Origin of the sequence: Staphylococcus sp. HMSC14C01, from assembly GCF_001808085.1 — a bacterium.
Lineage (GTDB): Bacteria > Bacillota > Bacilli > Staphylococcales > Staphylococcaceae > Staphylococcus > Staphylococcus hominis.
Genome location: NZ_KV792022.1, coordinates 1 through 57,192, shown reverse-complemented (window position 1 = coordinate 57,192; position 57,192 = coordinate 1). Strand labels below are relative to the sequence as shown.

Here is a 57,192-nt window from a genome sequence, read left to right as displayed (position 1 = left end):
AAAAAGCAAGCGATTTTTAATCATCGCTTGCTTTTTTACTTTATAGTATGATCACCCTTTTCCACCCATAAATGCAGGATAGTTCATCATACCACCATCAACATATAATGTTGTTCCATGAACATAACTAGCTAAATTAGAAGCTAAGAACAATGCACCGTTTGCTACATCTTTTGCATCACCGATTTCTCTAGCTGGAATCATTTCTAATGTTTCGGCACGTGTTTTTGGATCAGAGAATTTTTCTTTTGTATGCTCAGTCACAACGGCACCTGGAGAGATATTATTAATACGAATGCCATGTTGGGCATATTCCATTGACATTGTTTCCATCATTAACTTAAGACCGCCTTTACTTGCAGCATAGTTAACGTAATTTGGCCAAGGAATGGTATCATGCACGCTTGAAGTATTAATAATAATACCTTTCTTATCTTCTTTTAAAAATTGTTTTACCGCTTCACGTGAACCAATAAATGCACCAGTTAAGTTAATATCAAGAACTTTTTGCCATTCAGCCATAGACATTTCATGACTTGGAGTGGCTTTTTCAAAACCAGCATTATTAATCATGATATCAATTGTTCCAAATTCTTTAACAGCCGTTTCTACTAATCGTTTCACATCTTCTTCGACTGAAACATCGGCTTGCACCGTAATTGAGTCACCGCCAGATTTTTTGATTGTTTCTTGAAGGGCATCAAGTTCTTTCATATGACTTTCTGATCTATAATTTAAGACTACTTTCGCTTTTTCTTTACCAAAAACTTCCGCCATTGCTTTTCCTATGCCACTGCCAGAGCCAGTAATAACAACAACTTTATTTTCTAATTCAGAAAACATTGTATGACCTCCTCAATATACTTATTTTAAGTTTCCTAATATAATTGCTGCGATGATAATCAACGCAATACCTGACCAAATCCCAATCATTTGGCGTCGATCTTTTTTCTCACCTAATAAGAATATACCACCAAGAGTAGAAACTATAACTAATAATTGTGATAATGAGAAACTTGTTGCTACACCAACTTTAGGTTGAGAATAGAACATAAATAAGTTACCTATTCCCCAAACAATCCCTGGAATAATATTAAGTGTGGTAGATTTAATATTTGTTTCATGTCTCATTGAAAGTAAAAATCCACCAATAGCCATACCAACTGATTGGAAGAATAAGGCATCAGTACCATTTACGCCAAATATATTCCCGATTACTACATAACCTACATAACCTAATGTACCTACAACTAGAATCACCATTGCTTTACTAAAATTAGGATCTTTTGTAGAACGCTCATTTTTTCCTTTTAGTGATGTAAGGGCAATCCCTGTTACTAATAAAACCATTGCAATAAGTCCTAAAGTAACTTGTAATCCAGTACTCCATTCACCTAAAAAGATAGCACTAAATAAAGTTGTACCTACTAATTGTAAACCAGTAGAAATAGGCATTGTTTTAGATACGCCGACAAGGTTAACAGATTGTAATTGAGTTCCTTGACCGAATGCCCACATTGCACCAGAAATTAACCCTACAATGATGACAGTAGGGTTATCAAATTGTGCATGACCTGTAAGAAGTAAGATTAAACCAATAACCAATGTACCTAACGTTGTACCTCTAATTTGATTGTATGGACCTCCTCCTACAAATACATTGATTAATACGAGACTTCCCCAAAATAATGCAGGTAATAAGGCGATTAATATGTTAATAATCTGCATTTATTACTCACTCTCCTTTTCAAAAATAAGTGCTTTCCTTTCCATAACACTTGGTGAATATTTTATATTATTTGTGATTGATATAAAACGCAATTGCTCATTTTTTTATAAAATATAAAAGACTAATATTATAAAAATGTATAGCCTAAGTATTTTAGTAAGCTGAATTTAATATAGGGGTTTTACTTTAAATTAATAAGTTGAGATGGAAAGTAACACTATTGCTATACATGTTACAATATTAAACGTATGAAAATAAAAAGTAAGAATGCGAAAGGAAATTTGAATGAAATCATTAATTCTAGCGGAAAAACCCTCAGTAGCGAGAGATATTGCAGAAGCACTAAATATTAAAGAAAAACATAATGGATATATTGCAAATCAGCGCTATATAGTGACATGGGCTTTAGGTCATTTAGTAACAAATGCTCAACCAGAACATTATGACAAAACATATAAAGAATGGAAATTAGAAGATTTACCTATATTACCTAAGCAAATGCATACTGTGGTCATAGGGAAGACAAGTAAACAGTTTAAAATTGTAAAATCTTTAATATTAAATAAAGATGTGAAGGACATTATTATTGCTACAGATGCTGGGCGTGAAGGAGAGCTAGTAGCACGTCTCATCTTAGATAAAGTGAAAAATAAAAAGCCAATTAAACGTTTATGGATTAGTTCGGTGACTAAAAAAGCAATACAACAAGGCTTTAAACATTTAAAAGATGGACGTGAATATAATCACTTGTATCAAGCAGCTCTTGCACGAAGTGAAGCGGACTGGATAGTGGGTATTAATGCTACTAGAGCACTGACAACTAAATATGATGCTCAACTTTCATTAGGAAGAGTACAAACACCAACGATTCAACTGGTTTATCATCGACAACAAGAAATTAATCATTTTAAACCTCAAAAGTATTACACACTTTCTTTAAATGTAAATGACGCTATATTTGATATTCAAACGAATCAAAGATTTACTAATAAAGAAGAAATACAAAAATTATCTAAAAAAATAGAAGGACAATCAGGTCAGATTGAAGATGTTTCAATTAAGCAAAAAAAATCTTACGCAAAACCTTTATATAATTTAACTGATTTACAACAAGCATCATACCAGCGATTTAAAATGGGACCCAAAGAAACTTTAAATACCTTACAGAGTCTTTATGAACGTCATAAACTATTAACATATCCAAGAACAGATTCTAACTACTTGTCTAACGATATGACAGATACCATACAAGAACGTCTCCAAGCCTTATTAGCGACTGATTATAAATCACATGCTCGTCAGTTATTGACTAAGTCATTTACAACTAAGATGCATATTTTTAATAATCAAAAAGTGTCAGACCATCATGCGATTATCCCAACTGAAATTAGACCCAACTTTGATACATTAACTAACAGAGAAACAAAACTATATTTAATGGTTGCACAACGATTTTTAGAAACATTAATGGATCCTTATCAGTATGAAGCGACACAGGTTATTTTAAAAGTAGGAGAATATCAATTTAAACATGCCAAAAACGTCACACGTAAATTAGGATTTAAAGCACTTAGTAACAATGATTCAACTGCTAATAAGACTATCACTTTTAGCAAGGATGAGACCTATCATGTACAACAAGTCAAAGTAAGCGAACATGAAACAACACCTCCTGAATATTTCAATGAAGGTAGCTTACTTAAGGCGATGGAAAACCCACAAAATTATATTCAATTGAATGACAAAAAGTACGCTAATACCCTTCATAAGACGGGAGGAATTGGAACAGTAGCGACGCGTGCAGATATTATTGAAAAACTATTCAATATTAATGCAATAGAATCAAAAGATGGAAAATTAAAAGTGACATCTAAAGGAAAACAAATATTAGAGCTTTCTCCTAAAGCGCTGACTTCTCCTTTAATGACTGCAGAATGGGAAGAAAAATTACTTTCTATTGAGAAAGGTAAATATAACGCTAAACAATTTATTAATGAGATGAAAGATTTTACTAAAGAAATTGTTGGGCAAATCAAACATAGTGATCAAAAATATAAACATGATAATTTAACTTCTACTGAATGTCCCAATTGCGGTAAATTTATGATAAAAGTAAAAACTAAAAACGGTCAAATGCTAGTGTGTCAAGACCCTAGCTGTCACACTAAAAAGAATATTCAACGTAAAACGAATGCACGTTGTCCTAACTGTAAAAAGAAAATGACATTGTTTGGAAGAGGAAAAGAAGCGGTCTACCGATGTGTATGCGGTCATACTGAAACCCAAGCACAAATGGATCAACGATTGAAAAATAAAAATAATGGTAAAGTTTCTAAAAAAGATATGAAAAAATATATGAATAATCATGATGAATTGGATAATAATCCTTTTAAAGATGCATTAAAGAACTTAAAATTTTAACTAAAATCGAACTTATAATGAAATAAGTCGATAAAAGTTCGTTTTTAGTATTGTTTTTTTAAGTAAGTAATATTAAACTATTAAAGTATTTCAAAAAAAGGAGTTTAAAGCTGTGAAAAAATACTTCCAATTCGACGAGTATGGTACTAACTACAAAAGAGAAATCATCGGTGGTATCACAACTTTCTTATCAATGGCTTATATATTAGCCGTGAATCCTCAAGTCTTAAGTTTAGCAGGTGTTAAAGGTATATCTGGTGATATGAAAATGGATCAAGGTGCCATTTTTGTAGCGACAGCATTAGCAGCCTTTGTAGGATCTTTATTCATGGGACTGATTGCAAGATATCCGATTGCGCTTGCCCCAGGGATGGGGTTAAATGCGTTCTTTGCATTTACAGTTGTTTTAACAATGGGAATTCCTTGGCAAATCGGTTTAACAGGTGTGCTGTTTTCAGGTATATTCTTTGCGATATTAACAGCAACTGGATTGAGGGAAATAATTATTAATGCAATACCCTATGAAATGAAAATGGCGGTTTCGGCAGGTATAGGGCTATTTATTACTTTTGTAGGTTTACAAAGTGCAGGTATTATTGTAAAAAATGATTCAACGCTTGTAACATTAGGTCATTTAACTAAACCATCAGTACTTTTAGCTATATTTGGGATTGCTATAACAATCATTTTATATGCTAGAAAGGTTCCAGGTTCAATCTTTATTGGTATGATTATAACTGCAATTGTAGGGATGATTACGGGTCAAATTCATACACCATCAGGTATTGTAGGTAAAATTCCAAGTATTACACCTACATTTGGAGCAGCTTTTGAAGCATTTAAAGATCCAGGCCAATTATTTACAATCCAATTTCTTATTGTTATTTTAACGTTCTTCTTTATTGATTTCTTTGATACTGCAGGTACTTTAGTAGCAGTAGCAACCCAAGCAGGTATAATGAAAGACAATAAATTACCAAGGGCTGGAAGAGCATTATTTGCAGACTCGCTTGCTACAATTGTTGGAGCTATTTTTGGTACAACAACAACAACCTCTTATATTGAATCTACTTCTGGTGTTGCAGTAGGAGCACGTACAGGTTTTGCAAGTATCATAACTGGTTTTTGTTTCTTATTAGCATTATTCTTTAGTCCGCTAATCGAAGTCGTTACAAGTGCAGTAACAACACCAGCGTTAGTTGTAGTTGGTATTTTAATGGCGGCAAACTTTGCTGAAATTAATTGGAAAAAATTTGAAGTAGCAGTACCAGCATTCATTACAATCATTATGATGCCTTTATCATATTCAATTGCTACAGGTATTGCATGTGGGTTTATCTTCTATCCAATAACAATGTTAATTACTAAAAAACATAAAGAAGTTCATCCTATCATGTATGTATTAATGGTATTATTTATTTTATACTTCGTGTTTGTACACGGTTAGACATAAAAAGACACATTTAATTTTTGAATTAAATGTGTCTTTTTAATATTGAAATTATTAATTATTTTTATCATCTTTTTTGTATTGTGTATAAATAACTTTAGAATCTTTATTAGGAATGTAAGTTGGGGCGTTGAGTACAACAAATATAAAGAATACCATTAAGAAAAATAGTATCCAATGCGTAAACATACCAATAATAGGTAGAAAAGCAACAAATGATCCAATTAATCCAATAAATGGAATCATTGCCATTGGCTTAATTGTGTTTTGAGAATCTACTAATAGAATGATTCCTAAAATAAGATAAAGTAAAGCATTTAATAATAAAGGTTGCCAACCAAAGCCAAGAATAACTGAGCCTCCTAAAAAAGGAATACCATAGAAAAATTCACTAGCTATTAAGAAGATACTAATAATTGCTAAAGTAAGTTTCACATTTCTTTTCATTTATATTATATTCACCTCCGATAAAGTTCATGAATTTTAAAATAAATTAGCATTAAAAATGTATAGCTATAATTTCAAAATTCATTACTCTCTATATCTATTATAAAGGTTTATAGAAAAAAGGGAAAAAATTTACTCAAAATGGTTGAACTACATAAAAATTTCCAGTACAATACTTAAGTATGTGTTAGACGTAAATAAAAAAAGTTAAAGAAAAACCTTGATTTATCAGTGTTTTTCTTGTAACATATTTAATGTTGGACTTGAAGAAAGCGATGAAGCGAAAGGTTACTGACACACCCGGCCGCTTTGCCATGGCGTTGTGTGAGATAGTTTTCGTGGAGAAGTCTATCACTTCAATGTAGACGAACAAGGAGGGAAAATTATGGCAAAACAAAAAATCAGAATCAGATTAAAAGCTTATGATCACCGTGTAATTGATCAATCAGCAGAAAAGATTGTTGAAACTGCTAAACGTTCTGGTGCAGATGTATCTGGACCAATTCCGTTACCAACAGAAAAATCTGTTTATACAATTATTCGTGCGGTGCACAAGTATAAAGATTCTCGTGAACAATTCGAACAACGTACACACAAACGTTTAATCGACATTGTTAACCCAACACCAAAAACAGTTGATGCTTTAATGGGCTTAAACTTACCATCTGGTGTAGACATCGAAATTAAATTATAATAGATCAATTTAGGAGGTGGACTTTCGATGACCAAAGGAATCTTAGGAAGAAAAATTGGGATGACACAAGTATTCGGAGAAAACGGTGAATTAATCCCTGTTACAGTAGTAGAAGCAAATCAAAACGTAGTATTACAAAAGAAAACTGAAGAAGTTGATGGCTACAATGCTATCCAAGTAGGTTTTGCAGACAAACAAGCATATAAAAAAGATGCTAAATCAAATAAATATGCAAATAAACCAGCTGAAGGTCACGCTAAAAAAGCTGGCGCAGCACCTAAGCGCTTCATTCGTGAATTCAGAAACGTTAATGTTGATGAATACGAAGTAGGTCAAGAAGTCACAGTAGATACTTTTGAAGCTGGAGACATTATTGATGTTACAGGAACTTCAAAAGGTAAAGGTTTCCAAGGTGCAATTAAACGTCATGGTCAAGGTCGTGGACCAATGGCTCACGGTTCTCATTTCCACAGAGCACCAGGTTCAGTAGGTATGGCTTCAGATGCTTCAAGAGTATTTAAAGGTCAAAAAATGCCTGGACGTATGGGCGGTAACACAGTTACAGTTCAAAACTTAGAAGTTGTTCAAGTTGATACTGATAACAATGTTATTTTAGTAAAAGGTAATGTACCTGGACCTAAAAAAGGTTTTGTAGAAATTAAATCTTCAATTAAAAAAGGTAATAAATAATAAGTAGCGAAAGGAGGAAAAAGCATAATGGCTAATTATGATGTATTAAAAGTAGACGGATCAAAATCTGGTTCAGTTGAATTAAGCGATTCAGTTTTCGCAATCGAACCAAACAACAGTGTTCTTTTCGAAGCAATCAATTTACAACGTGCTTCTTTACGTCAAGGTACACACGCAGTGAAAAATCGTTCAGCTGTTCGTGGTGGTGGACGTAAACCATGGAGACAAAAAGGTACAGGACGTGCACGTCAAGGTACAATCCGTGCTCCACAATGGCGTGGTGGTGGTATCGTTTTCGGACCAACTCCAAGAAGCTATTCATACAAAATGCCTAAGAAAATGCGTCGTTTAGCATTACGTTCTGCATTATCTTTCAAAGTTCAAGAAAACAACTTTACAATCGTTGATACTTTTGGTTTTGATGCACCAAAAACAAAAGAATTTAAAAATGTTTTAACTACACTTGAACAACCTAAAAAAGTGTTAGTAGTAACAGAAAACGAAGATGTAAATGTTGAATTATCTGCACGTAATATTCCCGGCGTACAAGTAAGTACTGCTCAAGGATTAAACGTATTAGATATCACTAGCGCTGACAGTGTAATCATTACTGAATCAGCTGCGAAAAAAGTTGAGGAGGTGCTCGGATAATGGAAGCTAGAGATGTTCTTAAGCGCCCCGTAATCACTGAAAAATCTTCTGAAGCAATGGCTGAAGATAAATATACTTTTGACGTAGATACTCGTGCTAACAAAACTCAAGTTAAAATTGCAGTTGAAGAAATTTTCGACGTTAAAGTTGAAAGTGTAAATATCATCAACTACAAACCAAAGAAAAAACGTATGGGCCGTTATCAAGGCTATACAAATAAAAGAAGAAAAGCGATTGTAAAACTTAAAGAAGGTTCAATCGACTTATTCAACTAAAATAAAATAATATTACCATTAAGGAGGTAAGCGACAATGGCTCTTAAAAAGTATAAGCCAATTACAAATGGTCGTCGTAATATGACTACGTTAGACTTCGCTGAAATCACGAAGACTACACCTGAAAAGTCATTATTACAACCGCTACCGAAAAAAGCGGGTCGTAACAATCAAGGTAAATTAACAGTTCGTCACCATGGTGGAGGACATAAACGTCAATATCGTGTAATTGACTTCAAACGTAATAAAGACGGAATCACTGCTAAAGTTGATTCAATTCAATATGATCCAAACCGTTCAGCTAACATTGCTTTATTAGTATATGCTGATGGTGAAAAACGTTACATTATCGCACCAAAAGGATTACAAGTAGGCCAAACAGTTGAAAGTGGTGCTGAAGCAGATATCAAAGTTGGTAATGCTTTACCATTACAAAATATTCCAGTTGGTACTGTAATTCATAATATCGAATTAAAACCTGGTAAAGGTGGACAAATTGCTCGTTCAGCAGGTGCAAGTTCACAAGTACTTGGTAAAGAAGGTAAATATGTATTAATCAGATTACGTTCTGGTGAGGTACGTATGATTTTATCTACTTGCCGTGCTACAATCGGTCAAGTTGGTAACTTACAACATGAACTTGTTAACGCTGGTAAAGCTGGTCGTTCAAGATGGAAAGGTATCCGTCCAACAGTTCGTGGTTCTGTAATGAACCCTAACGATCACCCACACGGTGGTGGTGAAGGTCGTGCTCCTATCGGTAGACCATCTCCAATGTCACCATGGGGTAAACCAACGCTTGGTAAGAAAACACGTCGCGGTAAAAAATCATCTGATAAACTTATCGTTCGTGGACGTAAGAGAAAATAATAACAACTTATTTGAGTGTGCGGCTTAACAGCTGCACGCACACAATAAGAAGGGAGGCGCCCAAATGGCTCGTAGTATTAAAAAAGGACCTTTCGTTGATGATCATTTAATGAAAAAAGTAGAAGCTCAAGACGGAAGTGAAAAGAAACAAGTAATCAAAACATGGTCACGTCGTTCTACAATTTTCCCAAATTTCATCGGTCAGACTTTTGCAGTATATGATGGTCGTAAACATGTACCTGTTTATGTAACTGAAGATATGGTTGGTCACAAATTAGGTGAATTTGCTCCAACTCGTACATTTAAAGGACATGCAGCTGACGATAAAAAAACTAGTAGATAATAATATATATAAGTAGAGGAGGATATCCTAATGGAAGCAAAAGCGGTTGCTAGAACAATCAGAATCGCACCTCGTAAAGTAAGATTAGTTCTTGACTTAATTAGAGGTAAAAATGCTGGAGAAGCTATTGCTATTTTAAAATTAACAAATAAAGCTTCATCACCAGTAATTGAAAAAGTATTAATGTCCGCTTTAGCAAATGCTGAACATAACTATGACATGAATACAGATGAATTAGTTGTTAAAGAAGCATATGCAAATGAAGGACCAACTTTAAAACGTTTCCGTCCACGTGCACAAGGTCGTGCAAGTGCAATCAACAAACGTACAAGCCACATTACAATCGTCGTAAGTGACGGTAAAGAAGAAGCTAAAGAAGCTTAATAACTATTTAAGGAGGGAATACTGTGGGTCAAAAAATTAATCCTATCGGACTTCGTGTTGGAGTTATCCGTGATTGGGAAGCTAAATGGTACGCTGAAAAAGATTTCGCTTCTTTATTACACGAAGATTTAAGAATCCGTAAATTCATTGATAACGAATTAAAAGAAGCGTCAGTTTCTCACGTTGACATTGAACGTGCTGCTAACCGTATTAACATCGCAATCCACACTGGTAAACCTGGTATGGTAATTGGTAAAGGCGGTTCAGAAATTGAAAAACTTCGTAATAAATTAAATAACTTAACTGATAAAAAAGTACACATCAACGTTGTGGAAATTAAAAAAGTTGATATGGATGCTCGTTTAGTAGCAGAAAATATCGCACGTCAATTAGAAAATCGTGCTTCATTCCGTCGTGTACAAAAACAAGCTATTACAAGAGCTATGAAACTTGGTGCAAAAGGTATCAAAACTCAAGTATCAGGTCGTTTAGGCGGAGCTGACATCGCTCGTGCTGAACAATATTCAGAAGGAACTGTTCCACTTCATACTTTACGTGCTGACATTGATTATGCACATGCTGAAGCAGACACTACTTATGGTAAATTAGGTGTTAAAGTATGGATTTATCGTGGTGAAGTCCTTCCTACTAAGAATACTAGTGAAGGAGGAAAATAATAATGTTACTACCAAAACGTGTTAAATATCGTCGTCAACATCGTCCAAAAACAACTGGTCGTTCTAAAGGCGGTAACTTTGTAACATTTGGTGAGTATGGTTTACAAGCTACAACAACTTCTTGGATCACATCTCGTCAAATCGAATCTGCTCGTATCGCTATGACACGTTACATGAAACGTGGCGGGAAAGTTTGGATTAAAATCTTCCCACATACGCCTTACACTAAAAAACCTTTAGAAGTACGTATGGGTGCTGGTAAAGGTGCTGTTGAAGGCTGGATCGCAGTTGTAAAACCAGGTCGTATTTTATTTGAAATCGCTGGTGTATCTGAAGATGTAGCTCGTGAAGCATTACGTTTAGCAAGTCACAAACTTCCAGTAAAAACTAAGTTTGTAAAACGTGAAGAATTGGGTGGTGAAACAAATGAAAGCTAAGGAAATTAGAGACTTAACCACTTCAGAAATCGAAGAACAAATCAAATCTTCAAAAGAAGAGCTTTTTAACCTACGCTTTCAGTTAGCTACAGGTCAATTAGAAGAAACTGCACGTATTCGTACAGTTAGAAAAACAATTGCACGTCTAAAAACTGTTGCTCGTGAAAGAGAAATTGAACAAAGTAAAGCTAATCAATAAAGTATAAGAAAGAGGAGGTTACAAAAGTGAGTGAAAGAAACGATCGTAAAGTTTATGTAGGTAAAGTTGTTTCTGATAAAATGGACAAAACAATTACTGTACTTGTTGAAACTTACAAAACACACAAATTATACGGTAAACGAGTAAAATACTCTAAAAAATATAAAACTCATGATGAAAACAATTCAGCTAAATTAGGAGATATTGTTAGAATTCAAGAAACTCGTCCTTTATCAGCATCAAAACGTTTCCGTTTAGTAGAAATTGTTGAAGAATCAGTAATTATTTAATACAAGATTAGAGATAAGGGAGGTTTAACTAATGATCCAACAAGAAACGCGTTTAAAAGTAGCAGACAACTCTGGTGCTCGTGAAGTACTTACAATCAAAGTATTAGGTGGATCTGGTCGCAAAACAGCGAACATTGGCGATATCATCGTATGTACTGTTAAAAATGCAACACCAGGTGGCGTTGTTAAAAAAGGCGACGTTGTGAAAGCTGTTGTTGTTAGAACTAAATCAGGCGTACGTCGTAACGATGGTTCTTATATCAAATTTGATGAAAATGCATGTGTCATTATTCGTGATGACAAAGGCCCACGTGGTACTCGTATCTTTGGTCCTGTTGCTCGTGAATTACGTGAAGGTAACTTCATGAAAATCGTATCATTAGCACCAGAAGTACTATAATTTATTAAAACCATAATATTTAAGGAGGTGCCCACATGCATATCAAAAAAGGTGACAACGTTAAAGTTATCGCAGGTAAAGATAAAGGTAAAGAAGGTAAAGTAATCGCTACTGAACCTAAAAAAGACCGCGTCGTTGTGGAAGGTGTTAACGTTATTAAAAAACACCAAAAACCAACTCAATTAAATCCTGAAGGTGGAATCTTAGAAACAGAGGCAGCAATCCATGTTTCTAACGTACAATTATTAGATCCTAAAACAAATGAACCTACTCGTGTTGGTTACAAATTTGTAGATGGTAAAAAAGTTCGTATCGCTAAAAAATCTGGCGAAGAAATCAAATCTAATAATTAATAACTAGTTGAAAGGAGGATCCACTTTGAACCGTTTAAAAGAAAGATATAATACTGAAGTTACTCAAAACTTAGTTAAAAAATTCAACTATAGTTCAGTAATGGAAGTACCAAAAATCGAAAAAATCGTTGTAAATATGGGTGTTGGTGATGCAGTTCAAAACTCTAAAGTGTTAGATAATGCTGTTGAAGAGTTAGAATTAATCACTGGACAAAAACCATTAATCACTAAAGCTAAAAAATCAGTTGCAACATTCCGTTTACGTGAAGGTATGCCAATCGGTGCAAAAGTAACACTTCGCGGAGAAAGAATGTATGAATTCTTAGATAAATTAATCGCAGTTTCATTACCTCGTGTACGTGACTTCCAAGGTGTTTCTAAAACAGCTTTCGATGGTCGTGGTAACTACACTTTAGGAATTAAAGAACAATTAATTTTCCCAGAAATCGATTATGATAAAGTAAGTAAAGTAAGAGGAATGGATATTGTTATCGTAACAACTGCTAACACTGACGAGGAAGCTCGTGAATTGTTAACAAACTTCGGTATGCCATTTCGTAAATAATCTCTAAAAGGAGGCTAATTAAGTGGCTAAAACTTCTATGGTTGCTAAGCAACAGAAAAAACAAAAATATGCAGTACGTGAATATACTCGTTGTGAACGCTGTGGTCGTCCACATTCTGTATATCGTAAATTTAAATTATGCCGTATTTGTTTCCGTGAATTAGCTTATAAAGGCCAAATTCCTGGCGTACGTAAAGCTAGCTGGTAAGATAAAAGAGTTTGAAAGGAGGCAACAATAAATGACTATGACAGATCCAATCGCAGATATGCTTACTCGTGTAAGAAACGCAAACATGGTGCGTCACGAGAAATTAGAATTACCTGCATCAAATATTAAAAAACAAATTGCTGAAATCTTAAAAAATGAAGGTTTCATTAAAAACGTAGAATACGTTGAAGATGATAAACAAGGTGTTATTCGTTTATTCTTAAAATATGGTCAAAACAATGAACGTGTTATCACAGGATTAAAACGTATCTCAAAACCAGGTTTACGTGTATATGCTAAAGCGAACGAAGTGCCTAAAGTATTAAATGGTTTAGGTATCGCATTAGTTTCAACTTCTGAAGGTGTTATCACTGATAAAGAAGCTAGAAAACGTAACGTTGGTGGAGAAATCATCGCATACGTTTGGTAATAATAAATAAGGAGGTGCCATAACATGAGTCGTGTTGGTAAGAAAATTATTGACATCCCTAGTGACGTTACAGTAACTTTTGACGGACAAACAGCTACTGTAAAAGGTCCTAAAGGTGAATTAACTAGAACTTTTGATGAAAGAATGACTTTTAAACAAGATGAAAACACTCTAGAAGTTGTAAGACCTACTGATTCTAAAGAAGATAGAACAGTTCACGGTACAACTCGTGCGTTATTAAATAATATGGTACAAGGTGTTTCTCAAGGTTTTGTTAAAACTCTTGAACTTGTTGGTGTAGGTTACCGTGCTCAAATGCAAGGTAATGACTTAGTATTAAACGTTGGTTACTCTCATCCTGTTGAAATTAAAGCTGAAGATGGCATTACTTTCGCAGTAGAGAAAAATACAACTGTTACAGTATCTGGTGTATCTAAAGAACAAGTTGGAGCTATCGCTTCTAATATTCGTTCAGTAAGACCTCCAGAACCTTATAAAGGAAAAGGTATCCGTTACCAAGGTGAATATGTTCGCCGTAAAGAAGGTAAAACTGGTAAATAATAGATAACTCTCTAAAGAATGGAGTAATACAATGATCAGTAAAATTGATAAAAACAAAGTGCGTTTGAAAAGACATGCTCGTGTGCGTACTAAATTATCAGGTACAGCTGAAAAACCACGTTTAAATGTATACCGTTCAAACAAACATATTTATGCACAAATTATTGATGATGTTAAAGGTGAAACTTTAGTACAAGCTTCATCTCAAGATAAAGATATCGCTAGTGATTCTACTTCTAAAGTTGATTTATCAACTAAAGTTGGTGAAGTAATCGCTAAAAAAGCTTCAGATAAAGGTATCAAAGAAATCGTATTTGATCGTGGTGGCTATTTATATCATGGTCGCGTTAAAGCGTTAGCTGAAGCTGCGAGAGAAAACGGATTAGAATTTTAATTTAAAGGAGGGACAAATACATGGCTCGTAGAGAAGAAGAAACGAAAGAATTTGAAGAACGCGTTGTTACAATTAATCGTGTTGCTAAAGTTGTTAAAGGTGGACGTCGTTTCCGTTTCACTGCATTAGTAGTAGTAGGAGATAAAAATGGTCGTGTAGGTTTCGGTACTGGTAAAGCTCAAGAGGTACCAGAAGCTATTAAAAAAGCTGTAGAAGCAGCTAAAAAAGATTTAGTAGTAGTTCCACGTGTAGAAGGAACAACTCCTCACACTATCACTGGCCGTTATGGTTCTGGTAGCGTATTTATGAAACCAGCTGCACCTGGTACAGGAGTTATCGCTGGTGGTCCAGTACGTGCCGTATTAGAATTAGCAGGTATCACTGATATCTTAAGTAAATCATTAGGTTCAAATACACCTATCAACATGGTACGTGCGACATTAAATGGTTTACAAAACCTTAAAAACGCTGAAGATGTTGCGAAATTACGTGGCAAATCAGTAGAAGAATTATATAATTAAGGAGGGAAAATAAATAATGGCTAAATTACAAATTACCCTCACTCGTAGTGTTATTGGTCGTCCTGAAACACAACGTAAAACTGTTGAAGCGTTAGGTCTTAAAAAGACTAATAGTTCAGTAGTTGTTGAAGATAACCCTGCAATTCGTGGGCAAATCAACAAAGTTAAACACTTATTAACAGTTGAAGAAAAATAATTAAGGAGGTGCCTAAATAATGAAATTACATGAGTTAAAATCAGCTGAAGGTTCACGTCGTGTACGTAATCGTGTAGGTCGTGGTGCTGGTACAGGTAATGGTAAAACTAGTGGTCGCGGTCAAAAAGGTCAAAAAGCACGTTCAGGTGGTAGCGTAAGACCAGGATTTGAAGGTGGACAATTACCTTTATTCCGTCGTTTACCAAAACGAGGTTTCACTAACATTAATCGTAAAGAATATGCTATTGTTAACTTAGACCAACTTAATCAATTTGAAGATGGTACTGAAGTAACTCCAGCTTTATTAGTTGAAACTGGTGTGGTTAAGAATGAAAAATCTGGTATTAAAGTACTAGGTAATGGTTCACTTGATAAAAAATTGACAGTGAAAGCTCACAAATTCTCAGCTTCAGCGGTTGAAGCTATCGATGCTAAAGGTGGAGCACACGAGGTGATCTAATGTTTCAAACGTTTATGAGCTTCTTTAAAACTAAAGAAGTTCGAAACAAGATTTTCTTCACATTAGCAATGTTAGTAATATTCAAAATAGGAACTTATATTCCGGCTCCTGGAGTTAATCCTGAGCCTTTTGAACAGCAAGGTTCTGATCAAGGTGTCGCTGCTCTTCTTAATACGTTTGGTGGCGGAGCCTTAAAGAACTTTTCTATCTTTGCTATGGGTATAATGCCGTACATCACTGCTTCTATCGTAATGCAATTATTACAAATGGACATTGTCCCTAAATTTACTGAATGGGCTAAACAAGGTGAAGTAGGTAAAAGAAAGCTTAGCAATGTAACACGTTATTTCGCTATCATATTGGCATTTATACAGTCAATTGGTATGGCATTTCAATTTAATAACTATTTAGGCGGTAAATTGATTATTCATCAATCTGTCATGAGTTATTTATTGATTGCTGTAGTTTTAACAACTGGAACTGCATTTTTAATTTGGCTTGGTGATCAAATTACACAATTTGGTGTAGGTAATGGTATTTCAATCATTATCTTTGCAGGTATTTTATCAACGTTGCCATCATCAATTATCCAATTTGTGCAACAAGCATTTGTTGGTAATGACGATACAACGTTAGCATGGTTAAAAGTCATCGGTTTAATTGTTGGATTAATTTTATTAACAATTGGAGCGATTTATGTATTGGAAGCGAAACGTAAAATTCCAATTCAGTATGCTAAAAAACAATCTGCACAACGTTTAGGATCACAAGCAACATATCTACCTTTAAAAGTAAACTCTGCAGGGGTTATTCCAGTCATCTTTGCGATGGCATTCTTCTTATTGCCAAGAACATTAACATTGTTCTTCCCTAAAGCTGATTGGGCGCAAAGTATTGCAGAATATGCTAACCCTTCAAACACTTATGGTATGATTGTTTATGTTATATTAATTATTGCATTTGCATATTTCTATGCCTTTGTTCAAGTTAATCCTGAAAAAATGGCTGACAACTTGAAAAAACAAGGTAGTTATGTACCAGGAATTAGACCTGGGGAACAAACAAAAAAATATATTACTAAAGTACTTTATCGCTTAACTTTTGTAGGCTCTATTTTCTTAGCAGTTATTGCTATTCTTCCAATTATAGCGACAAAATTTATGAATTTACCTCAATCAATTCAAATTGGTGGTACAAGTTTATTAATCGTTATTGGTGTAGCAATTGAAACTATGAAATCACTTGAAGCACAAGTGAGTCAAAAAGAATATAAAGGCTTTGGTGGTAGATAATTTGTAGGAGGGCAATTTATGAATATCATTTTAATGGGTTTACCTGGAGCTGGTAAAGGTACTCAAGCGAGTGAAATTGTTAAGAAATTCCCAATACCACATATATCTACTGGTGACATGTTCAGAAAAGCGATTAAAGATGAAACTGATTTAGGAAAAGAAGCTAAATCATACATGGATCGTGGAGAATTAGTCCCTGATGAAGTTACTGTAGGTATCGTTAAAGAAAGAATTTCTGAAGACGATGCAAAAAAAGGTTTCTTATTAGATGGATTCCCTAGAACAATTGAGCAAGCTGAGGCATTAAACAATATTATGTCTGAGCTTGACAGAAATATTGATGCTGTTATCAATATTGAAGTTCCTGAGGAAGAGCTAATGAATCGTCTTACAGGTCGTCGTATCTGTGAGAAATGTGGTACAACTTATCATCTTGTATTTAATCCTCCAAAGGTTGATGGTGTTTGTGATATCGATGGTGGAAAACTTTATCAACGTAAAGATGATAATCCAGAAACAGTATCTAATCGTTTAAGCGTTAATGTTAAACAATCTAAGCCAATTTTAGAGTATTACGATGAAAAAGGCGTATTGAAAAACATTGATGGTGCGAAAGATATTGACGAAGTAACCAAAGATGTCATTGATATCTTAGATCAATTAAAATAGATCAACTAATGTGCGATCTAGATTTATGTGAACTTTGATTAGGTTTCTCTGGCAAGAATTTATTTTTTGAGTGTCGTATGACGATCATAATTCCCGCATTTTGTTAAACTTATAATAACTATTCACTATATTAGATTCGTATCGTTGAAGTTGTCTATTGACGATTACCTTACTATTGTAAAAAGGGGGAAGTTAATCAATGGCGAAACAAGATGTAATAGAATTAGAAGGTACAGTACTTGATACTTTACCAAATGCTATGTTTAAAGTAGAATTAGAAAATGGTCATGAAATTTTAGCACATGTAAGTGGTAAAATTAGAATGAATTATATTCGTATTCTACCTGGCGACAAAGTAACAGTAGAAATGTCTCCGTATGATTTATCACGCGGTAGAATTACGTATCGTTATAAATAATCGTCACTCCATAATATAGGGAGGTATAAAAATGAAAGTAAGACCATCAGTAAAACCTATTTGCGAAAAATGTAAAGTCATTAAACGTAAAGGTAAAGTTATGGTAATTTGTGACAATCCTAAGCACAAACAAAGACAAGGTTAATAAAAGAGAGGTGTAAAAATATATGGCACGTATTGCAGGAGTAGATATTCCACGTGAAAAACGCGTAGTTATTTCATTAACTTACGTATATGGTATCGGTACTTCAACAGCTAAAAAAATTGTTGAAGAAGCTAACGTATCAGCTGATACACGTGTAAAAGATTTAACAGATGACGAATTAGGTCGTATCCGTGAAGTAGTTGACGGTTATAAAGTAGAAGGTGACTTACGCCGTGAACAAAACTTAAACATTAAACGTTTAATGGAAATTTCATCATACCGTGGTATTCGCCACCGTCGTGGTTTACCAGTTCGTGGTCAAAAAACTAAAAACAATGCTCGTACTCGTAAAGGCCCAGTTAAAACTGTAGCTAATAAGAAAAAATAATAGGTAAAGGAGGCAAAATATAAATGGCACGTAAACAAGTATCTCGTAAACGTAGAGTTAAAAAGAATATTGAAAATGGTGTAGCACACATCCGTTCAACATTCAACAATACAATCGTAACTATCACTGATGAATTTGGTAATGCTTTATCTTGGTCATCAGCTGGTGCATTAGGTTTCAAAGGATCAAAAAAATCAACACCATTCGCTGCTCAAATGGCATCTGAAACTGCTTCAAAATCAGCAATGGAACATGGTTTGAAAACTGTTGAAGTAACAGTAAAAGGACCTGGACCAGGTCGTGAATCAGCTATTCGTGCATTACAATCAGCTGGTTTAGAAGTAACAGCAATCAGAGACGTTACTCCAGTACCTCACAACGGTTGTCGTCCACCAAAACGTCGTCGCGTATAATTTTTATTGATTGTTATTGTTACAAATCACTGAGCGAAACAATTTTAAAATTAATTCGACGTTATTAAGGAGGATTTTGTAAATGATAGAAATTGAAAAACCTAGAATTGAGACAATTGAAATTAGTGAAGATGCTAAATTCGGTAAGTTCGTTGTTGAACCACTTGAACGTGGCTACGGTACTACACTAGGAAACTCCTTACGTCGTATCCTACTATCTTCATTACCAGGTGCAGCCGTTAAGTACATCGAAATTGAAGGTGTTTTACACGAATTTTCAGCTATAGACAATGTTGTTGAAGATGTTTCTACAATTATTATGAACATCAAAAAATTAGCATTAAAAATCTATTCTGAAGAAGATAAAACATTAGAAATTGATGTGAGAGATGAAGGCGAAGTAACAGCAAGTGATATTACTCACGATAGTGATGTTGAAGTTCTAAACCCAGAACTTAAAATTGCAACAGTGTCTAAAGGTGGACATTTAAAAATTCGTCTTGTTGCTAATAAGGGTAGAGGTTACGCATTAGCAGAACAAAATAATACTAGTGATTTACCAATTGGTGTAATTCCTGTAGATTCACTATATTCACCTGTTGAACGTGTAAACTATACAGTTGAAAATACACGTGTAGGTCAAAGTAGTGATTTTGATAAATTAACTTTAGATGTTTGGACTAATGGTTCAATTACTCCACAAGAGTCTGTTTCATTAGCTGCTAAAATTATGACTGAACATTTAAATATTTTCGTTGGTCTTACAGATGAAGCGCAAAATGCTGAAATCATGATTGAAAAAGAAGAAGACCAAAAAGAAAAAGTACTTGAAATGTCTATCGAAGAATTAGACTTATCAGTACGTTCATACAACTGTTTAAAACGTGCAGGCATCAATTCTGTTCAAGAATTAGCGGACAAGTCTGAAGCTGATATGATGAAAGTGCGTAATTTAGGTCGTAAATCTCTTGAAGAAGTTAAATATAAATTAGAAGATTTAGGATTAGGTTTAAGAAAAGAAGATTAATAAGTTAAAGGAGGTTAACTCATGGGTTACAGAAAATTAGGTCGTACTTCTGATCAACGTAAAGCTATGTTACGTGACTTAGCTACATCACTTATCGTAAGTGAGCGTATTGAAACTACAGAAGCTCGTGCAAAAGAAGTTCGTAGTGTTGTTGAGAAATTAATCACTTTAGGTAAAAAAGGTGACTTAGCATCTCGTCGTAATGCTGCTAAAACATTACGTAATGTTGAAATCTTAAATGAAGATGAAACTACACAAACTGCACTTCAAAAATTATTTGGTGAAATTGCTGAACGTTATGCAGAACGTCAAGGTGGATACACTCGTATTCTTAAAGTAGGTCCTCGTCGTGGTGACGGTGCTGAATCAGTTATCATCGAATTAGTAGATTAATTTTATATATAAATACACTAACTACTTGTATTTAAAGCAAATGAGTGCAACGATAATGTTTGCCACATACAAATATTGTCTAGCTCAGAGTACCCCATCAACTAAATACTAATATAAAGCGTGAACTCAACTAAAATGTGATGGGGTGCGCGCTTTTTTAATTTTAATGAATCTATAATGATTAAAAAGAGTCGTGCTTTTGAGGCATGACTCTTTTTATATATGAAAGACGTTTACTCATGTACATCTAGTTTTTATTCATGTAAACTAATGTAGTAACTATTAATAAAGGAGGAAGGCTGTGAAAACTGATAATAACAATATCATCGAACTTAAACATGTACATTTTCAATATCAAAAAGATGCGGCCTTCACTTTAGAAGATGTGTCATTTAATATACCAAAACATCAATGGACATCCATTGTAGGACATAATGGTTCGGGGAAATCTACAATTGCAAAACTTATAGTTGGAATAGAACAAGCAACTGAAGGAGAAATTTTTTATAACAATCATTTAGTTACGCCTGATTATTTAAGAGAGGTTAGACGCCATATTGGTATTGTCTTTCAAAATCCAGAAAATCAATTTGTAGGTTCAATTGTGGAATATGATGTAGCTTTTGGACTCGAGAATCACGCAGTATCTCATGACAAAATGAAAGCAATCGTCATTCAATCTTTAGATAATGTAGATATGAAAGAATATATGGAATATGAACCACATTCTTTATCGGGAGGCCAAAAGCAACGCGTGGCTATTGCAGGAGTCTTAGCACTAAGTCCAGATGTCATCATTCTTGATGAAGCAACCTCTATGTTAGATCCCCAAGGTAAACAGTCTTTACTTTCATTAATTAGACAAGTTAAACAAGAGAAAAATTTAACGATTATTTCTATTACTCATGATTTAAGTGAAGCGTTAGAAAGCGACCATGTCGTCATTATGAATAAAGGCAAAGTTTACAAAGAAGGCAAGCCAAATTTTATTTTTTTAAATACACAGTATTTAGTAGAGATTGGCTTAGATTTACCATTTGCAATGAAAATGAATCAAAAGCTAGGCTTTAAAGATGAATTCACTACATATGAAGGGCTGGTTGATAAATTATGACCATTCAATTTAATCATGTTTCATACATTTATCAAAAAGGCACTCCTTATGAATATCAAGCCTTAAATGATATCAATCTCAAAATTGAGCAAGGTAAATACTATGCGATTGTTGGTCAAACAGGAAGTGGTAAATCCACACTCATTCAACATTTTAATGGGCTATTAAAACCAACAAAAGGTAGTATTACTTTTGATAATAAGGAGATTACTCATAAAACAAAAGACAAGCATCTACGAGAATTAAGACAACAAGTAGGTTTGGTTTTTCAATTTCCTGAATCACAATTGTTTGAAGATAGTGTGGAAAGAGAAGTGGCATTTGGTCCTAAAAATTTTAAGATGAATGTGGAACAAGTTAAGTCATATGCGTATCAGTTACTCTTAGATTTAGGTTTTGATCATCATATTATGGAACAATCGCCATTTGAAATGTCAGGTGGTCAGATGCGTAAAATTGCATTAGTTTCTATCCTTGCAATGAAACCGAATATAATTATTCTTGATGAGCCTACTGCTGGACTTGACCCAAAAAGTCGTCAGCAAGTGATGGAATTAATAAAATCAATTCAGGTCAATCATCATAAAACTGTCATATTAGTGTCACACGATATGAATGATGTGGCACGATATGCAGAAGAAATCATTGTAATGAGACAAGGGAAAGTAATAGAACAGTGCTCTCCTAAATCATTATTCAGACAACACGAAAAACTGAAAGATTGGCATATTGCATTGCCTGATGTAGTACAACTGCAATATGATGTTGAAGATAAATATCAAACCATGTTTAATGATATTGCCTTAAATGAAGATGAGTTTGTAACGTTGTATCAGGAGTGGCAAGAACATGAAAAATAAACTTATTATAGGACGTTATTTACCTAATAACTCTGTAATACATCGTCTTGATCCTAGAGCAAAGTTGATTTTTGTATTTGTATTTATTATTTTTATCTTTTTTGCTCATTCTTTTGCTACATTTGCTTGGGTAATATTATTAATTCTATGTTTTATGAAAATGGCTAAAATTCAATTTTGGTTTTTAATTAAAGGATTAACACCGATATTTTTCTTCTTAATCTTTACGTTTTTAATGCACATTTTCTTTACTCACGGTGGGACTACGCTATTAGAAATAGGTTTTATTAAAATTGATAGTACAGGGGTATTAGAAGGTATTTTTATTTCTTTAAGATTAATAACAATTGTTATGGTTGCAACAATTATGACATTATCAACAAGTCCAATTGACTTGACTGATGCTTTTGAAAAGTTAATGGCCCCATTGAAACTATTTAAAATTCCTGTGCATCAATTAAGTATGATTATGTCAATTGCTTTAAGGTTTATTCCAACATTGATGGATGAATTAGATAAAATTATTCTTGCTCAAAAATCAAGAGGTTCTGAAATCAGTTCGGGTAGTTTAATGACAAGAATTAAAGCTTTCATTCCATTAATGATACCGCTATTTATTTCTGCCTTTCAAAGAGCTGATGAATTAGCAATTGCAATGGAAGTTAGAGGATATGATGCTAATGTACAACGTACAAGTTATCGTAAGTTGTCATGGCATAAGAGAGATACTTTGAGTCTATTCAGTCTGATACCTATTGGAATGATATTATTTATATTAAAATATATGGGAGTGTAAGGCATTGCGCATACTAGTAAATATTGCGTATCAAGGACATGGATTTCTTGGTTTTCAAATTCAACAACAAGGGAGAACTGTTCAACAACAATTTGAAAAAATTTTAAAACGTATGCATCGTCGACATGTGCGTATACATCCATCAAGTCGCACAGATCGTGGTGTGCATGCTTATGAACAGTATTTTCATTTTGACACAGAATTGAATATTGAGCCTAAACAATGGAAATATGCGATGAATAGTGCGTTACCTGAGGACATTTACGTGAATAGTGTAAAACAAGTAGATGACACGTTTCATTGTCGTTATGATTGTGTAGGTAAGAGATATCGCTATAAAGTGTATCAAGCGGAACATCGCAATCCATTTGAAAGTGGTCTTAAGACATTTATAAAAGATGACTTAGATTTAGATAAGATGAATGAAGCGGCTAAACACTTTATTGGAACTCATGATTTTACTGGATTTTGTTCACAAAAGACTGAAGTTGAAAGTAAAGAACGTACACTATACCAAAGTGAAGTTGTTAAAACGGACGAAGGTTTTGACTATATCGTCACAGGTTCTGGTTTCTTATATAATATGGTGCGCGTACTTGTAGCTTTTTTAATAGAAGTAGGTAAAGGGAAGCGACAACCTAACGAAGTTCCTGAACTGCTTAAAGCTAAAAATAGAGATAATGTCCCTTTTACAGCACCCGCTGAAGGATTATATCTTGAAAAGATATATTTAGATCCAGAAGCACTTAAAAATGACTTTGGTGAGGATATAAAAATACATTACAAAAAATCATTACAAAATGACTAATATGCATTGACAAATGGGCTTATAAAATATAAGATAGTTAACGGTATTGTTTTATATCATCCCACGATAAGCCCCGGAAACTTATTGTGTTACAAGATATATAAGCAGATTAGACAGGAATAAAATAAATGAACATTACGCTTTGAAATCGTAACAGAATGACCTAGATTGCAGGCCTCGTTCGTAGGTTCGACTGCGATGAGTACCTGTAATCTAAGACGAAGCATTTATTTTTAGGAGGATAATTATTATGCGTCAAACATTTATGGCAAATGAATCAAACATTGAGCGCAAATGGTATGTTATCGATGCTGAAGGCCAAACATTAGGTCGTTTATCATCAGAAGTAGCATCTATCTTACGCGGTAAAAATAAAGTAACTTATACACCACACGTTGATACTGGTGACTATGTAATCATCATCAACGCTGAAAAAATCGAATTAACTGGTAAAAAAGAACAAGATAAAGTTTACTACCGTCACTCAAATCACCCAGGTGGTATTAAATCAGTGACTGCTGGTGAATTAAAACGTAACAACCCTGCTCGTTTACTTGAAACTTCTATCAAAGGAATGTTACCAAGTTCACGTTTAGGTGAAAAACAAGGTAAAAAATTATTTGTATACAGTGGCGCTGAACACCCACACGCTGCACAACAACCAGAAAACTACGAATTACGTGGTTAATTAGAAGGAGGAAATTACATTGGCACAAGTTGAATATAGAGGCACAGGCCGTCGTAAAAACTCAGTAGCACGTGTACGTTTAGTACCAGGTGAAGGTAATATCACTGTTAACGATCGTGACGTACGCGAATACTTACCATTCGAATCATTAATCTTAGACTTAAACCAACCATTCGATGTTACAGAAACTAAAGGTAACTATGATGTATTAGTTAACGTATACGGTGGTGGTTTCACTGGACAAGCTCAAGCTATCCGTCATGGTATCGCTCGTGCATTATTAGAAGCTGACCCAGAATACAGAGGTTCTTTAAAACGCGCAGGTTTATTAACTCGTGACCCACGTATGAAAGAACGTAAAAAACCAGGTCTTAAAAAAGCACGTCGTTCTCCACAATTCTCAAAACGTTAATATTGGAATTGTTGCAAACTTGTTTGCTTACAAGTTCAGTATGCAAATTGCGTCAGCAATTTGTGTTCAATTAAAATGTTTAAAGCACTTCTCAACTTTGAGAAGTGCTTTTTTATATAAAAAAGGCTAGTAGTTCTAAGAAACACTAGCCACATGTCTATCTATTTATTTTTCATAACTTCATCAACCACTTCTGTCATGTCATTATGGATAACTAAACTTGCTTGTCTATCATACGGTGTAGCGTCTCTATTAATAATTACAAGATTGTCTCCTGTAAAGTTAGAAATAAAGCCAGCAGCAGGTTGTACGACCAAGGATGAACCTAACACAATGACAGTATCTGCTTTTTGGATTTTATCTAATGCTCTAAAGACAGTAGGCTGATCGAGCATTTCGCCGTATAATACGATATCAGGGCGAATGACATCACCGCAGTTCTCACAATATCTTAATTTGTGTTCCATAACATATGATTTCGTATATTCTTTTCCACAATTGATGCAATAAAAGCGATTCAGTGTACCATGAATTTCATCAATATGTTCACTTCCAGCATCTTCATGTAACCCATCGATATTTTGGGTAATCACACCTAAAGATTTGCCTTCTTTTTCTAATTCTGCAATCCATTCATGAACGATATTAGGTTTTTTATCAGCTACTAGTAGTCGTTTATGATAAAAGTCGATAAAGCTTTCTTTATTATCATTTAAATGATCAACACTTAATAAATATTCAGGTGAATAACCCTCTTTTGAAATTTCATCAAATAATCCACCCATTGAACGGAAATCAGGTATGCCACTTGCAACTGATACACCCGCACCAGTAAAAAATACAATTTTGTTTGATTTATCAACAATTTCTTTTAATTTTTCGATTTTATTACTCAATCTGAGCACCTCGTTTATAATAATGACTAATATAACTTTTTTAAAATGAATTTTATACTATTATTACAACATATTTTTACCTTTATTTTCTAGTTTTAAAACAAGTAATAGTATAGAATGAAATTGCGCTTAAAATCTTTATGAGATATATGTGTTCATTTTATATGGACATGTTTAATAAAATAAGTTGGATGTGAGAATTTGAATGAATAAATACGATCGTTTAGAAGAAATTACTAAACTCGTAAATCAAAAAGGAACGGTTAGGACAAATGAAATCGTTGAGGATCTTAACGTATCTGATATGACAGTACGTCGTGATTTAGCTGAACTAGAAGAAAAAGGATTACTAACTAAAATACATGGCGGTGCACGTAGTAATTCAGCTTTTCAAATTAAAGAAAAGTCTCATCAAGAAAAGCACACAGAGAATATTGAAGAAAAACGTGCTGTCGCAAGGAAAGCTGTTAACTTAATTGAAGAAAACGATACGATTTTTTTGGGACCTGGAACAACAATCGAGTTACTGGCTCAATTAATAGATCGAGAGTCATTAACAGTGATTACGAATTGTTTTCCAGTATTTCAAATATTATTTGAAAAGCGTTCGCTAAATTTTAAAGTTTACTTATTAGGTGGAGAAATGAGAGAACTTACTGAATCATTTGTAGGTGAAATGACGAATACGCTCCTTAAAACAAAACGATTTAGTAAAATGTTTTTTAGTTGTAATGGAATAAAAGATGCAGATGTGCTCACTTCTACAATTGACGAAGCGTATACACAACAACTTGCACTTCATCGTTCACTTGAAAAGTACTTATTAATTGATACTTCAAAAATTGGAAAAGAAGATTTTACCCAATTATGTCATTTAGAAGATTTAACAGCAGTTGTTGTAGATAAAAATGATGAAGATAATGTACAAAAATTAAAAGCTTATACAGAAGTGATACATTAATTGAATGATACCAAGATTGTTTATTTAAACAATCTTGGTATTTTTTTAGATAATTGAACGCAATTAAACATAAAAACAAAACATTTTGTTTAAATAAACGAAATTTCAAACAATATTCGAACATTTATTGTTGATTGTTTGTTTGTTTATGTTTATAATTTAGGTGTAAAGATTTGAAAGCGCTTTTTCAAACACATGTGTTTAATTATCTTATTTTCAAAGGAGAATCATTATGACAATTTTTATTGGTTCAGATGTCGCTGGTCAACGTCTTAAAGATGTTGTAAAAACATTTTTAAAAGAAAATAACCATGATGTAGTAGATGTAACAGAAGGAAAAGAATTAGACTTTGTTGATTCAACATTAGCAGTTGTACACGAAGTACAAAAGAACGATGATAATTTAGGAATTGCAGTGGATGCTTATGGTGCAGGTAGTTTTATTGTTGCTACAAAAGTAAAAGGAATGATTGCTGCTGAAGTATCAGATGAACGTTCAGCATATATGACACGTAGTCACAACAATGCACGCATGATTACGATGGGTGCTGAAATTGTAGGCGATACATTAGCTAAAAATATTGCTAAAGAATTTGTAAATGGACACTATGATGGCGGACGTCACCAAATCCGTGTAGATATGTTAAATAAAATGTGCTAATTGGAGGAATAAATAATGAAAATTGCTATAGGTTGCGATCACATTGTAACTGATACAAAAATGGAAGTTTCACAACACTTAAAAGCTCAAGGACACGAAGTTATTGATGTAGGTACGTATGATTTTACACGTACACATTATCCTATCTTCGGTAAAAAAGTAGGAGAAAAAGTTGCTAGTGGAGAAGCAGATTTAGGCGTATGTATTTGTGGTACTGGCGTTGGTATTAGTAATGCAGCAAACAAAGTCCCAGGTGTAAGAACAGCATTAGTACGTGATATGACATCAGCACTTTATTCAAAAGAAGAATTGAATGCTAATGTTGTTAGTTTCGGCGGTAAAGTAGCAGGCGAATTATTTATTTTCGATATCGTTGATGCATTTATCAAAGCAGAATACAAACCTACTGAAGAAAATAAAAAATTAATTGCTAAAATTAATCATTTAGAAGCACATAACGATAATCAAGCTAATCCTCACTTCTTTGATGAATTCTTAGAAAAATGGGACAAAGGTGAATATCACGATTAAGGAAGATGTGAAATGATTCTAACATTAACTTTAAATCCTTCAGTTGATATCTCTTACCCATTAGAACAGTTTCATCTAGATACTGTGAATAGAGTTAAAAAGACGAGTAAAACTGCTGGAGGAAAAGGATTAAATGTAACACGTGTATTATCAGAATTTGGCGAAAATGTGTTAGCAAGTGGCTTTTTAGGTGGCGCATTAGGTCAATTTATTGAAGAACAATTAACAGATGCTCAAATTGAACAGTCTTTCTTCAAAATAAAAGGAGAAACGCGAAATTGTATCGCTATTCTACATGAAGGACAACAAACTGAAATACTCGAACAAGGACCAACTATTGACAAGGAAGAAGCAGAGAGCTATAAAGCACATCTTTTAGAACTATTTAAAAGAGCTAATGTTATAGCGATGTCTGGAAGTTTACCTAAAGGTCTTAATACAAATTACTACGCTGATATTGTGAAATTAGCAAATGAACAAGAGCTACCTACGATTTTAGATAGTTCTGGTCAATCATTAATGGATGTATTGTTGAGCGAAAATAAGCCTTCAGTGATAAAACCTAATATTGATGAATTATCTCAATTATTACACACTACTGTCACTACAGATATCGATAGTTTAAAAGAAGCGGTTACTCAACCCATCTTCAAAGGTATTGAATGGATTATTGTTTCTTTAGGTGGCGATGGCGCTTTCGCTAAACATCATCAAACATTTTATAAAGTAAATATCCCCAAAATAGAAGTCGTTAATCCTGTAGGGTCTGGTGATTCTACTGTGGCAGGTATTGCATCAGGTCTTGTTCATCAACAATCCGATGAGGATTTACTGAAAAAAGCGAATGCATTTGGAATGTTAAATGCAATGGAGCATCAAACAGGTCATATCAATGTAGATAAATTTAAAGAACTATTCAAACAAATTGAAGTTATAGAGGTGTAATTCATGACAAAATCACAACAAAAATTAGCATCAATCGAACAATTAAGTAATCAAGATGGTATTATTTCAGCTTTAGCATTTGATCAACGTGGGGCATTAAAAAGAATGATGGCTGAACATCAAACAGAACCTCCTACAGTTGAACAAATCGAACAATTAAAAGTACTTGTATCAGAAGAGTTAACACAATATGCATCTTCTATTCTTTTAGATCCTGAATATGGCTTACCTGCTTCTGATGCACGTAATAAAGAGTGTGGTTTATTACTTGCATATGAAAAAACTGGATATGACGTGAATGCAAAAGGTCGTTTACCTGATTGCTTAGTAGAATGGTCTGCTAAACGTTTAAAAGAACAGGGTGCCAATGCAGTTAAATTCTTACTTTATTATGATGTAGATGATTCAGAAGAGATTAACATTCAAAAGAAAGCTTATATTGAACGAATTGGTTCAGAATGTGTTGCTGAAGACATTCCATTTTTCTTAGAAGTGTTAACTTATGATGATAATATTCCAGATAATAAAAGTGCTGAATTTGCAAAAGTAAAACCTCGTAAAGTAAATGAAGCAATGAAGTTATTCTCAGAAGAGCGATTCAATGTTGATGTGCTTAAAGTTGAAGTACCCGTAAATATGAATTTTGTCGAAGGATTTACAGAGGGTGAAGTTGTATACACAAAAGAAGAAGCAGCACAACATTTCCGTGATCAAGATGCAGCGACACATTTACCTTATATTTATTTAAGTGCTGGTGTATCAGCTGAATTATTCCAAGAAACATTAACATTTGCACATGATGCAGGTGCACATTTCAATGGTGTGTTATGCGGACGTGCGACATGGTCTGGTGCAGTTAAAGTTTATATTGAACAAGGAGAACAAGCCGCAAGAGAATGGTTACGTACAACTGGATATAAAAACATTGATGATTTAAATAAAGTACTAAAAACAACTGCAACATCTTGGAAAGCAAAATAACTTAGGGGAGGTTATTCATATGAACAGAGAAGAAGTACAATTACTTGGTTTTGAAATTGTCGCATATGCAGGAGATGCACGTTCAAAATTATTAGAGGCTTTAAACGCTGCTAATGAAGGTGATTTTGAAAAAGCTGAACAACTTACCGAGGAAGCAAATGAATGTATTGCAAATGCACATAAAGCTCAAACAAACTTATTAGCTCAAGAAGCGCAAGGTGATGACATTGCATTTAGTATTACAATGATTCACGGACAAGACCATTTAATGACAACGTTATTATTAAAAGATTTAATGAAGCATTTAATTGAATTATACAAAAAAGGGAGCTGACCCCTATGAATAAGTTAATAGCATGGATAGAAAAAGGAAAGCCGTTCTTTGAAAAAATATCCCGTAATATTTATTTAAGAGCGATTCGTGATGGATTTATTGCAGCAATTCCAATTATCTTGTTCTCAAGTATATTTATTTTAATCACATATGTACCTAACGTGTTTGGCTTTACTTGGAGTAAAACGATGGAAGGTATATTGATGAAACCATATAACTATACCATGGGAATTGTTGGTTTGATTGTAGCTGGAACAACAGCTAAGTCTTTAACCGATTCCTACAACAGGAAATTAGATAAAACCAATCAAATTAACTTTATTTCTACAATGATGGCTGCGATGAGTGGATTTTTATTCTTAGCAGCAGATCCTATTAAAGAGGGTGGATTTTTAAGTGCATTTATGGGCACAAAAGGATTATTAACAGCCTTTATTTCAGCCTTTATTACCGTAATTGTTTATAATTTCTTTATTAAAAGAAATATTACAATAAAAATGCCTAAAGAAGTACCACCAAATATTTCCCAGGTATTTAAAGATATCTTCCCGTTGTCAGCGGTTATTATCATTATTTATGCATTAGATTTATTATCAAGAACATTTATTCATACAAATGTAGCGAACGCCGTATTAAAAATCTTTGAACCATTATTTACTGCGGCAGATGGCTGGATTGGTGTCACACTTATCTTCGGTGCTTTCGCATTCTTCTGGTTTGTAGGTATACATGGTCCATCTATTGTTGAACCAGCAATTGCTGCAATTACTTATGCAAATCTTGAAACAAACTTAAATTTGATTCAAGCAGGAGAACATGCAGATAAAATTATTACACCTGGTACACAAATGTTCGTTGCAACTATGGGGGGTACCGGTGCTACATTAGTCGTACCATTTATGTTTATGTGGTTAACTAAATCAAAAAGAAATAAAGCCATTGGTAGAGCATCGGTTGTACCAACATTCTTTGGAGTAAATGAACCAATTTTATTTGGTGCACCACTCGTATTAAATCCAGTATTTTTCATACCATTTATTTTTGCACCAATAGTAAACGTATGGATCTTTAAATTCTTTGTTGATGTACTTAAAATGAATAGTTTTAGCATCTTCTTACCATGGACGACACCAGGGCCTCTTGGTATTGTGATGGGTACAGGCTTTGCTTTTTGGTCATTTGTGTTAGCGATTGTATTAATCGTAGTTGACGTTATGATTTATTATCCATTTTTAAAAGTATATGATGAACAAATTCTTGAAGAAGAACGAGGCAATAAAGAAGTAAATAATGAATTAAAAGAAAAAGTATCAGCAAACTTTGATACGAAAAAAGCAGATGCAATTTTAGCAACTGCTGGTGCAAATGAAGCGATAACAACTGAACCAGCACCTTCCGATGAGGAAGTATCGGCTAAAGAGTCATCAAATTCAATTAACGAACAAACTAACGTTTTAGTCTTATGTGCCGGTGGCGGTACAAGTGGATTACTTGCAAATGCGTTAAACAAGGCTGCTGAAGAATATCAGGTACCTGTAAAAGCGGCAGCTGGTGGTTATGGTGCACATATGGATATTATGAAAGACTATCAATTAATTATTTTAGCGCCTCAAGTTGCTTCTAACTATGAAGATATAAAACAAGATACAGATCGATTAGGTATTAAATTAGCAAAAACTCAAGGTGTTGAATACATTAACTTAACTCGTGATGGCAAAGCAGCATTAGACTTCGTTCAACAACAATTTGAAAAATAATTAGGAGATGAAAGTATAATGAAAAAATTACCAGAAGATTTTATTTTCGGTGGTGCAACAGCAGCTTATCAAGCAGAAGGTGCGACTCAAACAGACGGAAAAGGTCGTGTAGCCTGGGACACTTATCTAGAAGAAAACTATTGGTATACAGCTGAACCTGCAAGTGACTTTTATCATAAATATCCAGTTGATTTAGAATTAAGTGAAAAATTTGGTGTTAATGGTATCCGTATATCTATCGCGTGGTCAAGAATTTTTCCAACAGGTTATGGAGAAGTTAATCAAAAAGGTGTAGAATTCTATCACAATTTATTTAAAGAGTGTCATAAACGACACGTTGAACCGTTTGTTACATTACATCATTTTGATACTCCAGAAACACTTCACAGTGATGGAGATTTCTTAAACCGTAAAACGATTGATTATTTTGTAGACTATGCAAAATTCTGCTTTGAAGAATTTACTGAAGTCAACTATTGGACTACTTTTAATGAAATTGGTCCTATTGGTGATGGCCAGTATTTAGTCGGTAAATTCCCACCAGGAATTAAATATGATTTTGCAAAAGTATTCCAATCTCATCATAATATGATGGTCGCACATGCAAAAGCAGTTAAATTATTTAAAGATAATGGATATAATGGGGAAATTGGAGTAGTTCATGCATTACCAACTAAGTATCCATATGATCCTTCAAATCCGGAAGATGTAAGAGCAGCAGAACTTGAAGATATTATTCATAATAAATTTATCTTAGATGCAACATATTTAGGAAAATATTCTCGTGAAACTATGGAAGGTGTACAACATATTCTTTCTGTCAATGGCGGTAAATTAGATATTACCAATGAAGATTATGCTACATTAGATGCTGCAAAAGATTTAAATGACTTCTTAGGTATCAATTACTATATGAGTGATTGGATGAGAGGATATGAAGGAGAATCAGAAATTACACACAATGCTACTGGAGATAAAGGTGGCTCTAAGTATCAACTTAAAGGTGTAGGACAACGTGAATTTGACATAGATGTTCCTCGTACTGATTGGGATTGGATGATTTATCCACAAGGTCTTTATGATCAAATTATGCGTGTTATAAAAGATTATCCTAACTATCACAAAATTTATGTTACTGAAAACGGACTTGGTTATAAAGATGAATTCGACGAAGAACGTAAGACAGTTGATGATGATGCACGTATCGACTATGTTAAAAAACATCTTGAAGTCATTGCTGATGCGATACGTGATGGTGCCAATGTAAAAGGCTATTTCTTATGGTCACTTATGGATGTGTTCTCATGGTCTAATGGTTATGAAAAACGTTACGGTCTATTCTACGTTGATTTTGACACACAAGAACGTTATCCGAAAAAAAGTGCATATTGGTATAAAGCATTAGCTGAATCTAAAGAAATTAAGTGATTTTATAAATTTGACAGGACAGAAATTTTCATTTCTGTCCTGTTTCTTATTTTATTGAGATACTAGTATTAAAAAATAAGGAGTATAATTTTCTCGTACATTCTATAGAGTATTTATCTTTCACGTATTTTATGAAAAATGATGGTAATCATCCACCATTTCTGACACTAAAAAAGAAGTCAATATTGTTAGAACATATAATGGCGTTCTTAATTTAAATGAAAAGGTGAATGAAATTCAAGTTGATCAAAATGGCAAACCAAACAAAATGAGTGAAGATGATAAAAAGTGACTTGGATTAAAAACTATTTATAAAGGTAAACAAATAGAAGATTTAAACATTTATGAAGATAATTAAAATGGTATGCATTTTGACGTTAAAGTATCTAATAGCTCGTCTTGGCCATTAAAATCTTTGTTAGAAGCAAGTCCAAAAATGTATAAAAATTCTTAATATATAGAATCAACGACTCAACATAGCCAACTTCATGAAAATAAAGATGTTGCAAATGAAAACATTAAAGTTTATGAAACAAATAAAAATTAGGAGCATTCATAATACTGACTCTCCTAATTATCTAGACAAGCATGAGCTATAAGTTCAATTAATTTAGTTCGATGAGTATGTCCGTATACATTAGGAAGAATCATGATTTCATCGACTTCAAATTCGTTTTGTAATTGTATTAACTGCTGAGCTACTTCATGTGGTAAGCCACTAATCATTCGACGTTTATTTTTTTCTATTTTTTCTTGATCTCTTTCAGAATAATGGCGTTGCTGTGCTGTTTCAATAGAAGGATATACTTTAGGTTGTTTAAGATAGTTAATACGTATTAACCACAAATTTAATGCATCTACTAATTGCTTAATCATTAATTCATTTTCTGCCGTAACGACAAAAGTAGCTAAAATAATATAGGGTGAATGCGAATGACCATGATACTCTGTAAAACGCGATTTATAATGTTGAATGACATGTGTTAAATTTGCGTGCGATTGACCCATATGAGCAATCACAAAAGGTAAGCCTTTTTTTGCGGCAAGCTCAGCACTTTGTTCACTCATTCCTAAAATAAACATCTCAGGTGAATGCTCTGTGTATGGAGTGGCTTCTAAAGTTTTGAAACGATGTGAATGAATAGTGTCATTCGTAAAGTATTTGTTCAAATCATCTATTTGTTGAGATAGTTTGGGTTTTTGAGTTTTAAATTCATTTAGCGCTTCGTTTACATTTTTGAAGCTAGGAGATCGCCCAATTCCCATATCAATTCGGCCAGGATGTTTGACTTCCATAATTTTAAATTGTTCTGCAACTTTGTAAGCACTATAATGGGGGAGCATCACACCGCCACTTCCAATATGAATAGAGTGTGTATGTTCAAGTAACATAGCCATTACGATTTCAGGAGCGCTTGATACAACAGAAGGAACTTGATGATGTTCTGCTACCCAATAACGTGCATAACCAAGTTTCTCTGATAGTTGAGCAAGTTCAATTGAATGATTTAAAGCTTCTTGTGGTGTATCACCTTCAAAGAGTGGTACATAGTCTAAGATACTTAATTTCAAGTTTAAGACCTCACTTTGCTTGGTATAATAAAGTATTAAGTGTTATCATACTAGACATTATAAAGTGAAAGCAGTTGAATTGCGATAAAATTGTTTGTGATATGACACTGTTTTTGAATACTGAAAGGAGTCTTTTATAATGAATAATGAGCAAGTTTTATTAGCAAAATATCCTGAAGGTATGCCCCAAGATGATACATTTAAATATGAAAATATTGACATAGTTGATCCGAAAGAAAATGAAATTCAAATTGAATCTTTATATATATCTGTCGATCCATATATGCGTGGAAGAATGACTCAAGCTGATTCTTATGTGGAGCCTTTTAAAATTGGCGAACCTATTCAAAGTCACATTGTAGGCAAAATTATTAAATCAAATTCTGAAAAATTTAATGAAGATGACATTATTGTAGGTATGTTACCATGGAAGCGTATTAATACAGTAAATGAAGAGAATGTAAGTAAAATATCTAATACAGATGTACCACTTTATTTATATTTAAGTACGTTAGGTATGACAGGTCAAACAGCTTATCACGGTTTATTAGAGATTGGTCAACCAAAAGAAGGCGACACTGTAGTAGTTTCAGCAGCTTCTGGTGCAGTAGGTGCTGTGGTTGGTCAAATTGCTAAAATCAAAGGTGCTACAGTAGTAGGTATAGCTGGTGGAGATAAAAAAGTGAATTATCTAACAGAAGAATTGGGTTTTGATGCAGGCATTGATTATAAAAAGGATGATTTTGCAGAAGCATTAGCAAAAGCCGTACCGAATGGCGTAGATGTTTATTTTGAAAATGTAGGTGGCACAATAGCCGATGAAGTTATGAAACATCTCAACCGTCATGCACGTATTCCTGTTTGCGGTACGATTTCTAATTATAATAATACTGAACAAGAAAAAGGTCCACGTGTACAAAGCACATTAATTAAACATCAAGCACTGATGCGTGGTTTCTTGGTAGCGGAATTTTCCGATGACTTTGAACATGCAAGTAAAGAACTGGCAACGTGGATACAAGAAGGAAAAATTAAAACAAAAGTATCTATAGAAGAAGGATTTGAATATTTACCAAAAGCGTTCAGAAACTTATTTACAGGTGAAAACTTTGGCAAACAGATCGTTAAAGTGTCAGAGAATGTATAATTTAAAATTCAGTAAAAGGTAGGTATATACTTATGAAAGCTATAGGATTTAAACAACCATTTAAATTAGAAGAAGGAAATGTATTTGAACCATTTGAATTAGATATGCCCCAGCCATCTTCTAGAGAGTTGCTTGTTAAAATACAAAGTATAAGTGTAAATCCGGTTGATACAAAACAACGCCTTACTGAAGTTAAAAATTCTCCGAGAATTTTAGGTTTTGATGCAGTAGGGACGGTTCAAAAAACTGGAACAGAGGTTACAATGTTTAAGGAAGGCGATATTGTATTTTATTCTGGTGCGCCTAATCAACATGGTTCAAATCAGGAATATCAACTTATTGATGAACGATTAGTCGCAAAAGCACCTAAAAATCTTTCGGCAGAACAAGCTGCTAGTCTTCCGTTAACTGGTATTACAGCGTCAGAAACTTTATTTGATGTGTTTAAAATTTCAGAGAATCCAAATCAAAATAAAGGGAAAACATTACTTATTATCAATGGCGCAGGTGGTGTTGGAAGCATTACGACTCAAATTGCTAAGGCATATGGTCTAAAAGTCATTACAACTGCGTCACGTCAAGAAACAATCGATTGGTCAAAAAAGATGGGGGCAGATATCGTACTCAATCATAAAGAAGATTTAAAATCTCAATTAGAACAACAGCACATTGAAGCGGTAGATTTCGTATTTTGCACGTTTGATACAGACATGTATTATGAAACAATGATAGATATAGTGAAACCAAGAGGACATGTTGCTACGATTGTAGCTTTTAAAGGATCACAAGATTTAAATTTATTAAAAACAAAAAGTGTTTCCTTTACACATGAATTTATGTTTACAAGACCTATTTTTCAAACAGAAGACATGATTAAACATCATTATTATTTAGAGGATATTGCTAAAAAAATTGAGAATGGTACGTATCAAAATACAACGACAAAAGTCATCAATGGCTTAACAGCAGAACATTTATATGAAGCACATCAAATATTAGAATCCAATTCCATGATAGGAAAACTTGTTATAAATGTAGAAGAATAGAGAATGATTTAACACCTCTTAGTGTCTATAAATAAGACATTAAGAGGCGTTTTTATTATTTTATAATATATCAATTTGATTAATTATAAAAATTCCAATATATCGTTAGATATAACATGAATAGGGTATAGAATTTCTAACTATCAGAAAGGAGAATAATATAATGCGAAAAAAATCTATAAGCATTGTATTTTGGATTGCATTAGCTATCTGTACATTATTTGTAGTGTATGGAGCGATATTACCTAAGCAATTAGAAGCAATCACGCAAAATATTACATCGTTTATTGCAGTTAATTTTTCTTGGTATTATCTTTTACTAGTTTTAATTATATTTTTTATTTGCGTATACTTATTATTTTCAAGATATGCATCCATTACGTTAGGTGTGGAAGGAGAAGAGCCAGAATTTTCATTACTTTCTTGGTTTGCTATGTTGTTCAGTGCAGGAATGGGAATAGGATTAGTGTTTTGGACTACAGCTGAGCCAGTTAGTCATGCCTATAAAGCAACGCCTATACATAAAATTGGTACACAAGCAGCAATTAATGATGCGTTCCAGTTTGCTTTCTTCCATTGGGGAATTCATGCGTGGGCAGTGTATAGCATTGTTGCATTAGTTTTTGCTTATTTTAATTTTCATAAAGGGTATCCAGGTTTAGTAAGCGCAACGCTTGTTCCAATTTTTGGAGAAAAAAGAATGAGAGGACCAATAGGAAGTGCTATAGATGTTTTAGCTGTTATTGCAACGGTTACAGGTGTAGCAGCTACCTTAGGTTTTGGTGCTTTACAAATTAATGAAGGTCTTCACTACTTGTTTAAAGTACCGAGTCATTTCGGCACACAAGTCATCATTATTATTATTGCAACTATTTTATTTAGTTGGTCTGCATGGTCCGGAATTGATAAGGGAATAAAAACTTTAAGTAATATTAATATGATTTTAGCTTTTATTGTATTAATAGGATTATTTCTAGTAGGACCTACTTTATATATTTTAAATATATTTACTAACGGATTAGGAAATTATATTTTTAATTTCTTTAGTATGAGTTTGCGTATTCCAATGGATGGTGGCGCAAAATTTCAATGGGTACAAAATTGGACTATATTTTACTGGGCATGGTGGGTGTCTTGGGCACCATTTGTAGGAATATTCATTGCACGTGTATCACGTGGTAGAACAATTAAAGAATTTATTTTAGGAGTGTTATTTGCTCCAGCTCTTGTATCTTTCTTTTTCTTTGCAGTGTTCGGAGGAGCAGCAGTGTATCTTCAGCATAGTGGAATTGCTAATATTGCTAAAGAAGCAGCAGAAACTGCAACATTTGCCACTTTAGAGCATTTTCCATTGGGATTTGTATTAAGTATTGTTACTTTAATCGTTGTTATGATTTTCTTTGTAACTTCTGCAGATTCGGCTACTTATGTACTTGGAATGTTAAGTAGTAAAGGAGATATTAATCCTAACTCTTTCGTTAAAGTAAGTTGGGGTATTATTATGGCCTTATTTGCGATGATAATGATTTACACCGGAGGAACACAAGCAATTCAGAACTTATTAATTATTGCAGCACTCCCATTTTCCGTAGTTATTATTCTTATGATATGGTCTTTATTTAAAACGTTGAGTTCAGATCATCCGCGGGTATCAAAGAAAGATGTTTTAATGAAAAAAGATAATTTAAAATACAAAAAAACGAATAATATAAAAAAACGAAAATAATTATGAAAAATAGGTTTTTATTGTGTTAAATTTGGGAATATTTAATCTAGAAGGTAAACTTTAATAAATTTAAAAAAATTAAATAAAAAATTTTAATGTTAACGTTTTAAAAATTTTTTAAAGGGTACTTAAATTTTATAATTAAATAATTTCAACAATGACTAAGGAGGTGTGTTTAGAGGTGCATAGATTTAAAAACTTTATCCTTGGCCTATTAATAGTTGCGATTGTTGGTTTCTTATTGTTTATGTACATAGATGATAGTCGTATTAAGCGTTATCAAGACTATTTCTTACAATTCAATTGGTTCCAACCACTATTAATTGGTTTATCTGCTTTACTCGTATTAATTGGTATTATATTGGTATTTAGCATCTTTAAACCAACATATAGAAAACCAGGTCTTTATAAAGATTATAATGATGGACATATTTATGTATCACGTAAAGCAGTCGAAAAGTCTGCATACGATACATTAACTAAATACGATGAAATCAGACAACCAAACGTGGTTACTAAACTTTACAATAAGAAAAACAATTCTTACATTGATATTAAAGCTGATTTCTTAGTACCTAATGATGTGCAAGTAAAATCATTAACTGAAAGCATTAGATCTGACATTAAACATAATGTTGAGCATTTTACTGAAATGCCTGTTAGAAAATTAGAAATTAATGTTAGAGATCAAAAATCTGCCGGACAACGCGTACTATAAGGGAGGGATAACATGGCTGATAATAATCAAAATAGTCAAGATTCTACTCAACAAATTATCGACTTCCTAAAGTCGTATAAATGGCGAATTATAGGTTTCTTTGCATTCTTAATTATTGCAATCTTATTCCTGACTTTAGGGTTCTGGAAAACAATTTTAATTATTGTTTTATGTTTAATCGGAATTGGCGTTGGGTATATGAAAGACCGTACGCAAGATTTCATGAACTTCTTAAATCGATGGAGTTAACATTCATTATTTAAGAATTCATATAAATTAAAAAATTAAGTATTAAAAATTAAATTTTATTTAAAAAGGAGAATTCACATGGCTGTAGATAATAACAAAGCTAAACAAGCGTATAATAACCAAACTGGAGTAAATGAAAAAGAAAGAGAAGAACGTCAAGAACAAGCACAACAATACAGAGAAGAACGTCAAAATAATCAACAACATTTTGAAAATAAATTAACGTTCTCTGATGAAGTTATCGAAAAAATTGCTGGTATCGCTGCTCGTGAAGTAAGAGGTATCTTAGATATGAAAGGCGGATTCACTGACAGTATTTCTAGTGCATTCTCAAGCGGTAACAACGTAACACAAGGCGTTTCTGTTGAAGTTGGTGAAAAACAAGCGGCTGTAGACTTAAAAGTCATCTTAGAATACGGCGAATCAGCTCCAAAAATCTTCCGTAAAGTAACTGACTTAGTTAAAGAACAAGTTAAATACATTACTGGTTTAGATGTTGTTGAAGTTAACATGCAAGTTGATGACGTAATGACTAAAAAAGAATGGGCACAAAAAAACCAAAAAAATAACAACAACAATAACAATAATAACAACAATAATAATTTCGAAAGATCAGATTTACAATAAGCTTATTGAAAAAAGACCTTGGAATGTTCCAAGGTCTTTTTATGGTTAATATCATTTTTTAACAAGAGACGGAATAACATTCAATTTGAATGTTATTCCGCTTCTTAATTTTAATGTAGTGGATTATTAACTTTAATATAAGTGTAATGATGTGCTTCATCTTCTAAACGCATAGTGGTTACACACTTATAATCAATTGTTGCAGCAAATAAAGTATGAGTAATCTTTTGCATACGTCCTGTATCAACATCAGTCAACTTAGCTAATATATCTTGAATAATATGACTGATATAATGCCACATTATTTTTTCAAAATTCGTATTTTCTACTTTTTCAGTAATTGTTAATATTAATTCAGCTAGATGATTTTGAACAGTTGAATAGAATACTTTATTAAAAACAGATGCAGTAGATTGAGTAAGAATTCTAGATTTCTTATGGAAATGTGATGTTTTATACCCCATTTGGTTTAATTGAGTTTCATCAATACGTAATCCTTCGAAATCTCGAATATAGATTTTACTTAAACTACCATCTTGATTAAATGTAGCAATAGAATTTTGTAAATGTGCCTCTAGTGCGATTCCATATTTTACATATAGTGGAATAACTAGTCCTAATAATTGAGTCGCATAATCTTGAATCCATGCATAAGCTGCTTTTTCAAATGTCTTAAATTGATGTGTATGTTGATATCGTTTTATTAAGCTTTCAATTGGCGGTTCAGTATTGTTTGGATAATAAGCAACCAGACTAGAAGGTATGACAGGTATTGTATCTTCTTCGATTAATGTATAAATATTTTCTCTAAATAATGTTCCCAGTTGTTCACTACGTTCAGTTTGGATTGTTGAATGATCTTTAGAATTATAAAAATGAATGCCAGCAATTTCATCTAATGTTTCTATGCGATAAGGTTGAAAATCAGGGTCGTTTTTTAAAATATCATTCACAATTTTAGTAACTAAAGGTCCATTATGCGTTGTTTGTTCAGAAAGCGTCCGTATTTCTCCAGTAATATGAACATTTGTAGAAAGTTTAATATGCGGGAATAGTTTAGGATATTTTGGCATTAATGTTCTGAATGATAAGCCAGCATAATAAGGTAAGGTCATATCAATAGGAATAATAAGTTGTTCATCTAGTTCTTGTTGATATTGACTAAGTAAAATATGTTCGAATTGCCAAGGATGGACAACCATTAAATGATAATCTTCAATTCTTATATCATTATATTTATTTAAAAGGTGAGTAAATAATTTATGAAAAGATTGTTGAAGCATATCATTATAGGTTGAAGATAAGGATTGAACATTTGCTATACTATTATGTATGAATACACATTTTAACTGGATTTCTTGACCGTATTCTGAACTATAATGAATATTCTCTTTAGCACTCATCCCTTTACGAAGCTTTGCGCCTGGATGAAGGGGATGACCTTCTATAACTGATTGTTCCGAACGTAAATAACTATCGTCACTTTTTGCAATCAATTCCCATAAGGACTCGTAGTTTGAATGCATATGTTTAGCTTGATAACTTAGTGCCAGAATCATATTAGCAGCACTATTATTTAAATCTTCTCTAAACTGTTCACTAGCAGCGTTATCAAGTTTTGGCGCTTCAGCTAAAATTAAATCTAGAATATCATTTGGATGTTGGATTCTTTCATATTCATGATTATGATGTTTTAAGATATAAAAAGGACCTTCCACATCTACCCGGTCGAAGGCATATCTCCCTTTTATTTGACTGTAAATATCGATATTTGATTTTGGAAAATGAATACATAATACGTCTTTATCTTTAGAAAACATAGATACGGTTAATTTGGTAGGTCTAATAATCTGACTATTATCTTTAGCGTGTATTAAGTTTTCACGATATAAAGATGTAATAAGACGTTGAGAAATTTTATCTCTACCTATTAAAATATATTGTTTAAAATGATTGATTAAATCAGGATAAAATTCATTTAAATATGTATAAACATCATATTCTTCATTAGTAAGTTGTAAGTTATGATTATTAATGGTTGTATTTTTATTCATATAACACCTCATCCACATTCTACAAAATTATAAATAGTTTGTATAATATCTAACTCTAAAATTAAACCTTTTTAAAAGATAGTTTAAATTTAAGACACAATATTTTAATAAATTCTAAGTTCATGTCATTGCTAGTAACCTTAATTAAATTTATAATTATTAAACTAGTTAAACTTAATTATGAAAACGAATGATAAGGCGGAGGATTTAAAAATGTTAAACGAGTGGAAGCATGCAGATCGAAATATGCAATATAGAGTAGTAAATGCTCTAATAAAGGAAAATATATGGACTCATTCAACTACCATTTTTAAAGAAAATCATTATATAACGATTGAGTTTGAACAAGTGCTTCTAAACGTTCATTATAAATACGAAAGTGCATTATCTCGATATGAATTTGATGGGCCGATAATATATATGAATCATCAACATAAAGAATCAGTGGATAGTCTAGAAAACCTATTAGACATACTAGTAACAGACTTTCATATTGATATCCCATTCCATTTAAAAAGTGAACTTATTCATAGCAGAGATAGTTTCATTGAAGTATATAAAGAATTTGATACACGTCATGAGTATCTTCAAAGACATGATAAATATATAAATGACTCAGAACGTTTAAATTTTTTTACTTGGCTAGAAAAGTTGAAAAAAAATAATGATATAGATGACGTACTATATTCTGAAAGCTTAATATTTGAAGGTCATCCTACACATCCACTTACTAAAACAAAATTACCTTTATCAATGGAAGAAGTGAGAACCTATTCGCCAGAATTTGAAAAGATTATTAATTTGAAAGTGATGCTAATACATAATGAGTATGTAAATGTTACAACCATTCTTGATCATTCTCAGTTCATTTTAAATGAGGTTATTCCTGAATATCTTGATGAATTACATACATTCATGAATGATAGAGAACGTTTGCTTAAAGACTATAAAGTCATTTTAGTTCACCCATGGCAATATGAACATACTATTCGTAATAAATTTAAGGAGTGGCTACAAAATCACATTTTGATATCTACTCCATTTCATGTTCCATCTAAAGCAACATCTTCTTTTAGAACAATGTCGCTAATCAATCATCCTTATCATGTGAAATTACCAGTCAATGTTCAAGCTACTAGTGCAGTTAGGACAGTATCTCCAGAAACAACAATTGATGGACCCAAATTAAGTCAAGCATTACATCGTGAATTAAATCAGTATACACAATTAGATGTTGTACTTGAGCCCTATGGTTTATTTGCTAAAACAGATAGTGACGATGCTAGACAACTTGCTTGTATTATTCGTGAAAAGCCTTTTATAAAGAACGATGGTATTTTATTAGTTACAGGTGCATTAGTAAATAAAAATGTAGTAGATAATGAAATCACAGTAGATAGTTACCTTAAATGGATGAATGATGATATCAATCAACATACCATTCATCAGTTTATGCGAAATTATACTCGTCAGCTGGTAACACCTTTATTAGCTTTAATACAAGATTATGGTATAGCTTTAGAAGCACATATGCAAAATACACTAGTGCATTTAGGACCAAAGTATCAAATACAATTTATAGTGCGAGATCTCGGTGGCTCTCGAATAGATATTAAAACCCTAAGTCAAAGATTAAAGCATATAGAAGTGGAAAATAAAAGTTTACTTGCAGACTCAATTGAAGAAGTCATTATGAAATTTCAACACGCAGTCGTTCAAAATCAACTAGCAGAATTAATTTTTCATTTTAAAAAGTATGAATTTATAAAAGAAGAAGAACTTTTTAATATAATTCAAGAAGAAATAGAAGTAGCAATTAATGATACTAAGCCTCATGCAGATACATTAAGAAAAGTTTTATTTGGACCTACAATTACAGTAAAAGCATTGTTGAAAATGAGAATGAAAAAGAAAGTGAAAAAATATCTGAATATTAGTTTAGATAATCCAATAAAAAGAGAGGTGAATTAAGTGTCTCGTATTGTAATCAATTTATCAAAGATTGAATATAATGCACATGTATTAAAAATGTTGTTTGACAGCAAAAACATAGCCATGATACCTGTGATAAAAAGTATTGCTGGAGATGAACATATCATTAAACGATTAATGAAAGTAGGATTTAACTACTTTGCAGAATCTCGACTAGAAAATATTCCTCAGCAATTTACAAAAGATTGTCAATTTTTACTTTTGAGATCTCCTTTAAAGCATCAGTATGAAGATTTGATTAAAAAGAGTTACGTAAGTATTCAAACAGAAATGGCAACAATACATCAGTTAAATCATATTGCAAATGAAATGAGTAATCAACATCAAGTTATATTGATGGTCGATTGGAAAGATCAACGTGAAGGTGTATTACCTTATGATATAGTTGAATATATTCATGAAATAAAACTAATGAATAATATAAAACTTTTAGGTCTTGCATTTAATTTCATGTGTTTTAAGTCTAAAGCTCCAACATTAAATGATATCGACGAAATAAATCAATTTGTTCATCATGTACAATACGAAACAGGAGTATCATTTGAAGTTATTTCTGGAGGTAACTCAAGTATGCTTCCATTATTAAAACAATATGATTTAGGATGTATTAATGAGTTGAGAATAGGAGAAACATTATTTCGTGGTGTGGATACAACTACTAATCAAAATATACCCGAGTTATTTCAAAATGCAATATTACTTGAAGCGGAAATTATTGAAATTAAACCTAGGTATACGAAGACAAAAGAAAGTTACTTACAAGCTATTGTAGATGTGGGATATATTGATACTGTGATTGAAAAAATAAAACCACTCAATCATCGAATAGAAATTATGGGTGCTTCAAGTGATCATTTAATGATAGATTTAAAAGAAGAAATTAACTATAAAGTAGGAGATTGCATACCATTTTCATTAGAATACGAAGCGCTATCACAACTAATGTATCATCAGAGAATGGAAAAATATTATAGTGAAGAACATACTATTTCTCAACGTATTAACAATTTGAATCAATCAAAATATATCAACAACAAATAACGCATTATATAGAATCTGAGACATCAATAGTGTCTCAGATTTCTTTATGCGTTGGCGTTGGCAGTCAACGTTTTCGTGATGGGCCAACGAATTCAAAATAAATTCTGTGCCAATCTTTATTTTTATATTTTATTGACAATGATAATCGTTATCAATAAAATGAAGATATACCTCAATACATATTAAGGAGTGTCATCATGAAAAGAACAACAATTTTTGGAATTATTTCAATATTACTGATTTTAGTATTAACAACTGCATGTGGAAAGGTAAGTAACAATGGTTCAAATTCATCTAATCAAATTTCGTCATCTAAAGATATTATTGAGATTAAACATGATTTAGGAACAACTAAAGTACCTAAAGATGCTAAGAGAGTAGTAGCTTTAGAATTTTCATTTGTTGATGCATTAGTAGCTTTGGATGTTAAGCCTGTAGGAATAGCAGACGATAATAAAAAGAATAGAATAATTAAACCGTTAAGAGATAAAATTGGAAATTATACATCTGTTGGTACGCGTAAACAACCAAATTTAGAAGAAATAAGTAAATTAAAACCTGATTTAATTATTGCTGACAGTAATCGACATAAAGGAATTTATAAGGAATTAAGTAAAATTGCTCCAACAATAGAATTAAAAAGCTTCGACGGCGACTATAATGAAAATATCGGAGCGTTTAAAGTTATAGCTAAATCTCTTAATAAAGAGAAACAGGGTAAAAAACGTTTAGACGAACATAAGAAAAAAATAGCTCAATATAAACAAGAGATTCAATTTGATAAAAATGAAAAAGTACTTCCAGCTGTAGCGTCTAAGTCTGGGTTACTAGCGCATCCAAGTGAATCTTATGTGGGACAGTTATTAGGTGAATTAGGTTTTAAAGAAGCATTAAATAAAGATGTGACGAAAGGATTAAGTAAATATTTACAAGGACCTTATTTACAACTCAATTCAGAAACATTATCTGAAATCAATCCAGAACGCATGTTTATTATGACAAATGGTGCAAGTTCTAATGAACCTTCTTATCAAGAATTGAAAAAAGATCCTATTTGGAACAAACTTGATGCAGTTAAAAATCATAAAATAGATGTGGTTGATCGTGATACATGGGCCCGCGCACGTGGTTTAATCTCTTCAGAAGAAATGGCTAAAGAAATCGTAGAAATCTCAAAAAAAGATAGAAATAAATAGGATGGATTGACAATGACTATACAAAAAAGTAATCGTCTTTCTGCTAATAAAAGATCAATCAAGAAGCGTATGACACTCACCTTTTCAGTGAGTGTTTGCCTTCTTGTTATTTTTGTTTATCTTAATTTAGCCACTGGAACTTTAAATATTCAAACTAAAGATATGTATCATTACTTTTTTACTTCAATTGAAAACAAGCAGACGTTTATCATTCAAAGTGTTAGAATGCCAAGGATGATTGTTGCCATACTTGTGGGAGGTGCCTTAGCTCTGGCTGGTTTACTCATGCAATCTATAACTAGAAATCCATTAGCATCTCCGCAAATATTTGGGGTAAATGCGGGTGCTTCATTTATTATCGTATTAGTGACAGTATTAATGCCTACGATGGGAAACTATGCAACCTATTTAGCGTTTATTGGGGCATTTATTGGTGGGTTAACTGTGTATTTATTATCTGGTTCTACGAAAAAAATAACACCAGTGAAATTAGCTTTAGCAGGAATGGCAGTACATTTGTTTTTTAGTAGTCTTACACAAGGTATTATTTTACTTAATGAAGATTCTAATTCTACTGTTATGTTTTGGTTAGTTGGCTCTTTAAATGGAATGAAATGGAAAGATGTAATGATAATTTGTCCTTGGATTCTTATGGGACTTATCATACTAATTGCATTTGCAAGACAACTTACAATAATGGAATTAGGTGATACACTAGCCAAAAGTTTAGGTCAAAAAACTGAAGTGATAAGAATCATTATCGGATTACTTGTTATTATATTTGCTGGGACATCTGTCTCTATTGTAGGACCTATTGGATTTATAGGATTAATCGTGCCACATATAGTAAAACGTTATGCACCGCATAATTACTTCATTTTAATTCCGTTAACATTTATAGTTGGCGCAAATTTATTGTTATTATCTGATACATTGAGTCGTTTAATTACATATCCCTATGAATCACCAGTTGGAATTGTTACTTCATTTATAGGAGCATTTTATTTCTTATTTATTACTTTAAGGAGAGTGAAACGAATATGACACACCACTCATTAGCTATTCGTTATGCACTTGTCGTTACGATATTAATCATAAGTATATTTATTAGCTTATGCGTCGGCGCAACAATGTATAATCCCGTTAAAGTAATAAATAGTTTATTGATACAAGATGATTTTATTCTAAATGAATATCGTATACCTAGAACACTTTTAGGATTAATAGTAGGAAGTAGTTTAGCTATTTCAGGAACAATCATACAAGGGGTAGTAAAAAATCCTCTCGCTTCTCCAGATGTTATTGGAATGACTAAAGGTGCAAGTTTAGCAGCGATTATAATTATTATGGTTTTTCCCAATGCTCCTTTAATCATTTTACCTATGGGTTCATTTGTTGGTGCATTAATAATCAGTTTAATTTTATCTTTTTTAATATCTCAATTTAATATTAAAGGATCTACCTTGGCATTAATTGGCTTAGCAATTGGTGCTATATGTACAGCAATTGTACAATTTTTACTAATACGAAATCCCATGGATGCAAATAATGCGCTTATATGGTTAACAGGTAGTCTTTATGGTCATACGATAGAAAATGTATATTCAATTTTACCTTGGTTTATTATTACGATTCCAATCGTCATTGCTTTAAGTCATCAACTCGATATCTTAAACCTAGGAGATTCAATAGCGATAGCATTAGGTACACGAATAAAACGTATTAAAATGATACTGTTGATTTTATCAGTGATGTTAGCAGGATCATCTATTTCAATAGTTGGAGGAATCAGTTTTCTTGGATTGATTGCGCCACACATAGCTCGAAAAATCGTCGGATATCGTCATGTTCACGTCGTAATGATGTCTGGTTTAATTGGAGCAATCCTCATTTTATTTAGTGATGGATTAGCAAGAGGTATTCATCCGCCACTTGATATACCAGTAGGCGTAGTTATTGCCATTGTTGGTGTTCCATACTTTTTATTGTTACTTAGAAGAATTTAAATGTTAAAAGAGTGAGATCGTATTCACAGTGAATGCTATCTCACATTTTTTGTGGAATTTTAAACTTTTGTATATTGCAAGTTATTTGAAAATAAGATATAGTAAAGTACATATTGTTTATAAAAATACATATAAAGTTATATTTATATAATTAATAGACGTTAATTTCGATGAAAATACAAAATAAATGAATAAATACAATTACCTATACAAATAGAGAGAAGGGTGAATATTGGAGAATTATAACAAACAGGAAAAAATAAAAGGAAGAATAAAATTTATATCGATGTCAATCATTGGTATTATTTTATTTTTAATACCTATTCCAAATGTACAAGATGGGGAGAAACAAACAACATTACCAGTGGCATTTTTGGCAAATTGGTTAAAAGATTTATTAGGACCTGCAATGTCAATTCTCATTATTACAATCATTACGTTATCGACTATTTTGACTATTTTATTTTCAACAATTTTAAAGGATAAAGTAAAACCAGGTGGTCTTATCGCGAATGCATTTCAAGTAGGCCCAGTGTGGATGATATTAAGAGTACTTGCAGTTGTATTTGCTTGGATGACTTATTTTAAAATTGGAAGTAAAGTGATCTATTCAGAAGATACGGGCGGATTAGTATTTAATGACTTATTACCTACATTAGTAGCAGTATTCCTTTTTGCTGCCTTATTTTTACCTTTATTAATGGAATACGGTTTATTAGAATTTTTAGGACCATTGTTTAGACCAATCATGAGACCATTATTTACTTTACCAGGACGATCAGCAGTTGATAATTTAGCCTCATTTATAGGAGATGGAACAGTAGGCGTGCTTATTACAAGTCGTCAATATGAAAAAGGTATTTATTCAAAAAGAGAATCAATAGTAATTTCTACAACTTTTAGTGTTGTATCGATCACATTTGCTATTGTTATTGCTCAAACTATTGGATTACAACAAAAGTTTTTTGTATTTTATTTAACAGTAATTGTTTCTTGCTTAGTTGCAGCGATGATCATGCCAAGAATATGGCCACTAAATCAAATTCCGGATGATTTTACGAAAGAAGTATCTGAAAGTACACGACTTGAAAAACTTCCAGAAGGAAAAACTGCATTAGCTCACGGTTTTGATGAAGCTACAATTGTAGGGCTAAAAGCACCAGGAGTTAAAGAATTTTTTAAAACGGGAATTAAAACGGTGATTGATATGTGGTTTGTTATTTTACCAGTAGTTATGAGTATAGGGACTATTGCTACGATAATAGCAAATTATACACCAGTATTTGAAATCATAGGAAAGCCATTTATTCCTATATTACAATTACTTCAAATTCCTGAAGCTGCAAAAGCATCCGAAACTTTACTTATTGGTTTTGCAGATATGTTTTTACCTTCTATCTTAATAGCGACGGTGCACAGTGAATTGACACGATTTGTGATTGGTGCTTTAAGTATATCTCAATTAATTTATCTATCTGAAGTGGGCGGTGTGATTTTAGGTTCTAAAATTCCAGTCAGTCTCGGAAAGTTATTTATGATATTTTTAATTAGAACTGCAATCACATTACCAATTATTGCTTTAATGGCACATTTATTACTATAAAAAAGAAGCAGGGTAAGGATTGATGAATGCAATTCCAATTCCTTCCTGCTTCTTTTTCTATTCTAAAGTTGATAGTACGTTTGCTTTTACAATTTCACTTGTTACTACTGGTGAATCTTCTGTTGAAGATTTTCCAGTATTTTTATGTGCTTCTTTAAACGCATCACTTTGGGTCCAAGCTTTGAAGTTTTCTTCATTGTCCCACCATGTATTAACATACATATCTTCAGTATCATTAGTATTGTCAATTTGCCAAACTTCAATTTTTCTGAAACCGTCTAGTTGTTCAATCTTACCACCTTTAGTGAAACGTGGTGCCATTTTTTCAGCAAATCCTTTTTTTACAGTAATACGATTTGTAACAACAAACATAGTCAGACCTCCTTGCTTATTTATTTTAATAATATACAAATTCAAAGATATATCAAATAAAACACATGTAATAAATAAGAAAAATAAACGTTTAAAGAAAGGTATCTATATACCGAAAATATGTTCGTATTTTAAGACTATTTATGTTAATATATTTTTAATAAAGGAGAAGATAAATGACAGGAAAAACGCATGTAGCTGCTGGTTTGCTTGTAGGAGCAATAACAGTTGACCATTATCATACAGATCTATTTTCTACTGTAACAGTAATTTGTTTAGCAATAGCAGGAAGTTTACTTCCAGATATTTGTCATACACGAAGTAAGATTGGAAGACAATTTAAAATTCTTAGTTTGCTCGTTAGTACTATCTTTGGGCATCGAACATTTACGCATTCATTGTTATTCTTAGGTATGATAGGTTTTTTACTTATTTTAATTCAAACTCCGACTTATTATTTAGTTACTATTATCGGTGCAATGGCTTCTCATGTTATACTAGATATGTTGACACCTAGAGGGGTAAAGTTACTTTATCCAATACCTTTAGCGATTAAGTTTCCTTTTACTTTCAAAACTGGTGGTTTTTTAGATGCATCCTTATCAACAGCTTTTAGTATTGGAGCAATATACATAATATTTCAAGAGTTTATAAATGAAATTTTGAAATATGTGAGCCATTCATTGTCCGGATGATATCAATGAATATGATGGATCATCTTTCTTGTCTTAATATCAAATTTATAATTAATATGATAAATATATTTGAATGACGCGAACTATCTATAAGGAGAGTTATAAATGCTAGATCAAAGTAAATTAGAAAAATACAATCAAGAACATTTAATTGAATATGAGAAAATGATGAGTAGTAATGAAAAAGAGCAATTAGATGAAAAAGTGAACTCATTAGATTTAGAATTTATTCAAGAACTTTATCAAAGTTTATATGTTAATCGTAAAACAATTACAGATGTTACTGCAGTTTCTGAAGTTGATTATAAAATTAAGGAAGCATTCACTGAACAAGATCGTGAATATTATGAACATAAAGGAATAGAAGCAATAAGAAATGGAGAATTTGCTGTTGTTCTTATGGCTGGTGGTCAAGGCACACGTTTAGGTTATAAGGGACCTAAAGGTTCTTTTGAAATTGAAGGTGTAAGCTTATTTGAACTTCAAGCAAGACAACTATTGCATCTAAAAAATGAAACAGGACATTGTATTAATTGGTATATTATGACTAGTGATATTAATCATGAGGAAACATTACGTTACTTTGAAAACCATGATTATTTTGGTTATAACCCAGAACGTATTCACTTTTTTAAACAAGACAACATTGTGGCTCTAAGTGAAAATGGTAGACTGATTTTTAATGAAAAAGGCTATATTATGGAAACACCTAATGGTAATGGTGGGATATTTAAATCGCTAGAGCATAAAGGTTATTTAGATAAAATGGAGAAAGATGGCGTAAAGTTCATTTTCTTAAATAATATTGACAATGTGTTAGTAAAAGTTCTTGATCCAGTATTTGTAGGATTTACAGTAGTAAATGATAAAGATATCACATCTAAATCTATTCAACCTAAAAAGGGTGAAAGTGTTGGACGATTAGTTAGTAAAGATAATAAAGATACTGTACTTGAATATTCAGAACTTGATGAAAATGTAGCGAATACATTTGATAATGCAAATATTGGCATTCACGCATTTAAGTTATCATTTATAAATCAAGCGGTAAATAATGATTTACCATATCATTTAGCCATTAAAAAATTGAAACAACTGGATGATGACTTTGGTTTGATTGAAAAAACATCTTTAAAATTTGAACTATTTTATTTTGATATTTTCCGATATGCGAATAGTTTTATTACATTACAAGTTCCAAGAAAAGAAGAATTTTCACCCTTGAAAAATAAAGAGGGAAAAGACAGTGTAGAAACTGCAACTGATGATTTAAAACGAATGAATGTAATTTAAAGGATGGTGGAATACGATGTCTAAATCATCTCAGCATACAAAAGATAATGTAATTGAATCATTTAAAGACATCATTCCACTATCTTTTGGCGAGGAAATTGGTAATGCAACCTCACATGGTGTTGCTGCACTAATGACTTTATTTTTACTGCCTTATGCAGCAGTACATAGTTATAATGAGTATGGAACACTAAGTTCTATTAGTGTCTCTATCTTTGTTATTAGTATTTTCATGATGTTTATTTCCTCTACTGTATATCATTCAATGAAAAATAATACATCGCATAAGTATATATTAAGAATTATTGACCACAGTATGATATATGTAGCAATTTCTGGAACGTATACACCAGTCTTACTAACAGTTGTTGGAGGTTGGTTAGGATGGCTGGTCTTTTTGTTATTATGGGGAACAACAATATGGGGTATTCTATATAAGTCAATTTCAACTCATGTAAATTCCAAATTAAGCTTAATTGTTTACTTAGTTATGGGATGGGTTGGTATTATATTTTTACCTGTGATTATTATTAGAACATCTTGGTTATTTATTTTATTTATCGTATTAGGTGGTCTTTCTTATACTATTGGAGCATGGTTTTATGCACAAAAAAACCGTCCATATTTTCATATGATATGGCATATTTTTATCGTTATTGCATCACTCTTTCATTTTATAGGAATCGTATATTTTATGTAGACCTAGTTGAAAGGTTATATCATTGAGAATAACTTAGTTTATTAAGTGCTTATTTAGAAACAGGACTATGAATTCAAAAAGAATTCTATCCTGTTTTTTCTTTTTTTAATAATACATTAAAATTGTTTATGAATATAATTAAGGATATTCTATATTATGAACTTTTTAAATATATAGGAGGGCAAAGATGAAATTAAAATCAATAGGTATTGTAGTGACTTTGGTTTTAACAATGTTTATGGCAGCAATTGAAAGTTCAATTATTTCACTAGCATTGCCTACCATTCGTAAAGATTTGAATGCTGGTACAGCAGTGCCATTAGTCTTTACCGTTTATTTTATAGCACTTGTAGTAGCAAATCCTATTGTGGGTGAACTTCTCACAAGATTTAAGATTCTATATATAGCTGTAGTCGGCATACTATTATTTGGTATTGGAAGTTTTATGTCAGGCATGAGTGAGACGTTTATAATGTTAATTATTTCAAGAGCCCTCCAGGGACTTGGCGCAGGAGTTATGATGTCTTTGACTCAAATTGTACCAAAACTAGCATTTGAAATTCCGCTTCGTTACAAAATAATGGGCATCGTTGGAAGTGTCTGGGGAATTTCAAGTATTCTTGGACCATTATTAGGTGGTGGAATATTAGAAGTTGCAACATGGCATTGGTTATTTTATATCAACATACCAATTGCATTGATAGCTATTGTTTTAGCTTTTCTTACTTTTCATTTTCCAGAAGAAGCGGAAGTACAACATATACACTTTGATGTAAAAGGATTATCTTTGTTTTATATTTTTATTGGACTTCTTATGTTTAGTTTATTAAATAAAACAGGTGTTACTTTTAATATTATTGCATTAATACTAGCAATAGTTATATTATTCGTTTTATTCAAATATGAAAATAAAACAGATATGCCTTTTTTACCAATAAGTGAATTTAATAAATCAATTTCACTGGTATTTATAACTGATTTACTTATAGCAATATGTCTAATGGGGTATAACTTATATATACCTGTTTATTTACAAGATCATTTAAAATTATCTCCAATACAAAGTGGATTAGTGATATTTCCACTTTCTGTTGCATGGTTAGCTTTAAACTTCAACTTAGCTAAAGTAGAATCAAAATTTTCAAGAAAAAAACTATATATAGGAGCTTTCATATCATTAATTTTAAGTAATATGATTTTAGTATTTGGACTTCATATTCCTCTTATTATTGCGGGAGCTGTGATTCTTGCAGGATTGAGTTTTGGCTTTGTTTATACTAAAGACAGTGTTATTGTTCAAGAAGAAACAAGTCCTAAATATATGAAAAAAATGATGTCATTCTATGCATTAACTAAAAATTTAGGATCATCTATAGGATCTACATTGATGGGGTCATTATATGCACTTCAATTTGGTTTATTAGGAGGTAACTTCTATAATATATTAACTGTAATCACAATTGTTGCGCTTATATTAATTTTAATGTGGGTATTTTTATTTGAAGAGAATAAAGAAGGTATAAAATAATAATTTTAAGTTACTATATATAAATGATAAAGTGGCATTATAAAGTATGGATGAAAAGAGGAGGAAAGAGAGAAATGAAATTTTCTAATCAAAAATTTAATGGTATCTTTCCGACTCTTCTTATTCTTCTTATTTTTATTCTATCAGGTTGTATATTTTTAATATTTTTAGGATTTGGGTTATTTGGATTAAGTCGAATTCTTATTTTTTTAAAATTAGGATTCTTTACATATAATAAGGATTTATTCAGCAATTTAGTATATTACGGTAGCTATATAGTATTTGGATACTTTTTGCTATTCGCTATTGAGCATTTAATGGATTACTTTAGAAAGCAATTACCTAATAATCCATATTTTAATGGAACACTATTTCATTTAATTTCATATGTGATTACGACTATTCTATTCTATTTTGTTATTCATATTCATTACGTATATATTAAAATTGAATTTTGGGTTATTGCATTAATTATTGGAATACTATATTTATGTAAAATGATTTTTTATCCAGATAGCGAAGACTTGAATGATAAGAAGTAAACATAAGCTATAAATTCTTGATAAATTCAGCACAGTTTATAAGTAAATTTGTTAAAATGTAAATATAAAGAAACTTAAGGGGGATAATGAGTTGTTAACGGTAGAACAAGTAAAAAAAATAGTGGGAGACTTAAAAGACCCAATTATTAATGTGCCTTTAAAAGAAACAAAGGGAATTGTAGAAGTAAAAATAAAAGAAGAAATTCAACATGTAAGTGTTAAAGTTGCTATGGCTCAATTAGGAGGACAACCACAGCTTGATTTGCAAATGTCAGTGGTTAAAGCTTTAAAAGAAAATGGTGCAAATACAGTGGGCATTCGTTTTGAGGAACTACCTGCTGAAGTTGTGGAAAAATATACAGGAAAAGAAAAAGAGAAACCTAAGACAATTGAGGGATTATTATCACAGAATAATCCAGTGGAGTTTATTGCAATTGCTTCTGGTAAAGGTGGAGTAGGGAAATCAACTATAGCCGTAAACTTAGCAGTAGCATTAGCGAGAGAGGGTAAAAGAGTAGGTCTCATAGATGCTGACATTTATGGTTTTAGTGTTCCAGATATGATGGGGATAGATGAAAAGCCTGGTGTTCAAGGAAAAGAGATTATTCCTGTAGAACGTCATGGTGTTAAAGTGATTTCAATGGCATTTTTCGTTGAAGAAAATGCACCAGTTATTTGGCGTGGTCCTATGTTAGGAAAAATGTTGACGAATTTCTTTGTTGAAGTTAAATGGGGAGAATTAGATTACTTATTACTTGATTTACCTCCTGGAACAGGTGATGTAGCCCTTGACGTTCATTCAATGTTACCAAGTAGTAAAGAAATAATAGTAACCACACCACATCCAACAGCAGCATTTGTAGCAGCAAGAGCTGGAGCTATGGCTAAGCATACAGAGCATTCTATTTTAGGTGTTATTGAAAATATGAGTTATTTTGAAAGTAAAGAAACTGGAAAAAAAGAGTATGTATTTGGTAAAGGTGGCGGACGTAAACTTGCGGACGAGCTAAATACCCAATTGCTAGGAGAACTACCTCTTGAACAACCTTCTTGGAATCCTAATGACTTTTCACCATCTATTTATCAAGAGGAAGATCGATTAGGAAAAATCTATAAAACAATTGCACAAAAAGTGATTGCTACAACAATAAAATAATAAATAAACATTAGTGTAAAAGTGCTCGAAAAAAATATCATTTCGAGCACTTTTGCTATTGCAAAATATAAAAATTCTGATAGAATTTTTTTTTGTGAGCAAGTTAAAAGAATTGCTTAAAACAAAAATAAATTTTTCGAAATAATTTGTTGACACTAAATGAATTATTTGATAAGATATAAAAGTCGTTTTCAAGAAGTGTTAATACATTTTAAAAAATGTAAATTCAGTGTAAAATTTACCATTGCATAAATTTGAAAAACGATATAAAATATTAAAAGTAATCGAAATTAGTTGTTGACTTTCGAAATTGAAATTGATATAATTTAATAGATTACATTTTAAATGAACATTGAAAACTGAATGA

At 32.4% G+C, this 57,192-nt stretch carries 70 protein-coding genes; 63 read left to right on the top strand and 7 right to left on the bottom strand.

Going from position 1 to position 57,192, the window contains the following annotated elements; all coding sequences use genetic code 11:
• Positions 1–51: 51 nt before the first annotated feature.
• Positions 52–843: a glucose 1-dehydrogenase gene (locus HMPREF3131_RS03590; RefSeq protein WP_019834801.1), complete on the bottom strand. Its 792-nt coding sequence runs from the start codon at positions 841–843 to the stop codon at positions 52–54.
• 21 nt (positions 844–864) lie between these two features.
• Positions 865–1,728, bottom strand: a complete 864-nt coding sequence (locus HMPREF3131_RS03585) for a GRP family sugar transporter (RefSeq protein ID WP_017174849.1) — start codon at positions 1,726–1,728, stop codon at positions 865–867.
• A 286-nt stretch (positions 1,729–2,014) separates the two neighbouring features.
• Here HMPREF3131_RS03585 and HMPREF3131_RS03580 point away from each other — a divergent pair, with 286 nt between their 5' ends.
• Positions 2,015–4,150 (top strand): DNA topoisomerase III, encoded by a 2,136-nt coding sequence (locus HMPREF3131_RS03580; protein ID WP_070436462.1) that lies wholly within the window; start codon positions 2,015–2,017, stop codon positions 4,148–4,150.
• A 112-nt stretch (positions 4,151–4,262) separates the two neighbouring features.
• Positions 4,263–5,597: an NCS2 family permease gene (locus tag HMPREF3131_RS03575; protein WP_002448576.1), complete on the top strand. Its 1,335-nt coding sequence runs from the start codon at positions 4,263–4,265 to the stop codon at positions 5,595–5,597.
• A gap of 57 nt (positions 5,598–5,654) precedes the next feature.
• Here HMPREF3131_RS03575 and HMPREF3131_RS03570 read toward each other — a convergent pair whose 3' ends face one another.
• Complete coding sequence (locus HMPREF3131_RS03570) at positions 5,655–6,047, bottom strand: hypothetical protein (RefSeq protein ID WP_017174846.1); 393 nt, start codon at positions 6,045–6,047, stop codon at positions 5,655–5,657.
• Positions 6,048–6,432: 385 nt separating this feature from the next.
• On the opposite strand from HMPREF3131_RS03570, the gene rpsJ reads away from it, so the two are divergent.
• The 35 genes from rpsJ (at position 6,433) to rpsI (ending at position 25,068) form a co-directional block, all read left to right on the top strand.
• Positions 6,433–6,741 (top strand): 30S ribosomal protein S10, encoded by a 309-nt coding sequence (gene rpsJ / locus HMPREF3131_RS03565; protein ID WP_001118667.1) that lies wholly within the window; start codon positions 6,433–6,435, stop codon positions 6,739–6,741.
• A 27-nt stretch (positions 6,742–6,768) separates the two neighbouring features.
• The gene (rplC, locus tag HMPREF3131_RS03560) at positions 6,769–7,431 is read left to right on the top strand and encodes a 50S ribosomal protein L3 (protein WP_002448523.1); all 663 of its coding nucleotides are present in this window, start codon (positions 6,769–6,771) and stop codon (positions 7,429–7,431) included.
• Positions 7,432–7,458: 27 nt separating this feature from the next.
• Positions 7,459–8,082, top strand: coding sequence for a 50S ribosomal protein L4 (rplD, locus tag HMPREF3131_RS03555; protein WP_002448327.1), 624 nt, complete (start codon positions 7,459–7,461; stop codon positions 8,080–8,082).
• Positions 8,082–8,357: a 50S ribosomal protein L23 gene (gene rplW, locus HMPREF3131_RS03550; protein WP_002448403.1), complete on the top strand. Its 276-nt coding sequence runs from the start codon at positions 8,082–8,084 to the stop codon at positions 8,355–8,357. Before rplD ends, rplW begins: the two co-directional genes overlap by 1 nt.
• A gap of 36 nt (positions 8,358–8,393) precedes the next feature.
• Complete coding sequence (gene rplB, locus HMPREF3131_RS03545) at positions 8,394–9,227, top strand: 50S ribosomal protein L2 (RefSeq protein WP_002448473.1); 834 nt, start codon at positions 8,394–8,396, stop codon at positions 9,225–9,227.
• 64 nt (positions 9,228–9,291) lie between these two features.
• Complete coding sequence (rpsS, locus tag HMPREF3131_RS03540; protein ID WP_070436461.1) at positions 9,292–9,570, top strand: 30S ribosomal protein S19; 279 nt, start codon at positions 9,292–9,294, stop codon at positions 9,568–9,570.
• A gap of 30 nt (positions 9,571–9,600) precedes the next feature.
• Positions 9,601–9,954 (top strand): 50S ribosomal protein L22, encoded by a 354-nt coding sequence (rplV, locus tag HMPREF3131_RS03535; RefSeq protein ID WP_001829734.1) that lies wholly within the window; start codon positions 9,601–9,603, stop codon positions 9,952–9,954.
• A 23-nt stretch (positions 9,955–9,977) separates the two neighbouring features.
• On the top strand, positions 9,978–10,631 hold the full coding sequence (gene rpsC / locus HMPREF3131_RS03530) for a 30S ribosomal protein S3 (protein ID WP_017174845.1): 654 nt from the start codon (positions 9,978–9,980) through the stop codon (positions 10,629–10,631).
• Between the two features lie 2 nt (positions 10,632–10,633).
• Positions 10,634–11,068, top strand: a complete 435-nt coding sequence (gene rplP / locus HMPREF3131_RS03525) for a 50S ribosomal protein L16 (protein ID WP_002448374.1) — start codon at positions 10,634–10,636, stop codon at positions 11,066–11,068.
• On the top strand, positions 11,058–11,267 hold the full coding sequence (rpmC, locus tag HMPREF3131_RS03520) for a 50S ribosomal protein L29 (RefSeq protein ID WP_000644737.1): 210 nt from the start codon (positions 11,058–11,060) through the stop codon (positions 11,265–11,267). Before rplP ends, rpmC begins: the two co-directional genes overlap by 11 nt.
• 26 nt (positions 11,268–11,293) lie before the next feature.
• Positions 11,294–11,557 carry a 30S ribosomal protein S17 gene (rpsQ, locus tag HMPREF3131_RS03515; RefSeq protein WP_002448443.1) on the top strand — a complete coding sequence of 88 codons (264 nt, stop codon included), beginning with the start codon at positions 11,294–11,296 and terminating at the stop codon, positions 11,555–11,557.
• Between the two features lie 31 nt (positions 11,558–11,588).
• Positions 11,589–11,957 (top strand): 50S ribosomal protein L14, encoded by a 369-nt coding sequence (gene rplN / locus HMPREF3131_RS03510; RefSeq protein WP_002432661.1) that lies wholly within the window; start codon positions 11,589–11,591, stop codon positions 11,955–11,957.
• 35 nt (positions 11,958–11,992) lie between these two features.
• Positions 11,993–12,310 (top strand): 50S ribosomal protein L24, encoded by a 318-nt coding sequence (rplX, locus tag HMPREF3131_RS03505; RefSeq protein ID WP_002448459.1) that lies wholly within the window; start codon positions 11,993–11,995, stop codon positions 12,308–12,310.
• Positions 12,311–12,335: 25 nt separating this feature from the next.
• A complete protein-coding gene (gene rplE, locus HMPREF3131_RS03500; protein ID WP_002448593.1) occupies positions 12,336–12,875 on the top strand; it encodes a 50S ribosomal protein L5 in 540 nt (179 codons plus the stop codon).
• Between the two features lie 22 nt (positions 12,876–12,897).
• The gene (locus tag HMPREF3131_RS03495) at positions 12,898–13,083 is read left to right on the top strand and encodes a type Z 30S ribosomal protein S14 (RefSeq protein WP_001140799.1); all 186 of its coding nucleotides are present in this window, start codon (positions 12,898–12,900) and stop codon (positions 13,081–13,083) included.
• Positions 13,084–13,114: 31 nt separating this feature from the next.
• Positions 13,115–13,513, top strand: a complete 399-nt coding sequence (gene rpsH, locus HMPREF3131_RS03490; protein WP_002448514.1) for a 30S ribosomal protein S8 — start codon at positions 13,115–13,117, stop codon at positions 13,511–13,513.
• Between the two features lie 24 nt (positions 13,514–13,537).
• The gene (gene rplF, locus HMPREF3131_RS03485) at positions 13,538–14,074 is read left to right on the top strand and encodes a 50S ribosomal protein L6 (RefSeq protein WP_002448579.1); all 537 of its coding nucleotides are present in this window, start codon (positions 13,538–13,540) and stop codon (positions 14,072–14,074) included.
• A 31-nt stretch (positions 14,075–14,105) separates the two neighbouring features.
• Positions 14,106–14,468: a 50S ribosomal protein L18 gene (gene rplR, locus HMPREF3131_RS03480; RefSeq protein WP_017174843.1), complete on the top strand. Its 363-nt coding sequence runs from the start codon at positions 14,106–14,108 to the stop codon at positions 14,466–14,468.
• 20 nt (positions 14,469–14,488) lie between these two features.
• On the top strand, positions 14,489–14,989 hold the full coding sequence (gene rpsE, locus HMPREF3131_RS03475; RefSeq protein ID WP_002448405.1) for a 30S ribosomal protein S5: 501 nt from the start codon (positions 14,489–14,491) through the stop codon (positions 14,987–14,989).
• Positions 14,990–15,005: 16 nt separating this feature from the next.
• Positions 15,006–15,185 (top strand): 50S ribosomal protein L30, encoded by a 180-nt coding sequence (gene rpmD, locus HMPREF3131_RS03470; RefSeq protein ID WP_001096576.1) that lies wholly within the window; start codon positions 15,006–15,008, stop codon positions 15,183–15,185.
• A 19-nt stretch (positions 15,186–15,204) separates the two neighbouring features.
• The gene (gene rplO, locus HMPREF3131_RS03465; protein WP_017174842.1) at positions 15,205–15,645 is read left to right on the top strand and encodes a 50S ribosomal protein L15; all 441 of its coding nucleotides are present in this window, start codon (positions 15,205–15,207) and stop codon (positions 15,643–15,645) included.
• Positions 15,645–16,937: a preprotein translocase subunit SecY gene (gene secY, locus HMPREF3131_RS03460; RefSeq protein ID WP_017174841.1), complete on the top strand. Its 1,293-nt coding sequence runs from the start codon at positions 15,645–15,647 to the stop codon at positions 16,935–16,937. Before rplO ends, secY begins: the two co-directional genes overlap by 1 nt.
• Positions 16,938–16,955: 18 nt before the next feature.
• Entirely contained in the window at positions 16,956–17,606 is a 651-nt protein-coding gene (locus HMPREF3131_RS03455; RefSeq protein ID WP_002448556.1) for an adenylate kinase, read from the top strand.
• A 199-nt stretch (positions 17,607–17,805) separates the two neighbouring features.
• Complete coding sequence (infA, locus tag HMPREF3131_RS03450; RefSeq protein WP_001829792.1) at positions 17,806–18,024, top strand: translation initiation factor IF-1; 219 nt, start codon at positions 17,806–17,808, stop codon at positions 18,022–18,024.
• Positions 18,025–18,055: 31 nt separating this feature from the next.
• Positions 18,056–18,169, top strand: a complete 114-nt coding sequence (rpmJ, locus tag HMPREF3131_RS03445) for a 50S ribosomal protein L36 (RefSeq protein WP_001829709.1) — start codon at positions 18,056–18,058, stop codon at positions 18,167–18,169.
• Between the two features lie 22 nt (positions 18,170–18,191).
• A complete protein-coding gene (gene rpsM, locus HMPREF3131_RS03440) occupies positions 18,192–18,557 on the top strand; it encodes a 30S ribosomal protein S13 (RefSeq protein ID WP_002448629.1) in 366 nt (121 codons plus the stop codon).
• Positions 18,558–18,580: 23 nt separating this feature from the next.
• A complete protein-coding gene (gene rpsK, locus HMPREF3131_RS03435) occupies positions 18,581–18,970 on the top strand; it encodes a 30S ribosomal protein S11 (RefSeq protein ID WP_000101625.1) in 390 nt (129 codons plus the stop codon).
• 82 nt (positions 18,971–19,052) lie between these two features.
• The gene (locus tag HMPREF3131_RS03430; protein WP_002448356.1) at positions 19,053–19,997 is read left to right on the top strand and encodes a DNA-directed RNA polymerase subunit alpha; all 945 of its coding nucleotides are present in this window, start codon (positions 19,053–19,055) and stop codon (positions 19,995–19,997) included.
• A 21-nt stretch (positions 19,998–20,018) separates the two neighbouring features.
• Positions 20,019–20,390, top strand: a complete 372-nt coding sequence (gene rplQ, locus HMPREF3131_RS03425) for a 50S ribosomal protein L17 (protein ID WP_002448491.1) — start codon at positions 20,019–20,021, stop codon at positions 20,388–20,390.
• 301 nt (positions 20,391–20,691) lie between these two features.
• Complete coding sequence (locus HMPREF3131_RS03420) at positions 20,692–21,504, top strand: energy-coupling factor transporter ATPase (protein WP_048762077.1); 813 nt, start codon at positions 20,692–20,694, stop codon at positions 21,502–21,504.
• Positions 21,501–22,364, top strand: a complete 864-nt coding sequence (locus tag HMPREF3131_RS03415) for an energy-coupling factor transporter ATPase (RefSeq protein ID WP_019835776.1) — start codon at positions 21,501–21,503, stop codon at positions 22,362–22,364. The genes HMPREF3131_RS03420 and HMPREF3131_RS03415 overlap by 4 nt, the downstream gene beginning before the upstream one ends.
• Positions 22,354–23,160: an energy-coupling factor transporter transmembrane component T family protein gene (locus tag HMPREF3131_RS03410; RefSeq protein ID WP_070436460.1), complete on the top strand. Its 807-nt coding sequence runs from the start codon at positions 22,354–22,356 to the stop codon at positions 23,158–23,160. The genes HMPREF3131_RS03415 and HMPREF3131_RS03410 overlap by 11 nt, the downstream gene beginning before the upstream one ends.
• 4 nt (positions 23,161–23,164) lie before the next feature.
• Complete coding sequence (gene truA / locus HMPREF3131_RS03405; RefSeq protein WP_048679181.1) at positions 23,165–23,968, top strand: tRNA pseudouridine(38-40) synthase TruA; 804 nt, start codon at positions 23,165–23,167, stop codon at positions 23,966–23,968.
• A gap of 250 nt (positions 23,969–24,218) precedes the next feature.
• Positions 24,219–24,656: a 50S ribosomal protein L13 gene (gene rplM, locus HMPREF3131_RS03400; protein WP_002448612.1), complete on the top strand. Its 438-nt coding sequence runs from the start codon at positions 24,219–24,221 to the stop codon at positions 24,654–24,656.
• Positions 24,657–24,675: 19 nt separating this feature from the next.
• Positions 24,676–25,068, top strand: coding sequence for a 30S ribosomal protein S9 (rpsI, locus tag HMPREF3131_RS03395; protein ID WP_002448344.1), 393 nt, complete (start codon positions 24,676–24,678; stop codon positions 25,066–25,068).
• 161 nt (positions 25,069–25,229) lie between these two features.
• Here rpsI and HMPREF3131_RS03390 read toward each other — a convergent pair whose 3' ends face one another.
• The gene (locus HMPREF3131_RS03390; RefSeq protein WP_019835774.1) at positions 25,230–25,964 is read right to left on the bottom strand and encodes an NAD-dependent protein deacylase; all 735 of its coding nucleotides are present in this window, start codon (positions 25,962–25,964) and stop codon (positions 25,230–25,232) included.
• A gap of 205 nt (positions 25,965–26,169) precedes the next feature.
• On the opposite strand from HMPREF3131_RS03390, the gene HMPREF3131_RS03385 reads away from it, so the two are divergent.
• The 8 genes from HMPREF3131_RS03385 to lacG all read left to right on the top strand — a co-directional run bounded on the left by HMPREF3131_RS03385 (position 26,170) and on the right by lacG (position 33,562).
• A complete protein-coding gene (locus HMPREF3131_RS03385; protein ID WP_019835773.1) occupies positions 26,170–26,925 on the top strand; it encodes a DeoR/GlpR family DNA-binding transcription regulator in 756 nt (251 codons plus the stop codon).
• Positions 26,926–27,157: 232 nt separating this feature from the next.
• Positions 27,158–27,586: a galactose-6-phosphate isomerase subunit LacA gene (gene lacA / locus HMPREF3131_RS03380; RefSeq protein WP_002448540.1), complete on the top strand. Its 429-nt coding sequence runs from the start codon at positions 27,158–27,160 to the stop codon at positions 27,584–27,586.
• A 15-nt stretch (positions 27,587–27,601) separates the two neighbouring features.
• Positions 27,602–28,117, top strand: coding sequence for a galactose-6-phosphate isomerase subunit LacB (lacB, locus tag HMPREF3131_RS03375; protein ID WP_002448324.1), 516 nt, complete (start codon positions 27,602–27,604; stop codon positions 28,115–28,117).
• Positions 28,118–28,129: 12 nt separating this feature from the next.
• Positions 28,130–29,062, top strand: coding sequence for a tagatose-6-phosphate kinase (locus HMPREF3131_RS03370; protein ID WP_037541586.1), 933 nt, complete (start codon positions 28,130–28,132; stop codon positions 29,060–29,062).
• Between the two features lie 3 nt (positions 29,063–29,065).
• On the top strand, positions 29,066–30,043 hold the full coding sequence (gene lacD / locus HMPREF3131_RS03365) for a tagatose-bisphosphate aldolase (protein ID WP_019835810.1): 978 nt from the start codon (positions 29,066–29,068) through the stop codon (positions 30,041–30,043).
• 19 nt (positions 30,044–30,062) lie between these two features.
• Positions 30,063–30,377 carry a PTS lactose/cellobiose transporter subunit IIA gene (locus tag HMPREF3131_RS03360; RefSeq protein ID WP_017174827.1) on the top strand — a complete coding sequence of 105 codons (315 nt, stop codon included), beginning with the start codon at positions 30,063–30,065 and terminating at the stop codon, positions 30,375–30,377.
• Between the two features lie 5 nt (positions 30,378–30,382).
• Positions 30,383–32,134, top strand: coding sequence for a lactose-specific PTS transporter subunit EIIC (locus tag HMPREF3131_RS03355; RefSeq protein WP_019835811.1), 1,752 nt, complete (start codon positions 30,383–30,385; stop codon positions 32,132–32,134).
• Positions 32,135–32,149: 15 nt separating this feature from the next.
• Complete coding sequence (lacG, locus tag HMPREF3131_RS03350; RefSeq protein ID WP_141738172.1) at positions 32,150–33,562, top strand: 6-phospho-beta-galactosidase; 1,413 nt, start codon at positions 32,150–32,152, stop codon at positions 33,560–33,562.
• Between the two features lie 570 nt (positions 33,563–34,132).
• Here the strand turns inward: lacG and HMPREF3131_RS03345 are convergent.
• Entirely contained in the window at positions 34,133–35,134 is a 1,002-nt protein-coding gene (locus tag HMPREF3131_RS03345; protein WP_019835194.1) for an LLM class flavin-dependent oxidoreductase, read from the bottom strand.
• Between the two features lie 139 nt (positions 35,135–35,273).
• Between HMPREF3131_RS03345 and HMPREF3131_RS03340 the strand changes: the two genes are divergently transcribed.
• From HMPREF3131_RS03340 to HMPREF3131_RS03315, 6 genes are all read left to right on the top strand, one after another.
• On the top strand, positions 35,274–36,281 hold the full coding sequence (locus HMPREF3131_RS03340; protein ID WP_019835195.1) for an NADP-dependent oxidoreductase: 1,008 nt from the start codon (positions 35,274–35,276) through the stop codon (positions 36,279–36,281).
• A 32-nt stretch (positions 36,282–36,313) separates the two neighbouring features.
• Positions 36,314–37,327 (top strand): zinc-binding alcohol dehydrogenase family protein, encoded by a 1,014-nt coding sequence (locus HMPREF3131_RS03335; RefSeq protein WP_019835196.1) that lies wholly within the window; start codon positions 36,314–36,316, stop codon positions 37,325–37,327.
• A 163-nt stretch (positions 37,328–37,490) separates the two neighbouring features.
• Positions 37,491–39,053 (top strand): BCCT family transporter, encoded by a 1,563-nt coding sequence (locus HMPREF3131_RS03330; protein ID WP_061544505.1) that lies wholly within the window; start codon positions 37,491–37,493, stop codon positions 39,051–39,053.
• A gap of 181 nt (positions 39,054–39,234) precedes the next feature.
• The gene (gene amaP, locus HMPREF3131_RS03325; RefSeq protein ID WP_002448415.1) at positions 39,235–39,771 is read left to right on the top strand and encodes an alkaline shock response membrane anchor protein AmaP; all 537 of its coding nucleotides are present in this window, start codon (positions 39,235–39,237) and stop codon (positions 39,769–39,771) included.
• A 12-nt stretch (positions 39,772–39,783) separates the two neighbouring features.
• Complete coding sequence (locus HMPREF3131_RS03320; protein WP_002448488.1) at positions 39,784–40,020, top strand: DUF2273 domain-containing protein; 237 nt, start codon at positions 39,784–39,786, stop codon at positions 40,018–40,020.
• Positions 40,021–40,098: 78 nt separating this feature from the next.
• Positions 40,099–40,647, top strand: a complete 549-nt coding sequence (locus HMPREF3131_RS03315) for an Asp23/Gls24 family envelope stress response protein (RefSeq protein ID WP_002448598.1) — start codon at positions 40,099–40,101, stop codon at positions 40,645–40,647.
• 110 nt (positions 40,648–40,757) lie between these two features.
• Here HMPREF3131_RS03315 and HMPREF3131_RS03310 read toward each other — a convergent pair whose 3' ends face one another.
• Positions 40,758–42,701, bottom strand: coding sequence for an IucA/IucC family protein (locus HMPREF3131_RS03310; protein WP_049416144.1), 1,944 nt, complete (start codon positions 42,699–42,701; stop codon positions 40,758–40,760).
• Positions 42,702–42,914: 213 nt separating this feature from the next.
• Here HMPREF3131_RS03310 and HMPREF3131_RS03305 point away from each other — a divergent pair, with 213 nt between their 5' ends.
• From HMPREF3131_RS03305 to HMPREF3131_RS03280, 6 genes are all read left to right on the top strand, one after another.
• On the top strand, positions 42,915–44,672 hold the full coding sequence (locus HMPREF3131_RS03305; RefSeq protein ID WP_049416146.1) for an IucA/IucC family protein: 1,758 nt from the start codon (positions 42,915–42,917) through the stop codon (positions 44,670–44,672).
• Positions 44,673–45,734 (top strand): alanine racemase, encoded by a 1,062-nt coding sequence (locus HMPREF3131_RS03300; RefSeq protein ID WP_017175374.1) that lies wholly within the window; start codon positions 44,673–44,675, stop codon positions 45,732–45,734.
• A gap of 197 nt (positions 45,735–45,931) precedes the next feature.
• Positions 45,932–46,930, top strand: a complete 999-nt coding sequence (locus tag HMPREF3131_RS03295) for an ABC transporter substrate-binding protein (RefSeq protein WP_017175373.1) — start codon at positions 45,932–45,934, stop codon at positions 46,928–46,930.
• A gap of 12 nt (positions 46,931–46,942) precedes the next feature.
• Entirely contained in the window at positions 46,943–47,974 is a 1,032-nt protein-coding gene (locus HMPREF3131_RS03290; protein WP_017175372.1) for a FecCD family ABC transporter permease, read from the top strand.
• Positions 47,971–48,936, top strand: a complete 966-nt coding sequence (locus tag HMPREF3131_RS03285; RefSeq protein ID WP_017175371.1) for a FecCD family ABC transporter permease — start codon at positions 47,971–47,973, stop codon at positions 48,934–48,936. The genes HMPREF3131_RS03290 and HMPREF3131_RS03285 overlap by 4 nt, the downstream gene beginning before the upstream one ends.
• A 286-nt stretch (positions 48,937–49,222) precedes the next feature.
• The gene (locus HMPREF3131_RS03280; RefSeq protein WP_080983430.1) at positions 49,223–50,539 is read left to right on the top strand and encodes a YjiH family protein; all 1,317 of its coding nucleotides are present in this window, start codon (positions 49,223–49,225) and stop codon (positions 50,537–50,539) included.
• A gap of 57 nt (positions 50,540–50,596) precedes the next feature.
• Here HMPREF3131_RS03280 and HMPREF3131_RS03275 read toward each other — a convergent pair whose 3' ends face one another.
• A complete protein-coding gene (locus HMPREF3131_RS03275) occupies positions 50,597–50,911 on the bottom strand; it encodes a heme oxygenase (protein ID WP_048680627.1) in 315 nt (104 codons plus the stop codon).
• Between the two features lie 176 nt (positions 50,912–51,087).
• Here HMPREF3131_RS03275 and HMPREF3131_RS03270 point away from each other — a divergent pair, with 176 nt between their 5' ends.
• The 6 genes from HMPREF3131_RS03270 (at position 51,088) to HMPREF3131_RS03245 (ending at position 56,825) form a co-directional block, all read left to right on the top strand.
• The gene (locus HMPREF3131_RS03270; RefSeq protein WP_017175369.1) at positions 51,088–51,606 is read left to right on the top strand and encodes a metal-dependent hydrolase; all 519 of its coding nucleotides are present in this window, start codon (positions 51,088–51,090) and stop codon (positions 51,604–51,606) included.
• Between the two features lie 105 nt (positions 51,607–51,711).
• Positions 51,712–52,899: a UTP--glucose-1-phosphate uridylyltransferase gene (locus tag HMPREF3131_RS03265; protein ID WP_019835205.1), complete on the top strand. Its 1,188-nt coding sequence runs from the start codon at positions 51,712–51,714 to the stop codon at positions 52,897–52,899.
• A gap of 16 nt (positions 52,900–52,915) precedes the next feature.
• Positions 52,916–53,599, top strand: coding sequence for a PAQR family membrane homeostasis protein TrhA (locus HMPREF3131_RS03260; protein ID WP_019835206.1), 684 nt, complete (start codon positions 52,916–52,918; stop codon positions 53,597–53,599).
• A 187-nt stretch (positions 53,600–53,786) separates the two neighbouring features.
• Positions 53,787–55,127 carry a multidrug efflux MFS transporter SdrM gene (sdrM, locus tag HMPREF3131_RS03255; protein WP_048683345.1) on the top strand — a complete coding sequence of 447 codons (1,341 nt, stop codon included), beginning with the start codon at positions 53,787–53,789 and terminating at the stop codon, positions 55,125–55,127.
• Between the two features lie 74 nt (positions 55,128–55,201).
• Entirely contained in the window at positions 55,202–55,669 is a 468-nt protein-coding gene (locus HMPREF3131_RS03250) for a SepA family multidrug efflux transporter (RefSeq protein WP_017175365.1), read from the top strand.
• A 91-nt stretch (positions 55,670–55,760) separates the two neighbouring features.
• Positions 55,761–56,825 (top strand): Mrp/NBP35 family ATP-binding protein, encoded by a 1,065-nt coding sequence (locus tag HMPREF3131_RS03245; RefSeq protein WP_017175364.1) that lies wholly within the window; start codon positions 55,761–55,763, stop codon positions 56,823–56,825.
• The last annotated feature ends 367 nt before the right edge of the window (positions 56,826–57,192 follow it).

Excerpts from the sequence above, each read along its gene's own strand:
- HMPREF3131_RS03590 (WP_019834801.1), bottom strand. The coding sequence starts at position 843 with ATGTTTTCTGAATTAGAAAATAAAGTTGTTGTTATTACTGGCTCTGGC.
- HMPREF3131_RS03585 (WP_017174849.1), bottom strand. The coding sequence starts at position 1,728 with ATGCAGATTATTAACATATTAATCGCCTTATTACCTGCATTATTTTGG.
- HMPREF3131_RS03580 (WP_070436462.1), top strand. The coding sequence starts at position 2,015 with ATGAAATCATTAATTCTAGCGGAAAAACCCTCAGTAGCGAGAGATATT.
- HMPREF3131_RS03570 (WP_017174846.1), bottom strand. The coding sequence starts at position 6,047 with ATGAAAAGAAATGTGAAACTTACTTTAGCAATTATTAGTATCTTCTTA.
- rpsJ (WP_001118667.1), top strand. The coding sequence starts at position 6,433 with ATGGCAAAACAAAAAATCAGAATCAGATTAAAAGCTTATGATCACCGT.
- rplC (WP_002448523.1), top strand. The coding sequence starts at position 6,769 with ATGACCAAAGGAATCTTAGGAAGAAAAATTGGGATGACACAAGTATTC.
- rplD (WP_002448327.1), top strand. The coding sequence starts at position 7,459 with ATGGCTAATTATGATGTATTAAAAGTAGACGGATCAAAATCTGGTTCA.
- rplW (WP_002448403.1), top strand. The coding sequence starts at position 8,082 with ATGGAAGCTAGAGATGTTCTTAAGCGCCCCGTAATCACTGAAAAATCT.
- rplB (WP_002448473.1), top strand. The coding sequence starts at position 8,394 with ATGGCTCTTAAAAAGTATAAGCCAATTACAAATGGTCGTCGTAATATG.
- rpsS (WP_070436461.1), top strand. The coding sequence starts at position 9,292 with ATGGCTCGTAGTATTAAAAAAGGACCTTTCGTTGATGATCATTTAATG.
- rplV (WP_001829734.1), top strand. The coding sequence starts at position 9,601 with ATGGAAGCAAAAGCGGTTGCTAGAACAATCAGAATCGCACCTCGTAAA.
- rplP (WP_002448374.1), top strand. The coding sequence starts at position 10,634 with ATGTTACTACCAAAACGTGTTAAATATCGTCGTCAACATCGTCCAAAA.
- rpmC (WP_000644737.1), top strand. The coding sequence starts at position 11,058 with ATGAAAGCTAAGGAAATTAGAGACTTAACCACTTCAGAAATCGAAGAA.
- rplN (WP_002432661.1), top strand. The coding sequence starts at position 11,589 with ATGATCCAACAAGAAACGCGTTTAAAAGTAGCAGACAACTCTGGTGCT.
- rplX (WP_002448459.1), top strand. The coding sequence starts at position 11,993 with ATGCATATCAAAAAAGGTGACAACGTTAAAGTTATCGCAGGTAAAGAT.
- rpsH (WP_002448514.1), top strand. The coding sequence starts at position 13,115 with ATGACTATGACAGATCCAATCGCAGATATGCTTACTCGTGTAAGAAAC.
- rplF (WP_002448579.1), top strand. The coding sequence starts at position 13,538 with ATGAGTCGTGTTGGTAAGAAAATTATTGACATCCCTAGTGACGTTACA.
- rplR (WP_017174843.1), top strand. The coding sequence starts at position 14,106 with ATGATCAGTAAAATTGATAAAAACAAAGTGCGTTTGAAAAGACATGCT.
- rpsE (WP_002448405.1), top strand. The coding sequence starts at position 14,489 with ATGGCTCGTAGAGAAGAAGAAACGAAAGAATTTGAAGAACGCGTTGTT.
- rpmD (WP_001096576.1), top strand. The coding sequence starts at position 15,006 with ATGGCTAAATTACAAATTACCCTCACTCGTAGTGTTATTGGTCGTCCT.
- rplO (WP_017174842.1), top strand. The coding sequence starts at position 15,205 with ATGAAATTACATGAGTTAAAATCAGCTGAAGGTTCACGTCGTGTACGT.
- secY (WP_017174841.1), top strand. The coding sequence starts at position 15,645 with ATGTTTCAAACGTTTATGAGCTTCTTTAAAACTAAAGAAGTTCGAAAC.
- HMPREF3131_RS03455 (WP_002448556.1), top strand. The coding sequence starts at position 16,956 with ATGAATATCATTTTAATGGGTTTACCTGGAGCTGGTAAAGGTACTCAA.
- infA (WP_001829792.1), top strand. The coding sequence starts at position 17,806 with ATGGCGAAACAAGATGTAATAGAATTAGAAGGTACAGTACTTGATACT.
- rpmJ (WP_001829709.1), top strand. The coding sequence starts at position 18,056 with ATGAAAGTAAGACCATCAGTAAAACCTATTTGCGAAAAATGTAAAGTC.
- rpsM (WP_002448629.1), top strand. The coding sequence starts at position 18,192 with ATGGCACGTATTGCAGGAGTAGATATTCCACGTGAAAAACGCGTAGTT.
- rpsK (WP_000101625.1), top strand. The coding sequence starts at position 18,581 with ATGGCACGTAAACAAGTATCTCGTAAACGTAGAGTTAAAAAGAATATT.
- HMPREF3131_RS03430 (WP_002448356.1), top strand. The coding sequence starts at position 19,053 with ATGATAGAAATTGAAAAACCTAGAATTGAGACAATTGAAATTAGTGAA.
- rplQ (WP_002448491.1), top strand. The coding sequence starts at position 20,019 with ATGGGTTACAGAAAATTAGGTCGTACTTCTGATCAACGTAAAGCTATG.
- HMPREF3131_RS03415 (WP_019835776.1), top strand. The coding sequence starts at position 21,501 with ATGACCATTCAATTTAATCATGTTTCATACATTTATCAAAAAGGCACT.
- HMPREF3131_RS03410 (WP_070436460.1), top strand. The coding sequence starts at position 22,354 with ATGAAAAATAAACTTATTATAGGACGTTATTTACCTAATAACTCTGTA.
- rplM (WP_002448612.1), top strand. The coding sequence starts at position 24,219 with ATGCGTCAAACATTTATGGCAAATGAATCAAACATTGAGCGCAAATGG.
- HMPREF3131_RS03385 (WP_019835773.1), top strand. The coding sequence starts at position 26,170 with ATGAATAAATACGATCGTTTAGAAGAAATTACTAAACTCGTAAATCAA.
- lacA (WP_002448540.1), top strand. The coding sequence starts at position 27,158 with ATGACAATTTTTATTGGTTCAGATGTCGCTGGTCAACGTCTTAAAGAT.
- lacB (WP_002448324.1), top strand. The coding sequence starts at position 27,602 with ATGAAAATTGCTATAGGTTGCGATCACATTGTAACTGATACAAAAATG.
- HMPREF3131_RS03370 (WP_037541586.1), top strand. The coding sequence starts at position 28,130 with ATGATTCTAACATTAACTTTAAATCCTTCAGTTGATATCTCTTACCCA.
- lacD (WP_019835810.1), top strand. The coding sequence starts at position 29,066 with ATGACAAAATCACAACAAAAATTAGCATCAATCGAACAATTAAGTAAT.
- HMPREF3131_RS03360 (WP_017174827.1), top strand. The coding sequence starts at position 30,063 with ATGAACAGAGAAGAAGTACAATTACTTGGTTTTGAAATTGTCGCATAT.
- HMPREF3131_RS03355 (WP_019835811.1), top strand. The coding sequence starts at position 30,383 with ATGAATAAGTTAATAGCATGGATAGAAAAAGGAAAGCCGTTCTTTGAA.
- HMPREF3131_RS03340 (WP_019835195.1), top strand. The coding sequence starts at position 35,274 with ATGAATAATGAGCAAGTTTTATTAGCAAAATATCCTGAAGGTATGCCC.
- HMPREF3131_RS03335 (WP_019835196.1), top strand. The coding sequence starts at position 36,314 with ATGAAAGCTATAGGATTTAAACAACCATTTAAATTAGAAGAAGGAAAT.
- HMPREF3131_RS03330 (WP_061544505.1), top strand. The coding sequence starts at position 37,491 with ATGCGAAAAAAATCTATAAGCATTGTATTTTGGATTGCATTAGCTATC.
- HMPREF3131_RS03320 (WP_002448488.1), top strand. The coding sequence starts at position 39,784 with ATGGCTGATAATAATCAAAATAGTCAAGATTCTACTCAACAAATTATC.
- HMPREF3131_RS03315 (WP_002448598.1), top strand. The coding sequence starts at position 40,099 with ATGGCTGTAGATAATAACAAAGCTAAACAAGCGTATAATAACCAAACT.
- HMPREF3131_RS03310 (WP_049416144.1), bottom strand. The coding sequence starts at position 42,701 with ATGAATAAAAATACAACCATTAATAATCATAACTTACAACTTACTAAT.
- HMPREF3131_RS03305 (WP_049416146.1), top strand. The coding sequence starts at position 42,915 with ATGTTAAACGAGTGGAAGCATGCAGATCGAAATATGCAATATAGAGTA.
- HMPREF3131_RS03295 (WP_017175373.1), top strand. The coding sequence starts at position 45,932 with ATGAAAAGAACAACAATTTTTGGAATTATTTCAATATTACTGATTTTA.
- HMPREF3131_RS03290 (WP_017175372.1), top strand. The coding sequence starts at position 46,943 with ATGACTATACAAAAAAGTAATCGTCTTTCTGCTAATAAAAGATCAATC.
- HMPREF3131_RS03285 (WP_017175371.1), top strand. The coding sequence starts at position 47,971 with ATGACACACCACTCATTAGCTATTCGTTATGCACTTGTCGTTACGATA.
- HMPREF3131_RS03280 (WP_080983430.1), top strand. The coding sequence starts at position 49,223 with ATGTCAATCATTGGTATTATTTTATTTTTAATACCTATTCCAAATGTA.
- HMPREF3131_RS03275 (WP_048680627.1), bottom strand. The coding sequence starts at position 50,911 with ATGTTTGTTGTTACAAATCGTATTACTGTAAAAAAAGGATTTGCTGAA.
- HMPREF3131_RS03270 (WP_017175369.1), top strand. The coding sequence starts at position 51,088 with ATGACAGGAAAAACGCATGTAGCTGCTGGTTTGCTTGTAGGAGCAATA.
- HMPREF3131_RS03265 (WP_019835205.1), top strand. The coding sequence starts at position 51,712 with ATGCTAGATCAAAGTAAATTAGAAAAATACAATCAAGAACATTTAATT.
- HMPREF3131_RS03260 (WP_019835206.1), top strand. The coding sequence starts at position 52,916 with ATGTCTAAATCATCTCAGCATACAAAAGATAATGTAATTGAATCATTT.
- sdrM (WP_048683345.1), top strand. The coding sequence starts at position 53,787 with ATGAAATTAAAATCAATAGGTATTGTAGTGACTTTGGTTTTAACAATG.
- HMPREF3131_RS03250 (WP_017175365.1), top strand. The coding sequence starts at position 55,202 with ATGAAATTTTCTAATCAAAAATTTAATGGTATCTTTCCGACTCTTCTT.